Annotated in this window: 48 protein-coding genes and 1 pseudogene (1 of these 49 running past the window's edge); 25 read left to right on the top strand and 24 right to left on the bottom strand. The window is 64.0% G+C overall.

Annotated features, from left to right (window positions below; genetic code table 11):
* Positions 1-327 (top strand): annotated as a pseudogene (locus tag B9A19_RS03060) (IS4 family transposase); the annotation flags it as partial.
* Between the two features lie 56 nt (positions 328-383).
* Here B9A19_RS03060 and B9A19_RS03055 read toward each other — a convergent pair.
* The 9 genes from B9A19_RS03055 to B9A19_RS03015 form a co-directional block, all read right to left on the bottom strand.
* The gene (locus B9A19_RS03055; RefSeq protein ID WP_084089065.1) at positions 384-2,381 is read right to left on the bottom strand and encodes a M60 family metallopeptidase; all 1,998 of its coding nucleotides are present in this window, start codon (positions 2,379-2,381) and stop codon (positions 384-386) included.
* Between the two features lie 154 nt (positions 2,382-2,535).
* Positions 2,536-4,341, bottom strand: a complete 1,806-nt coding sequence (locus tag B9A19_RS23235) for a DUF3472 domain-containing protein (protein WP_084089064.1) — start codon at positions 4,339-4,341, stop codon at positions 2,536-2,538.
* 193 nt (positions 4,342-4,534) lie between these two features.
* The gene (locus B9A19_RS03045; protein ID WP_245804247.1) at positions 4,535-6,604 is read right to left on the bottom strand and encodes a glycosyl hydrolase family 18 protein; all 2,070 of its coding nucleotides are present in this window, start codon (positions 6,602-6,604) and stop codon (positions 4,535-4,537) included.
* Positions 6,605-7,072: 468 nt separating this feature from the next.
* Positions 7,073-7,453, bottom strand: coding sequence for an aspartate 1-decarboxylase (gene panD / locus B9A19_RS03040; RefSeq protein ID WP_084089063.1), 381 nt, complete (start codon positions 7,451-7,453; stop codon positions 7,073-7,075).
* Between the two features lie 101 nt (positions 7,454-7,554).
* Positions 7,555-8,106 (bottom strand): hypothetical protein, encoded by a 552-nt coding sequence (locus B9A19_RS03035; RefSeq protein ID WP_139798620.1) that lies wholly within the window; start codon positions 8,104-8,106, stop codon positions 7,555-7,557.
* 71 nt (positions 8,107-8,177) lie between these two features.
* Positions 8,178-10,031 carry a ribonuclease catalytic domain-containing protein gene (locus B9A19_RS03030; protein WP_084089061.1) on the bottom strand — a complete coding sequence of 618 codons (1,854 nt, stop codon included), beginning with the start codon at positions 10,029-10,031 and terminating at the stop codon, positions 8,178-8,180.
* Between the two features lie 107 nt (positions 10,032-10,138).
* Positions 10,139-11,155, bottom strand: coding sequence for a zinc-binding alcohol dehydrogenase family protein (locus B9A19_RS03025; protein WP_084089060.1), 1,017 nt, complete (start codon positions 11,153-11,155; stop codon positions 10,139-10,141).
* Positions 11,152-12,255, bottom strand: coding sequence for an alkene reductase (locus B9A19_RS03020; RefSeq protein WP_084089059.1), 1,104 nt, complete (start codon positions 12,253-12,255; stop codon positions 11,152-11,154). The genes B9A19_RS03025 and B9A19_RS03020 overlap by 4 nt, the downstream gene beginning before the upstream one ends.
* On the bottom strand, positions 12,252-12,941 hold the full coding sequence (locus B9A19_RS03015) for an SDR family oxidoreductase (protein WP_084089058.1): 690 nt from the start codon (positions 12,939-12,941) through the stop codon (positions 12,252-12,254). The genes B9A19_RS03020 and B9A19_RS03015 overlap by 4 nt, the downstream gene beginning before the upstream one ends.
* 107 nt (positions 12,942-13,048) lie before the next feature.
* On the opposite strand from B9A19_RS03015, the gene B9A19_RS03010 reads away from it, so the two are divergent.
* Entirely contained in the window at positions 13,049-13,948 is a 900-nt protein-coding gene (locus B9A19_RS03010) for a LysR family transcriptional regulator (RefSeq protein WP_084089057.1), read from the top strand.
* A 78-nt stretch (positions 13,949-14,026) separates the two neighbouring features.
* Positions 14,027-14,659, top strand: a complete 633-nt coding sequence (locus tag B9A19_RS03005) for a VC0807 family protein (protein ID WP_084089056.1) — start codon at positions 14,027-14,029, stop codon at positions 14,657-14,659.
* A gap of 100 nt (positions 14,660-14,759) precedes the next feature.
* Here the strand turns inward: B9A19_RS03005 and prfA are convergent, their stop codons facing one another.
* Both prfA and hemA read right to left on the bottom strand, forming a co-directional pair.
* On the bottom strand, positions 14,760-15,836 hold the full coding sequence (prfA, locus tag B9A19_RS03000) for a peptide chain release factor 1 (protein ID WP_084089055.1): 1,077 nt from the start codon (positions 15,834-15,836) through the stop codon (positions 14,760-14,762).
* The gene (gene hemA / locus B9A19_RS02995; protein ID WP_084089082.1) at positions 15,833-17,092 is read right to left on the bottom strand and encodes a glutamyl-tRNA reductase; all 1,260 of its coding nucleotides are present in this window, start codon (positions 17,090-17,092) and stop codon (positions 15,833-15,835) included. The genes prfA and hemA overlap by 4 nt, the downstream gene beginning before the upstream one ends.
* Positions 17,093-17,392: 300 nt before the next feature.
* On the opposite strand from hemA, the gene B9A19_RS02990 reads away from it, so the two are divergent.
* The 16 genes from B9A19_RS02990 to B9A19_RS02915 all read left to right on the top strand — a co-directional run bounded on the left by B9A19_RS02990 (position 17,393) and on the right by B9A19_RS02915 (position 32,183).
* Positions 17,393-18,127 carry a beta-ketoacyl synthase chain length factor gene (locus tag B9A19_RS02990; protein ID WP_176216743.1) on the top strand — a complete coding sequence of 245 codons (735 nt, stop codon included), beginning with the start codon at positions 17,393-17,395 and terminating at the stop codon, positions 18,125-18,127.
* A gap of 80 nt (positions 18,128-18,207) precedes the next feature.
* Positions 18,208-18,468 carry a phosphopantetheine-binding protein gene (locus B9A19_RS02985; protein ID WP_084089053.1) on the top strand — a complete coding sequence of 87 codons (261 nt, stop codon included), beginning with the start codon at positions 18,208-18,210 and terminating at the stop codon, positions 18,466-18,468.
* Positions 18,469-18,505: 37 nt separating this feature from the next.
* On the top strand, positions 18,506-19,066 hold the full coding sequence (locus B9A19_RS02980) for a COG4648 family protein (protein ID WP_084089052.1): 561 nt from the start codon (positions 18,506-18,508) through the stop codon (positions 19,064-19,066).
* Positions 19,059-20,717, top strand: a complete 1,659-nt coding sequence (locus tag B9A19_RS02975) for an ApeI family dehydratase (protein WP_084089051.1) — start codon at positions 19,059-19,061, stop codon at positions 20,715-20,717. Before B9A19_RS02980 ends, B9A19_RS02975 begins: the two co-directional genes overlap by 8 nt.
* Positions 20,714-21,451 carry a glycosyltransferase family 2 protein gene (locus B9A19_RS02970; protein WP_084089050.1) on the top strand — a complete coding sequence of 246 codons (738 nt, stop codon included), beginning with the start codon at positions 20,714-20,716 and terminating at the stop codon, positions 21,449-21,451. The genes B9A19_RS02975 and B9A19_RS02970 overlap by 4 nt, the downstream gene beginning before the upstream one ends.
* Positions 21,448-22,398 (top strand): lysophospholipid acyltransferase family protein, encoded by a 951-nt coding sequence (locus B9A19_RS02965; RefSeq protein ID WP_245804246.1) that lies wholly within the window; start codon positions 21,448-21,450, stop codon positions 22,396-22,398. The genes B9A19_RS02970 and B9A19_RS02965 overlap by 4 nt, the downstream gene beginning before the upstream one ends.
* Positions 22,368-23,897 carry an HAL/PAL/TAL family ammonia-lyase gene (locus B9A19_RS02960; protein WP_084089048.1) on the top strand — a complete coding sequence of 510 codons (1,530 nt, stop codon included), beginning with the start codon at positions 22,368-22,370 and terminating at the stop codon, positions 23,895-23,897. The genes B9A19_RS02965 and B9A19_RS02960 overlap by 31 nt, the downstream gene beginning before the upstream one ends.
* On the top strand, positions 23,890-24,327 hold the full coding sequence (locus B9A19_RS02955; protein ID WP_084089047.1) for an acyl-CoA thioesterase: 438 nt from the start codon (positions 23,890-23,892) through the stop codon (positions 24,325-24,327). Before B9A19_RS02960 ends, B9A19_RS02955 begins: the two co-directional genes overlap by 8 nt.
* A gap of 2 nt (positions 24,328-24,329) precedes the next feature.
* Positions 24,330-24,923 carry an outer membrane lipoprotein carrier protein LolA gene (locus B9A19_RS02950; protein ID WP_084089046.1) on the top strand — a complete coding sequence of 198 codons (594 nt, stop codon included), beginning with the start codon at positions 24,330-24,332 and terminating at the stop codon, positions 24,921-24,923.
* Between the two features lie 3 nt (positions 24,924-24,926).
* On the top strand, positions 24,927-27,263 hold the full coding sequence (locus B9A19_RS02945; RefSeq protein WP_084089045.1) for an MMPL family transporter: 2,337 nt from the start codon (positions 24,927-24,929) through the stop codon (positions 27,261-27,263).
* On the top strand, positions 27,260-28,489 hold the full coding sequence (locus tag B9A19_RS02940; RefSeq protein WP_084089044.1) for an NAD(P)/FAD-dependent oxidoreductase: 1,230 nt from the start codon (positions 27,260-27,262) through the stop codon (positions 28,487-28,489). Before B9A19_RS02945 ends, B9A19_RS02940 begins: the two co-directional genes overlap by 4 nt.
* A complete protein-coding gene (locus B9A19_RS02935; protein ID WP_084089043.1) occupies positions 28,474-29,016 on the top strand; it encodes a DUF3261 domain-containing protein in 543 nt (180 codons plus the stop codon). Before B9A19_RS02940 ends, B9A19_RS02935 begins: the two co-directional genes overlap by 16 nt.
* On the top strand, positions 29,013-30,176 hold the full coding sequence (locus B9A19_RS02930) for a beta-ketoacyl-ACP synthase (protein ID WP_084089042.1): 1,164 nt from the start codon (positions 29,013-29,015) through the stop codon (positions 30,174-30,176). Before B9A19_RS02935 ends, B9A19_RS02930 begins: the two co-directional genes overlap by 4 nt.
* Positions 30,173-30,640, top strand: coding sequence for a hotdog family protein (locus tag B9A19_RS02925; protein ID WP_084089041.1), 468 nt, complete (start codon positions 30,173-30,175; stop codon positions 30,638-30,640). Before B9A19_RS02930 ends, B9A19_RS02925 begins: the two co-directional genes overlap by 4 nt.
* Positions 30,637-31,362, top strand: a complete 726-nt coding sequence (locus B9A19_RS02920; RefSeq protein WP_084089040.1) for a 3-ketoacyl-ACP reductase FabG2 — start codon at positions 30,637-30,639, stop codon at positions 31,360-31,362. Before B9A19_RS02925 ends, B9A19_RS02920 begins: the two co-directional genes overlap by 4 nt.
* Positions 31,359-32,183 (top strand): polysaccharide deacetylase family protein, encoded by an 825-nt coding sequence (locus B9A19_RS02915; protein ID WP_084089039.1) that lies wholly within the window; start codon positions 31,359-31,361, stop codon positions 32,181-32,183. The genes B9A19_RS02920 and B9A19_RS02915 overlap by 4 nt, the downstream gene beginning before the upstream one ends.
* Positions 32,184-32,255: 72 nt before the next feature.
* On the opposite strand, the gene purD is transcribed toward B9A19_RS02915, so the two are convergent.
* From purD to B9A19_RS02885, 6 genes are all read right to left on the bottom strand, one after another.
* The gene (gene purD / locus B9A19_RS02910) at positions 32,256-33,527 is read right to left on the bottom strand and encodes a phosphoribosylamine--glycine ligase (protein ID WP_084089038.1); all 1,272 of its coding nucleotides are present in this window, start codon (positions 33,525-33,527) and stop codon (positions 32,256-32,258) included.
* A 57-nt stretch (positions 33,528-33,584) separates the two neighbouring features.
* Positions 33,585-34,142, bottom strand: coding sequence for a hypothetical protein (locus B9A19_RS02905; RefSeq protein WP_084089081.1), 558 nt, complete (start codon positions 34,140-34,142; stop codon positions 33,585-33,587).
* A 131-nt stretch (positions 34,143-34,273) separates the two neighbouring features.
* Positions 34,274-35,836 carry a bifunctional phosphoribosylaminoimidazolecarboxamide formyltransferase/IMP cyclohydrolase gene (gene purH / locus B9A19_RS02900; protein WP_084089037.1) on the bottom strand — a complete coding sequence of 521 codons (1,563 nt, stop codon included), beginning with the start codon at positions 35,834-35,836 and terminating at the stop codon, positions 34,274-34,276.
* 20 nt (positions 35,837-35,856) lie between these two features.
* Positions 35,857-36,111, bottom strand: a complete 255-nt coding sequence (locus tag B9A19_RS02895) for a helix-turn-helix domain-containing protein (RefSeq protein ID WP_084089036.1) — start codon at positions 36,109-36,111, stop codon at positions 35,857-35,859.
* Positions 36,108-37,130 (bottom strand): tRNA dihydrouridine synthase DusB, encoded by a 1,023-nt coding sequence (gene dusB / locus B9A19_RS02890; protein WP_084089035.1) that lies wholly within the window; start codon positions 37,128-37,130, stop codon positions 36,108-36,110. Before dusB ends, B9A19_RS02895 begins: the two co-directional genes overlap by 4 nt.
* Positions 37,131-37,248: 118 nt before the next feature.
* Positions 37,249-37,878, bottom strand: coding sequence for a glutathione S-transferase family protein (locus tag B9A19_RS02885; RefSeq protein WP_084089034.1), 630 nt, complete (start codon positions 37,876-37,878; stop codon positions 37,249-37,251).
* Positions 37,879-38,267: 389 nt separating this feature from the next.
* On the opposite strand from B9A19_RS02885, the gene nagA reads away from it, so the two are divergent.
* Both nagA and B9A19_RS02875 read left to right on the top strand, forming a co-directional pair.
* Entirely contained in the window at positions 38,268-39,377 is a 1,110-nt protein-coding gene (gene nagA / locus B9A19_RS02880; protein ID WP_084089033.1) for an N-acetylglucosamine-6-phosphate deacetylase, read from the top strand.
* 239 nt (positions 39,378-39,616) lie between these two features.
* Positions 39,617-39,880 carry a DUF1272 domain-containing protein gene (locus tag B9A19_RS02875; RefSeq protein ID WP_139798627.1) on the top strand — a complete coding sequence of 88 codons (264 nt, stop codon included), beginning with the start codon at positions 39,617-39,619 and terminating at the stop codon, positions 39,878-39,880.
* Positions 39,881-39,923: 43 nt separating this feature from the next.
* Here B9A19_RS02875 and B9A19_RS02870 read toward each other — a convergent pair whose 3' ends face one another.
* From B9A19_RS02870 to gatC, 7 genes are all read right to left on the bottom strand, one after another.
* A complete protein-coding gene (locus B9A19_RS02870) occupies positions 39,924-40,331 on the bottom strand; it encodes a T6SS amidase immunity protein Tai4 family protein (protein WP_139798618.1) in 408 nt (135 codons plus the stop codon).
* A complete protein-coding gene (locus B9A19_RS02865; protein ID WP_084089080.1) occupies positions 40,316-40,822 on the bottom strand; it encodes a type VI secretion system amidase effector protein Tae4 in 507 nt (168 codons plus the stop codon). The genes B9A19_RS02870 and B9A19_RS02865 overlap by 16 nt, the downstream gene beginning before the upstream one ends.
* A gap of 464 nt (positions 40,823-41,286) precedes the next feature.
* Complete coding sequence (gene gatB / locus B9A19_RS02860; protein WP_084089031.1) at positions 41,287-42,726, bottom strand: Asp-tRNA(Asn)/Glu-tRNA(Gln) amidotransferase subunit GatB; 1,440 nt, start codon at positions 42,724-42,726, stop codon at positions 41,287-41,289.
* Positions 42,727-42,758: 32 nt separating this feature from the next.
* Positions 42,759-43,502: a GNAT family N-acetyltransferase gene (locus B9A19_RS02855; protein WP_139798617.1), complete on the bottom strand. Its 744-nt coding sequence runs from the start codon at positions 43,500-43,502 to the stop codon at positions 42,759-42,761.
* Positions 43,503-43,511: 9 nt separating this feature from the next.
* Entirely contained in the window at positions 43,512-44,963 is a 1,452-nt protein-coding gene (gene gatA, locus B9A19_RS02850) for an Asp-tRNA(Asn)/Glu-tRNA(Gln) amidotransferase subunit GatA (RefSeq protein WP_084089029.1), read from the bottom strand.
* A 19-nt stretch (positions 44,964-44,982) separates the two neighbouring features.
* Complete coding sequence (gene lpcA, locus B9A19_RS02845) at positions 44,983-45,576, bottom strand: D-sedoheptulose 7-phosphate isomerase (protein WP_084089028.1); 594 nt, start codon at positions 45,574-45,576, stop codon at positions 44,983-44,985.
* The gene (gene gatC, locus B9A19_RS02840; protein ID WP_084089027.1) at positions 45,573-45,860 is read right to left on the bottom strand and encodes an Asp-tRNA(Asn)/Glu-tRNA(Gln) amidotransferase subunit GatC; all 288 of its coding nucleotides are present in this window, start codon (positions 45,858-45,860) and stop codon (positions 45,573-45,575) included. The genes lpcA and gatC overlap by 4 nt, the downstream gene beginning before the upstream one ends.
* A gap of 148 nt (positions 45,861-46,008) precedes the next feature.
* On the opposite strand from gatC, the gene B9A19_RS02835 reads away from it, so the two are divergent.
* The 4 genes from B9A19_RS02835 to mrdA form a co-directional block, all read left to right on the top strand.
* A complete protein-coding gene (locus tag B9A19_RS02835) occupies positions 46,009-47,052 on the top strand; it encodes a rod shape-determining protein (RefSeq protein ID WP_084089026.1) in 1,044 nt (347 codons plus the stop codon).
* Between the two features lie 92 nt (positions 47,053-47,144).
* The gene (gene mreC, locus B9A19_RS02830; RefSeq protein WP_084089025.1) at positions 47,145-48,041 is read left to right on the top strand and encodes a rod shape-determining protein MreC; all 897 of its coding nucleotides are present in this window, start codon (positions 47,145-47,147) and stop codon (positions 48,039-48,041) included.
* The gene (mreD, locus tag B9A19_RS02825; RefSeq protein ID WP_084089024.1) at positions 48,041-48,547 is read left to right on the top strand and encodes a rod shape-determining protein MreD; all 507 of its coding nucleotides are present in this window, start codon (positions 48,041-48,043) and stop codon (positions 48,545-48,547) included. The genes mreC and mreD overlap by 1 nt, the downstream gene beginning before the upstream one ends.
* Positions 48,544-49,708: the 5' portion of a penicillin-binding protein 2 gene (mrdA, locus tag B9A19_RS02820; RefSeq protein WP_217806966.1), read on the top strand. 797 nt of this gene lie beyond the right edge of the window; the window shows 1,165 of its 1,962 coding nt (coding positions 1-1,165); the start codon lies at positions 48,544-48,546; the stop codon falls past the right edge of the window. Before mreD ends, mrdA begins: the two co-directional genes overlap by 4 nt.

The raw sequence follows: 49,708 nt of genomic DNA, 5'->3' as shown, positions 1-49,708 counted from the left end.
CGCAGCAAGCAACCGGCCTTGGTGCGTCAGGAGTTGTGGGGCGTGTTGATTGCCTACACCTTGTTGCGACGGCTGATGCGTCTGATGGCGGAGCAGCTGCAGGTGGCCCCGCAGCGAATCGGCTTTCATGTTGCAGCGATGGCGATCATCGATCTACTGCGCTTTGCGCCCTTGGAGTCTGCTGGAAACCTGCCTAAACGACTGGCATTGCTCTTTGAACAGGCACGGTTATTCGTGCTGCCGCCTCGGCGCGAGGGGCGGACTTATCCTCGAGTGGTCAAACGGCGTTCGGCGAAATACCCAAACAAAAATGCCAGTCAGGCTTAACTGACTGGCATTACGCGCGATGCGGGCTTTTTCGTTACGCACAACACTACATGTGATCAATACAGCTTGTAGGCCACATTGCTGTCGCGGTTCAGCCAGATCGGCTGTGTCAGCGGCTTGAGCGCCATGCCGTTCAGCGTGGTGGTCGTAGCCGCAGCCACCGGGATGCCCCACTGCGTGAAGAATGGGCTCAGGTCGTAACCGGCCACGCGGCTGGTTTCGACGATGAAGGACTGCTTCTTCGCGTCGTCGGTGCCCGGGCGCTGTGCAGCCGGCATGTTGCGGTAGTTGGTACCCAGCCTGGCATAGAAGTCCTTGCCAAAGGTCAGGTCCAGTTGCCAGAACATGGTGGCGCGCACGAACAGGTCGGACTGCGTGCCGAAGTCGCGCGTGGACTGGTTCAGATAGGCAAAGGTCTTGGTCCAGGTGCCGCCGGTTTCGTAGCGGCTCGGCAGGCCCAGCGCACGCTGTACATAGGCCGACGACAGGTTCACCGTCACTTCGGTCTGATCCGCCCAGGTGAAGGTCGACATCTGGTGCTGGTGGCCCAGCTCGTGCCACGGCCCCCAGCCATCGGTGGTCAGGGTCTTGGCATTGAGCACCGAACCGATAGCGCCGTCATCCGACGCACTGGCCATGCGGTACTGCCACGAATACATCCAGCCGGTGTACGGCGGCAATTCGACAAAGTGATAGCGGTGCGCGTCCGGCGCATGCGGCCAGGCATTGCCGGCCACGATGCCGTATTGCTCGTCTTCCAGACCAACGATCTTGTCCCACGCTGTCATCACGCCCACCGGGTCGGTAGCGAATTTCTTCACCTTGGCCATGGTGGCGGTCAGAATCATGCGCTTGCTGACCAGCTCGCCATAGGGCGCATCGCCATAGGTGGCCAGCATCTGCGTCCAGTCGGCAGCGCTGTGTTCGCCCAGCACGAAGCGCGGCATCACGCGGCCGCCCGACACCAGCTCAACCTTCATGTCGCCACCGGTCGGGTTGTTGAACACCGACACGTACACCGCACCGGCCTTGCTGGCGGTGATGGTGGTGCTACCCACGGCCAGCTTGGTCTTCTGGTCGCTGTCATAGCCCCAGGTGTCGTCGTCGATGCTGTGGATCCAGATTTCCGGCACCTGGCTCGGTGCTACGCCGCTGTAGTAGTAATTCACTACCAGTACGTCGCCCGGCTGCACCCAGTAACCGGTGGACTGGAAAGGCGTGTGGTTGAAGCTGCGCAGCTGCGCGGCACGCAAGGTGCCGACGTTGCCCGGTTGCTCCAGCGTGATGGCGCGCGGCGGCACGATGCCGGCCGACGGTGCCGGGGTCGGTGTAGCCGTCGGGACAGGCGTCGCAGTCGGCTTGGGCGTGGCGGTCGGCACCGGGGTCGAAGTCGGACGAGGTGTCGCCGTCGGAACCGGGGTGGCTGTCGGCGCCAGCGTCGGCAGCGGTGTCGCGGTGGGCGCAGGTGTTGCCGTCGGGGCCAGTGTGGGTACTGCGGTCGCGGTTGGCTTCGGGGTGGCGGTCGGTGCCGGGGTGGTCGCTACGGCCACTTCCTGCCATACGCCGTAGGCACCCGACTGCGCCGGGTTGTCACCACGCGTCCACCACTTGTTCTGGTATACCTTGCCACCGTAGCTGACGCGCGTGCCCGCGACGTCGTAAATGGTATTGGCATCCCAGCCAGCATAGCTGCCGGTGGCCGGCACGGGTGTCGCGGTTGCAGCGGGCTTGGGGGTGGCGGTGATGACCACGGTCGGAGCTACTGTTGGCGCCGCAGTCGGGCTGGCCGTGGGCGCGGTCGTCACGCCGGTGGCGGTGCCCAGCGGCAGCCACACCTTGCCGGTGCCGACTGCGCCGGAACTGGTCGCCGGGCTGTCACCACGGGTCCACCACTGCGCCTTGTAGTTCTGACCTTCAAAGGTCACGGTTTCGCCACCGTTGTAGGTGGTGGTGGCGCTCCACGCCGGATAACTGGCTGCGTGCGCACTGGCAACGGCAACGACGAGCGCAGCGGCGCCCAACAGTCGCGTTGCGTGAACGGACTTCTCAAACATGTCTCACTCCTGGCTTGGCATTATTTTTTTCCGATACATGCTGACGGCATCGGTGCCGCATCATATCGCGTAAATAAGCATGTAGCGATTTTCTAAATTTTCATTTTTGAAACACGCCGGCAGCACCCTGCAGCACTGCCGGCATGCTGCTGGATCAATCCAGCGATACGTTGACGCTGGTGGCACCACCCGGCAGGTTCAGCGGCGTGCCGACGACTTCACCACCGGTGCTGAGCTTGAACTTGCCGTTTTCGGCCGTGAACGCATAGTTGGCGCAAATCTCGTTGTGCCACTGGTTGTAGACAGCATCGCCATAGCCCTTGCGGATTTCCGTGGTCACCCCGGTGGACTTGTTGCGGTACTTCACGTTGTGGAAGTAAGCGGTGCGCGCGCTATTCGCGAGGCACGATGCCTTGGCCTCGCTCCAGTCCTCGACGAAGGCCGAGGCACCCGACGGCGTCACCGACGTCTGGTAGCGCATGGTGGCAAACAAGGTACGCGTGCCCACGCTCATGTCGGTGAAATACAGCGTGTAGTCGGTGCGGCCATCGCTGGTCGGCGCCACTTCCAGCTCGAAGCGGTAGGTGACATTGACCTGAGGCGTGATCGGCGCGTAGCACTTGATGCCGGTGCCCTCGCCGCCGAAATTGGAGCACGTGGCTATGCCCTTGTTCAGCACGACCGGGCTGACGCCATTGACGTCCCACAGCGAGAACAGCACCTGGCTGGTCTGGATGCCGGTGTAACCGCCGGGGAAGTTGATCGCCGAATAATACGTGGTCGGCGCCCAGCTCTGCGGTGTGACGTCCACACTGAAGCGGTCCCATACCGGCGAGCTCCAGTTGAAGTGGATGGAGTTGGCGCGGGTGCTGTGCGGATACGCCTGGCCGGTGATCTCGGTCTGGCTGCTGCTGCCGTCCTGATGCTGCACGCTGGCCTGCACGGTTTGCAGGCTGGCCTTGCCGGCCGTCCACCATGCACTGACCTGGCCGTTGCTGTCGGTCTTGTCGGCCAGCGGGAATACCCAGCCGCTGTCATTGCCGTTGACCGGCGTCCACTTCACCTTGCAACCGGCCAGTGCAGCGCCGGCACGCGTGACCTTGACGGTGATTTTTTGCGGCTGGTGCGTGTTGTTGCCAGTGGTTTCGTTGCTCGGGTCGTACAGGGTGGACGAATAGACCGAGCCGATGCGGGCCACGCCCGCGCTTGAGGTCACGGCGGTGACAATGGCGGCGTTGTCGCAGCTGTCGGCGCTTGGTACCGGTGTCGCTGTCGGTTGCGGTGACGGCACTGGCGTGGCCGTGGGGGCCGGCGTTGCGGTCGGCTTGGGCGTGGCAACCGGCGTTGGGGCCAGGGTCGGCACCGGCGTGCTGGTTGGGCGCGGCGTGGCCGTGGGCGCAGCAGTCGGAATCGCCGTCGGCGCAGGCGTCACCGCCGTGCTCACCAGCTGCCACACGCCATAGGCACCGGCTTGGGCCGGGTTGTCGCCACGCGTCCACCATTTGTTCTGATAAATCGCGCCGTTGTAGCTCACACGCGTGCCGGCCACGTCGTAGATCGTGTTGGCATCCCAGGCCGGATAGCCGCTGGCAGCCGGGCCAGGCGTGGGCGTGCTCACCCTGGTCGGCGCCAGTGTTGCAACCGGCGTTGCAACCGGTGCGCTGGTCGGCTTGGTGGTCGGCGTCGCCGCCGGCTGTGGCGTCGCTGTCGGCGTACCGGTGGCAGCGCCCAGCAACAGCCAGACCTTGCCCGACCCCACCGGGCCGGATGCGGTGGCCGGGCTGTCGCCCCGCGTCCACCACTGCGCTTGATAGTTGTTGCCGTTGAAGGAAACGGTTTCACCACCGGTATAGGTGGTGTCGGCGCTCCAGGCGGGATAGCTGGCCGCGTGTGCCGTTGCGGCAGCCGTTAAAACCATTGCACCTGCAAGCCCCTTGGCAAGGCTGAAGTAGTGCTGCATGACTCTCTCCGTCAGTTTTTTCTTGATTGCTGATATACGGACCGCTCTGCGGCGGCATTGTCGTGTCGTGTTGCGGGCGCGAGCTTAAAGGAGCGCCAATGAAAGTGCCAGATTGCCGACCAACGGTCAGCGCTTTGTCGCTTTCATAAAAAAGCCCTCCCCGAAGGGAGGGCTTTCATGCCTTGCTGCCGTATTACTGGCGAACCTGGCTCATGACGCTCATCAGCGAACCCGATGCATCGTCACCATCCAGCGACCAGCTGAACAGACCACCCAGGCCGTTGGCCTTCACGTAGTCGATCTTGGTCTGGATGACTTCCGGTGTGTCGTACGACCAGAAGGTGCTGCCGTCGAACTTCCACGACTGCTTGGTCACCGGGCTGACAAACACGTTGCCGGCGGCGCTCTTCAGTACCTTGTAGTCCTCGATGCCGGCTTCGTAAGTGCCCTTGGCCGGTGCGGTAGCCGGTTGGTACAGACCGTTGTTGACGTTCTTCACGCCAGTCCAGCCGCGACCGTAGAACGGCACGCCGACCACGATCTTGCTGGCCGGTGCGCCGGCTGCAACCAGATTCTTGATCGCGCTGTCGATGTTGTACTGCGCGCCCAGGCCCGGCAGACCGGTCTTCGGATCGTTGTAGTTCGGGCTGGCCGGATCAGCGTACAGATGGCTGTGGAAGTCGGTCGGACCGGTGGCTTCCCAGCCGCCGTGGAAGTCGTACGACATCAGGTTGATCCAGTCCAGCTGCTTGCTGTACTCGGCCGGATCGGTGTTGTCGATCTTGTCCTTGCCCGAGCCAATCGCCACGGTCAGACCGTAGTGCTTGCCGTCGGTAGCGCCGATTGCGTCAAGCTGCTTGCGGAACTCGGCCAGCAACAGCGTGAAGTTCTGCTTGTCGGCTGCGTTGACGGTGTTGTACGGCTGGCCGCCACCGCCCGGGAATTCCCAGTCGATGTCCACGCCGTCGAACACGCCGGCTGCCACGCCCGGACCACCGGCGTTGGAGCCTGCATCAAACGGCAGGTTGCCCTTGATGTAAACGTCGATACAACTGCTCACCAGCTGCTTGCGCAGTGCGTCGGTAGCAGAAGCTGCCGAGAACCACTTGGACCAGGTCCAGCCGCCCAGCGAGATGAATACCTTCAGGTTCGGGTACTTGGCCTTCAGCTGCTTGAGCTGGTTGAAGTTACCCTTGAGCGGGCCGGACTTGCCGTTGCGCGGGTCGTCCCACTGCGGCCAGCCCCAGGCGTCGCCCGGGAAGCCCTTCTGGTAGTCGGCCCATGCGTCGCCACCGGTACCGGCGGACGGATCGCTCGGATTGGTCGAACCCGATTCCAGCTTGTTGATGATGCCGCACTCGTAACCACCGTTCTTCTGGTAGATGTTGCCGAAGGCGTAGTTCAGGAAGGTCATCTTGGCTGCAGAACCGCTGCTGTCCACGTTGGTGACCTGATAGTTGCGGCCGTAGATGCCCCACTGTGCGAAGTAGGAACCCACCTGGCGGCCACCGGTAACCGGCGGAATGGTCGGTGCAACGGTCGGCTTGGTCGTCGGCGCAACCGTCGGGGTTGCCGTCGGCACGGCGGTCGGCGTTGCAGTCGGAACGGCTGTCGGTGTGGCTGTCGGTGTGGCTGTCGGTGCAACGGTCGGCTTGGTCGTCGGTACTGCAGTCGGCGTCGCTGTCGGTACGGCGGTCGGGGTAGCGGTCGGGGTAGCCGTCGGCGTAGCAGTCGGGGCTACAGTCGGCTTGGTGGTCGGTGCAACCGTCGGGGTGGCAGTCGGCGTGCCGCTGCACGGGCCAACGTCTTCCCACGGCAGGCCCGAGCCGGTGCTGCTCGACGGCACGTTGCCCTGTGTCCACCACTTGGCCTTGTACAGGCGGCCGTTGTAGGCCACTTGTGCGCCGCCGTTATAGGCAGTGCTGGTATTCCACTCGGCAACGGTGCAGCTGCCCGGGGTAGCCGTCGGCGTTGCGGTCGGTGCTACGGTCGGAGCGGCAGTCGGGGTTGCGGTCGGTACGCTGGTGGTGCTATCGGCCGGGCCGACGATCAACCATACCTTGCCCGAACCGGCCACGCCGGAATCGGTGGCCGGGCTGTTGCCGACGGTCCACCACTGGGCCTTGTAGTTGACACCCTGGAAGGTGACGATTTCGCCACCGGTATAGGTTTGTGTGGCGCTCCACGCCGGGTAGGTCGCAGCGTAGGCACTGGCAACCGCAGTCACCATCACCGTGGCGAGTGCAAAGGGCTTCAAATTCATCAGATGATCTCCAGATCTCTCTCTTGGCTTTTGAACCGGTTTTTGTTGTGGGTAGATCACGCAAAGCACGGTTCTAGGACAATGCGCGCGCTGAGTGTGCCAACAGACAATCCGGTATGCCAAGGCCCGGCCCGGGGCCCGAAAAAGGCAGCTGCGCCGTTTTTTACGCACAGAGAAAGACGCATGCGCGATAAGGACAACACCCTAAGGTGTGCGCAGCGCGATGCATGGCAACAAACAACTGCGCCATCTCGCCGCAAGCCTTGATTACAGGGACTTTTCCAGACAGTGCTGCTTTATTGCAAAGCCGCAAACGGACAAGGCGCCCCTGCCCCGCAGCACAACCCCTGCGCGCAGACAAACAAAAGCCCCCGCAACTTGGGCGGGGGCTTTTGTATCAAAGCTGACAGAATTACTTGTCAGCAAGGTGTCTCTTTTGTGTCACTTGCAACACCGGCCGGCAGGCAATTACTTGTTCTGCGTCGGGATCGCGTTGCTCGACCGCACCATGCGGTTGGCCGAATCGACATAAACCAGCGAGGGCTGGTGATTGGCGATCTCCGCCTCATCGTAGTGGGCAAAGGTGGCAATGATGAGCAGGTCGCCCACTTGCGCGCTGCGCGCTGCCGAGCCGTTCACCGAAATGATGCCGGAGCCACGCGCCGCTTTCAGTGCGTAGGTCGAGAAACGTGCACCATTATTGATATTCCAGATATCGATGGCCTCGAACTCGCGGATGTTGGCCGCGTCGAGCAGATCCTCGTCAATCGCACACGAGCCCTCGTAATGCAGCTCCGCGTGGGTGGCGGTTGCGCGGTGAATCTTGGACTTGAGCATCGAACGTTGCATGGCGAACCTCCGCCGGTCATATAAACGAGTTGGGGTGGCGATTATAGCGGCTTGATTTGCAAAGCCAAGTGCGGATTAACGCCATGATGCCGCACGGCGGCCTAGTCTTTGTAGACCAGACAGCCATCCAGCAGGAATTCGTGTGCGGCAATCTTCTGCCCCAGCTCCACCCGCTCGAAGTCCATGCGCTTGCCGTCCACCACCACCCAGGCTGGTATCGGCTTGTCCTGGAAGCGGCCGACCACCTCCTCGCCACGCACGACCTGTTGTGGTGCACGCACCGGCGCGGGCGCCGCAGCAACCGGTTCGGGGTCGACATTGCCTACCAGCGAACCGTCATCGGCGGTACGCTCGTGCTGTTGCACCGGCAGATTACGCAGATACATGCCGAACAGCCATGCCGGCACCACCACGCGGCGCACGCGCTTGTTCATGTCCACCACGCACGATACGCCAAAGCGCTCGCCACACTCGGGGCAATTGGCCTGCGCGGCAATGGCGATATGGTCATCCAGCAGCCGTGCAGTGCCCAGCATGTCCTTGGCATTGATCATGTGACCGCAGCGCACGCAGGGTTTGGAAAACTGCCGCACCTGCTCGCCGTTGCGAAAACGGATGGGCAATACGCGGCTAAGGGGTTGTTTCGGTAGCATGTTCAAAGTTAGTCCGTATCCACGCAGGCGTGCAAGCCGGCCGACGAACTGCGCCGGCCGCTGCCACACACTCAGATGGTTGCCATGCGGCAATCGACATTCAGTTCCAGATAGTCGATGGCCAGCCTTTGCAGTACGACCGTCGAGCCGGCCGGCAATTCCGGCAAGCCGCCCACACGCAGCACCAGCGGCATGCCGTCGATACGCACCAGGTTCTCCTTGATCACCGAACCGGAGAACTCCTTGATGTTCTCCTGCTCCAGATAGCGCAGGCACCAGTAGCGCTCCATCTTGTCCTGGAACTCGTTGTACGCCGCATAAGCAGTGTCAAACGAGCCGATGGCGGCAAACAGCTCGGCGTCGTTGCGGGCGTAGCGCGGCTTGTCGCCGCGTACCATGGCGAGCAATTGTTGCTGATTGATGAAATCGACCGCGCGGCGCAGCGGCGAGCTGGACCACGCATAGCAATCCACCCCCAGCCCCACGTGCGGGCCGGCCTGCGTGGTCATGCGCACACGACCTTGCGACTGTGTACGGTAGATGGCGGCGATCTCCGCCGTTTTCAAATCCTTGCCCCACTGGCTGTTGACGTGAATCATCATTTCCGCCACCAGCTTGTCCATCGGGGCGCCGCGCTTGCGCGGGATGATGCGCACTTGCTTGCTGCCGTCATCCAGCTTGTCGACATAGAAGCTGTAGTCGAGGCGTACCGGCGCATTCGGGTCGTCGGCGCGGCCACGGCGCGCTTCTAGCGCACCGGCCAGATGCCACAGAAAAGTCAGCTCTGCCTTCCACGGGTAGTCGCCGCCGTCGCGGCCGGCGGTGTCTTCGTTGAAGTGGGCCTCCACATCGCCGTGGCGCAGGTTAGCCGCCACCGGCACGCGCTCGATGGCCGAGCGGTGCGACAGGATGTCAAAGCCCGGGCCGACTTCCAGATACATCGAGACCGCCGGACGGGCGCTGCCCTCTTCCAGCGTGAACACGCGCACCGCGCTGTCGGGCAGCATGGTGATCTTGTCGCCGGGGAAATAGACGGTGGACAACCGCTCCAGCAGGTGCAGGTCCAGCTCGCTGCCCGGGGCGATACCCAACGTCGGCGCGGCAATGTGGATGCCCACCTGCGTATTGCCGTTGGGCAGCTTTTTCAGGCTGAACGCGTCGTCGATTTCGGTGGTGGTTGCGTCGTCAATCGAGAACGCCTGTACATCGGCCACCGGCAGGTCTTCCGGCGCACTCACTGGTTGGGTCGGCTCGAAATCACGCCCCTTCGGAAAGTATTCGAGCAGGAAACCATCCAGCAGATACTGCTCGACATCCTTGATCGCACCAGCCTTTTCCAGCAAACGGAGCGGCGACAGGTGCGCCTCGTCAGCGGCTTGCGCCAGCGCCTTCCATTCGATGCGGTTCTTGTCCGGGCGGTGCAGCAGGTTCTTCAGCTGCGCTTCAAATGCCTCCGGCACCTTGCCTGCCATCAGCTCGGCCTGCCAGGCTGCCATTTGCTCGGCCTCGCGCTGCTTGCGCTCCAGCCCGGCCTTGGCCGCTTTCAGATTGTCTTCCGGCGCTGGCTTGTAGTGCCCCTTGCCCTTCTTGTAGAAGTACATCGGGTTGCGCGTGATGGCGAACAGCACGGCGGCCTGCTGCGGTGCGCTCGGCTTCTCGCCGAAGTAATCGGCCGCCAGCTTGTCGAACGAGAACTCGGCCTGCTCGCACACTTCCCACAGGAAATCGGTGTCGATGTCGGTCGCCAGCGCTTCAGCCTCGCTCCACAGTGTGGCCGGGTCCGGGCGCTCGAAATTCAGCAGCACGTTGCTGGTCTTGACCTTGCTGCGCTTGCCGCGCACGTCTTCCACCATGAGGCTGGCCGGCTGGCTTTCCTTGACGGTGGCAACCTTGAAACTACCGTCTTCCTCGTAAAAAACGTGCATGGGTGTATCCGACAGAAAAGGGCGCGATTATACAACACCCCCCAAGGCAAACACTTGAAAAGCCGATGGAAAGAACAAGGCCCGGCATGGCCGGGCCTTGTTCAGTCTTAAAAGCACTCCAGCACGATCTTGCCTATGGTCTGCCCTGCCTCCAGCGTGGCATGCGCGCGGCGCAGGTTGGCGGCATTGATGGCACCATAGTGCTCGCCCACCGTGCTGCGCAGCGTACCTGCGTCGACCAGCTTGGCCACCTCGTTCAACAAGCGATGCTGTTCGATCATGTCTGCCGTCTGGAACATGCTGCGGGTAAACATGAACTCCTGCGAATACAGCGCGCTCTTGCTCTTGAGCAACTCCACCGGCACCGGCCGCGCATTCTCGACGATGGTGACAATGGTGGATTGCGGCGCGATCAGTTCGGCCAGTGCAGCAAAGTGCTGATCGGTATTGTTGAAGCACAGGATGTAATCAACATACTGATGCCCGAGCGAGCGCACCTGCGCCACCAGATCCTGCCGGTGATCCACCGTGGCATCGGCACCCAGTTGCTTGACCCACGCCTGCGATTCAGCCCGCGCTGCAGTAGCGATCACCGTCAGGCCGGCCAGTTGTTTGGCCAGCTGGATGGCAATCGAGCCCACGCCGCCGGCACCGCCGACGATGAGCACAGTCTTGCCAGCATCGGCGCCGCTCTTGCCGACGCGCAGGCGGTCAAACAAGGCCTCCCACGCGGTGATGGCGGTCAGCGGCAAGGCCGCGGCGCCCGCGAAATCGAGACTGGCCGGCTTGTGGCCGACAATGCGCTCGTCCACCAGCTGGTATTCGGCATTGCTGCCGGGGCGGGTGATGTCGCCCGCGTAGTAAACGGCATCGCCCGGCTTGAACAAGGTTACCTCCGGCCCGACGGCCTCGACCACACCGGCGGCATCCCAGCCCAGCACGCGCGGCGTCAGCTCGAACTTGGCCTTGGGGCTGCGCACCTTGGTATCGACCGGGTTGACCGCGATGGCCTCGATTTTCACTAGCAGGTCACGCCCGCTGGCTTCTGGCTTGGGCAGCACCACATCCAGCAGTGCATCGGGGTTGTCGATGGGCAGGTAATGCGTGAGGGCGACGGCTTTCATGCATGTTCTCCTTGATAGGCGGGGTAGCTGGTATAGCCGGCAGCATCGCCGCCAAACAGCGTGGCTGGCTCCAGCGCGGCCTGCGGCCAGCCGTGCAGCAGTCGCGCCGGCAGGTCAGGGTTGGCAACAAAGGGGCGGCCAAAAGCCACCAGGTCGGCCCAGCCGGCTTCCAGCACGTGCTCGGCGCGTTGTTCGTCGTAGCGGCCGGCAACGACGATGGCACCGCCAAAATGCTGGCGCAGCGCATGGCGGAAATCATCGGGGATTTGCGGTGCGTCGTCCCAATCGGCCTCGGACAGATGGATATAGGCCAGCTTGCCATCCAGCCACTCGGCAGCCAGCAAAATGGTGTCGACGATCTGCGGGTCGTCCATGTCCTTGAAGGTGATGAACGGCGCCAGGCGGATGCCGACCCGCTGCGGGCCGATTTCGTCCGTTACCGCGCCGACCACCTCCTGCAAGAAGCGCAGCCGTTTTTGCGGGCTGCCGCCGTATTCATCAGTGCGCTGGTTGCTGTTGCTGCGCAAAAACTGGTCGATCAGATAGCCATTGGCGCCGTGGATTTCCACGCCGTCAAAGCCGGCTGTGATCGCATTGCGCGCTGCGCTGCGGAAATCGGCAACGATGCCGGCGATCTCGTCCACCGTCAGCGCGCGTGGTTGCGGGGAATCAACCATCGCCCCCACGCCGTGTTCATCGGCCACCCATACCTGCGTGCCTTGCGGCTGGATGGCCGACGGCGCCACCGGCTGGTCACCGTCGTGAAACACCGGGTGTGATACGCGGCCCACGTGCCAGATTTGCAAAAAGATGCGCCCACCGGCGGCATGCACCGCATCGGTCACCTGCCGCCAGCCGGTAATCTGTGCCTCGCTGTGCACGCCGGGCGTGAACGAATAACCCTGCGCACCGGCGCTGATCTGCGTGGCCTCGGTGATGATCAGCCCGGCGCTGGCGCGCTGTGCATAGTATTGCGCCATCAGTGCAGTCGGTACATTGCCCGGCTGGGCACTGCGGGCACGCGTCATCGGCGCCATCACGATGCGACTGGGCAAGGGCAATCCGCCCAGAATGAACGGCGTAAACAAGCGGCGGCTCATAGCAGTGCTCCTGCTTCCAGATCGAGTACGCTGCCAGTCATGGCCGGCTGGGTCAGTGCCAGCAGGTAGAGCTGCGCCAGATCGGCCGGCTGCACCACCTGCCCGGCCGGCAAGTTGCCGGCAATGCCGGCCAGCTTGTCGTCCCGCGCGGCGCCGCTGCCCCAGATATCGGTGGCGGTCACGCCGGGCGACACCACGTTGACGCGGCGCGGCGCCAGCTCCTTGGCCAGATTGCGGCCGAGTGCCTCGGTGGCCGCATTCAGGGTGGCCTTGGTGATGCCGCCCACCGATGCCTTGCGCGACAAGACGCCGGAAGTCAGCAGGATGGACGCATCAACCGCCAGCCGGGGCAACAGCGCCTGCAACAGCGCGATGGTGCCGAAGAACTTCACCTCGAAGCCCAGCCGCCACTCGGCCAGATCGGCATCGGCAAACTTGGGCGAGCCGATGCGTGCGCCAGCGGTAAACACCACGTGATCGAACACGGGCAAGCCGGCCAGCAGGCCGGCAAACTGCGCCGGCGCGGCCAGATCGACCGCAATCTGCGTGGCGCCCGGCAGTGCACTGCCGCTGCGGCCGGCCACCGTCACCACTGCGCCCGCCGCCAGTGCGGCCTCGGCCACCGCACGGCCGATGCCATGCGTGCCACCCACTACCAAAACCTGTTTGCCTGCCAAAGTCGTCATGATCTGCTCCGTGTGTGTCGATGTGACATGGACTGCATGGTGCACCTGGATTTGGCAGCGAAAAAGCGCATAATCCTGAAAATATTTTCAAATAAATTTGAATAGTCATGAGCGAATTACCCGGCTGGGACTGGTTCTTGCGCATCGTCGAGCGCGGCTCGATCTCGGGTGCGGCTCGCGACCTGGACCAGACACCGGCCGCGCTGTCGATGGCATTGAAGCGGCTGGAAGGCCAGCTGGGCGTGCAGCTGTTCCAGCGCAGCACGCGCAAGCTCACCCTCACGCACGAGGGCGAAATCTGGTATCGCAGCACCCGTGCCGCGCAGGATGCGCTGGCGCAGGGGCTGGACGAACTGGCCGGCGCACGCGGCGAGCTGGCCGGGCCGCTGCGCATTGCCGCCCCGTCCGACTTTGGCCGCCAGTTCGTGCTTGACTGGCTGGACGGCTTTTGCCGGCTGCACCCGGCCATCGTGCCCAGCCTGGTGCTGGCCGACCGCGTGGACGATCTGGTGGCGGATTCACTTGATCTGGCCGTGCGTGCCGGCATTCCGCAGGATGCCAACCTGATCGCCACCGCGCTGGCGCCGGATAACCGCCGCGTGCTGGTGGCCAGCCCGGCCTATTGGGCGCAGCACGGCATGCCACGGCACCCGGACGAACTGGCCGCGCATCACTGCCTGGCTTTCAGCATCCGCGACACGCCGCATGTGAGCTGGCGCTTTGCGCAAGGCGACGTCACGACCACGGTACAAGTGCGGCCGCGCCGCTACTGCAACGATGGTGCCGTAGTCAGCGACTGGGCACGGCGCGGCTGGGGCGTGGCCTACAAATCACGGCTGGACGTGGCCAACGACCTAGCCGCCGGCAGGCTGGTAGCCGCCCTGCCCGACTGGCTGGGCGAGCCTACTCCCCTCTATCTGGTGCGCAACGGCAGCCGCCACGCGCTGCCGCGCGTGCTGGCGTTCCGCGATTATTGCTTGATGCGCATGCAAGCACTGCAAGATTGAGTGCGCAGGCCGCCGCCAACAGGCCAACCAGTTTGGCGATCTGCCGTTAATATCGCAGCCACATCGAAGGGAGACCACATGCGCTACCGCCATTTGATCATTGAACTCATCGTCAACCTGCTGCTGCCCTGGGTGGCCTATACGCTGGTCGCGCCACGCTGGGGCGAGCTGAACGGCCTGCTGGCTTCGGCTGCGCCACCGCTGGCGTGGAGCCTGTGGGAGCTGGCGCGCACGCGCCGCGTCGATGCCCTGTCCGGTCTGGTGCTGGCAGGGATAGCCGCATCGGTGCTGCTGATGCTGCTGGGCGGCGATGCGCGGCTGGTGCTGGTGCGCGAATCGCTGGTGACTGGCGTGCTGGGGCTGCTGTTCCTGATTACCCTGCCAATGCGGCAGCCGCTGGTGTATCACCTGGGCCGCGCAATGAGCCAGTCCGGTCAAGCCGGCGGCGATGGGCAGGCCACCAGCCGCTTCGAGCAATGGGCCAGCGTGCCAGCCAACCGCAGAACGCTGCAGCTGATGACCGCCATCTGGGGCGGCGCGCTGGTGCTGGAGGCCGTGGTGCGCACCTGGCTGGCGTGGACATTGCCGCCAGCGCGCTTTCTCGCCATCGGCCCGGCCATAGGCTATGGCATTTACGGGGTGATGATGTTGTGGACGCTGTGGTATCGCCGCCGCTTGCGGGCGCGGGCGATGACAGCCGCAGTCGCGTGACACAGGCTATCCGGTCGCAAGCCGGCCCACTGCATCGCCCCATGAAAAAACCCGGCCAAGCCGGGTTTTTTGTTGGCACCAAAGCCGGTGAAACGGGCGCTTATTCGCCCAGCGCGGCCAGCAGCTCTGCCTGTTGTTCGTTCACCAGCGCCTGCGTCAGCTCATCCAGATCGCCATCCATGATCTGATCCAGCTTGTACAAGGTCAGGTTGATGCGATGGTCGGTCATGCGCCCCTGCGGGAAGTTGTAGGTGCGGATACGCTCGGACCGGTCACCCGAACCAACCAGCGATTTGCGCGTGGCAGCCTCTTCGGCATGGCGGGCGCGGTCCTGCACGTCCTTGATGCGCGCGGCCAGCACAGCCAGCGCACGCGCCTTGTTCTTGTGCTGGCTGCGGTCGTCCTGGCACTCGACCACGATGCCGGACGGGATGTGGGTGACACGCACGGCCGAATCGGTCTTGTTGATGTGCTGGCCACCGGCGCCGCTGGCGCGGAAGGTATCGATGCGCAGATCGGCCGGGTTGATTTCGATTTCACCCACTTCATCGGCTTCCGGCATCACCGCCACGGTGCAGGCACTGGTGTGGATACGGCCCTGCGTTTCAGTCGCCGGCACGCGCTGCACGCGGTGGCCGCCCGATTCGAACTTGAGCCGCGAATACGCGCCAAAACCGGCAATGCGCGCGATCACTTCTTTGTAGCCGCCCAGATCAGACTCACTGGCCGACACGATCTCTACCTGCCAGCGGTTGCGCTCGGCATAGCGCGTGTACATGCGGAACAGATCGGCCGAGAACAGCGCCGATTCATCACCGCCGGTACCGGCACGGATTTCCAGGAAGATGTTGCGCTCGTCGTTCGGGTCCTTGGGCAGCAGCGCCTTTTGCAGATCCAGTTCCAGCGCCTCGATGCGCGCCTTGGCGGCGACGATTTCTTCCTCGGCCATGTCCTTCATGTCCGGGTCGGCCAGCATGTCCTGCGCGGTGGTGAGATCAGCCTCGGTGGCGCAAAAATCGTTGAACAGCTGCACCACCGGCTCCAGCTCGGCGTGTTCGCGGGTCAGCTTGCGGTACTGGTCCATGTCCTTGGTGGCATCTTCGGACGCGAGCAGCGCGCCCACTTCCTCCAGCCGGTCTTTCAGTTGGGCAAGCTTGGAAAAGATCGAGGGTTTCATTCGTTGTCTTCAGTCGGTAAACGGTGCAGGCGCCGCGTGGCGGCAGCCAGCAGTTCCTGCTCGTCGGGCGCGGCGCTGTTGAGCGTGGCCAACGGTGCGTGCAGGAATTTGGCAGTCAGTTGTTCGGTCAGCCGCTCAAGCAGCTCGGCCGGATCATCGCCGGCGGCAAGGCGCTTCTTGGCGCGCGCCAGCTCGTGGCGGGCAATGCGGTCGGTATGGTCGCGCAGCTCGCGTATCGTCGGCACCAGGGTGCGAGAAGCCACCCACTGGTGGAATTCGGCCACGCCGGCATCAACCAGCCCTTCGGCCGCTTCGATTTCGCCTTCGCGGCTGGCCACGCCCTGGCGGACGATTTCGGACAGATCATCGACGGTGTACAGATACACGTCGGACAATTCGGCCACTTCGCCTTCCACATCACGCGGCACGGCCAGATCAACCATGAACATCGGCTTGTGCTTGCGCGCGCGCAAGGCGCGCTCGACCATGCCCTTGCCGATGATGGGCAGTTGCGATGCGGTGGAGCTGACGACGATATCGAACTCGGCCAGCCGGGTGCTGATGTCGTTGAGCAGCATGGCCTCGCCGCCGAAACGGCCAGCCAGTGCCTCCGCACGCTCCAGCGTGCGGTTGGCCACTACGATGCTACAGGGCTGTGCCGCAGCGAAATGCGTGGCGCACAGCTCGATCATCTCGCCCGCGCCGACAAACAGCACCTTGCAATCGGCCACGCTGGCGAACAAGCGCTCGGCCAGCTTGATCGATGCGGCGGCCATCGACACCGATGCCGAGCCGATCTTGGTCTCGGTGCGCACGGTCTTGGCCACCTGGAAGGCGCGCTTGAACAGGCCGTTCAGCAATACGCCCATGCTGCCGGCATCACGCGCGGCACGCTCGGCATCCTTGAGCTGCCCGAGGATCTGCGTCTCACCCACCACCATGGAATCGAGCCCGGCTGCCACGCGGAAGGCATGGCGGCTGGCTTCGTCGTCTTCCAGCCGGTACAGGTGCTGCGCCACTTCGTCCACCGGGCGGCCGCGCTGCGCGGCAAACCAGCCCAGCACCGCGTCGGCATCGCGCGCATTGCAATACAGCTCGGTGCGGTTGCAGGTGGAGACGATGGCCGCCTCGCTCACGCCCTTCACCCGCGCCAGCTCGCCCAGCGCGCCTTCCAGCTCGGCCGGCGTAAAGGCCAGCCGCTCGCGCACCGCAAGCGGCGCTGTCTGGTGGTTGATACCGAGAACGAGCAATTTCATCTGGGCAGTGGGGCGCACGCGCATGCGTGTCGATGCAAGTAACCCGCTATTTTAACGCGACTTTGCCCATCCCGCCGGTAGTGATTGCCCGCAATGGCAGGATGCACGTCCGGTCATCGGGCTGACCGGCGCCCTGCGTGCTTGCATTTGCGGCTTTTCGTTTAGAATCAGGCCAGCTTCAACCCGCTTTTGAATCATCCGCCAGCGCCGCCAGCCGCGCGCCGGACCTGCAACGATGCGCCAAACCCTTCCCTGCCAGCCACCCGCTTTTTGCCTGCCCCTTGCCGAGGCGAAGTCACGGTGAGCCGCGCCTTGTCATTTCGCGTTGCGGCATGGTCCGCTTGGGCGCCGGGCCTGGATACTGCCGCCGCCTGGCAAGCCTGGCGCCACGAAGCCCGCCAGCCTGAGGGCGACGACGTGCCGCCGGTAGCAGCGATGCCGGCCATGCTGCGGCGCCGGGCCGAGCGGCTGGGGCGCATGGCGCTGGAAACGCTGTATGCCGATGCCATCACCTATCGCGGCCAGCCCATTGTGTACGCCAGCCGTCACGGAGAAACCGGGCGCATCGTGCCGCTGTTGCAGCAGCTGGCTGCCGAGGGCAGCGTCTCGCCACAGGCATTCAGCATGGCGGTACACAATGCCATTCCCGGTCTGTTCACGATTGCCCAGCGCAGCAATGCCCCCGTGACCGCGATAGCCGCCGGGCCGGAAACCGCCTTTGCCGGGTTGACCGAAGCACTGGCACAACTGCAGGAGGGCGCACCATCAGTGCTGCTGTGTCTGGCCGACCACCCGCTGCCGGCGGTGTACGCGGCATTTGCCGATGCGGCAGAAGCACCGGTGGCCTGCGTGCTGGAGCTGGCCCCCGGCAACGATTTTGTGCTCGACAACAAGGGCAGCGACAAACGGAATGCCAGGGCGCTGGACGTGCTGTATTTCCTGCTCGGCCCCGCCCCCAAGCTGGGCCTGACCGTGAGAGGCGGCTGGCAATGCCGCCGTGTTACCGACACCCCGCCGGATAGCAGCGATAGTTAGTGCCGGCCAGGTTGTGACATGATGCCGCCCGAAATACTCAAAACCAGAACCATTCGCCACCGCAAGCCAACGGAGAAAGCATGGCCGACCTTGATCTCGAGATCAAAAACCTGATCATCGACACACTGGGCCTCGAAGACATCAGCGTTGCCGACATCGATACCGATGCGCCGCTGTTCGGTGACGGCCTGGGGCTGGATTCAATCGATGCGCTGGAGCTGGGCGTGGCGCTGCAAAAGCGTTACGGTCTGAGCCTGAGCGCCGAATCGGCAGAAACACGCCAGCACTTTGCCTCGGTCGCCAGCCTGGCGGCTTTCGTTGCTGCCGCACGCACCAAATAGGCCGCATGCAGTCCTGGCCCATGATGACCGCCCTGCCATGAGCCGCGCATTGAGCCTGCTGGCTGGCGTGCTGCTGCCACTGCTGTTCTGGCTGTGCCACTGGCGCGGCTGGCCATTCTGGATCGCGGGTGCGCTGCTGCTGCCGCTGGTACTGGTGCGCGCCCGCAGCGGCGGTGTGCTGAACGCACGCAGTGGCCGCTGGCTGGCGCTGCTTGCCGCACTGCTGGGCGCGGCCGCGCTGCTGTCGCGCTCGTCACTGCCACTCAAGCTCTACCCGGTGCTGGTCAATGCCGCCATGCTGGCGCTGTTTGCCGCCAGCCTGATGCGCGGGCCGACCATCATCGAACGGCTGGCGCGACTATCCACCCCCGAGCTGCCACCAGCCGGCATTACCTATACCCGCAAGGTCACCCTCGTCTGGTGCGTGTTCTTTGCCGTCAATGGCGCCATTGCGCTATGGACCACCACGCAGCCGGAAACCGTCTGGGCCAGCTACAACGGGCTGATTGCCTATCTGGCCATGGGCCTGTTGCTGGGTGGCGAATATCTGGTGCGCCTGCGCGTAATGCGTCGCGACCGGGAGGCCGGGCGTGTTTGACCCGTGGCCGCTGGCCGACCACCCCGTCATCGCCTGGCGCGGCAGCGCACCGGTGCCGCGCAACCAGTTCCTGCGCGACGTAGCCTGCGCACAAGCAGCACTGGGCCGGTTGGGCGAAACGCAGATCGTGCTGTTCGACAGCGACAGCTATCGCTTTGCCGTGTGGCTGATTGCCGGCTGGCGCGCCGGGCTGGCGCCGGTCGTACCCGGTGACGCCTTGCCCACCACGCGACAGGCTTTGCCACAAGCATGGGTAGGCGACGCCGCCGACGCCCAGCTCACCGGCTGGGACGAGGCGACAGATGCAAGCCCCCCCATCCCGCCTGCGGCCACCGCAGCGCTGACCATTTTCACCTCCGGCACCACTGGTCAGCCCATCGCCATCAGCAAGACGCTGGCGCAGTTGCGTAACGAGGTGGATGTGCTCGAAACCGCCTTTGGCGCGCGTATGCCCGCCCATGCACGCATTGCCTCATCGGTGCCGCACCAGCATCTGTATGGCTTGCTGTTCCGCATCCTGTGGCCGCTGGCTGCCGGCCGTGCGTTCGTTGCCGATACATTGCCGTGGCCCGAATCGATCTGGACGCTGCCGGCGGAGGTGCCGCACGTGCTGGTCGCCAGTCCGGCCATGCTCAAGCGTGTGGCAGCGCTGGCGGAGCGGCCCCCGCTGCCCGCATCCCTGCCCATGGTGTTCTCATCCGGCGGGCCGCTCGACGCCAGCGCCAACCTGCAGTGTCGCGCGCTGCTGCGCAGCCCGGTGACCGAGGTCTACGGCAGTTCGGAAACCGGCGGCATTGCGCATCGCCACCACCCGGACGACGCCTGGACGCCACAACCGGGCGTGCAACTGCGCACCGATGCCGACGACGTGCTGTGGCTGCACTCGCCTTTTCTGCCCGATGACCACTGGCACGCCACCAGCGACCGCGCACGACTGGAAAACGGCCAGCTACAGCTGCTGGGCCGCGCCGACCGCATCGTGAAGATTGAAGAAAAACGCATCTCACTGACACAGATCGAAGCACTGCTTGCCGCCCACCCGCTGGTCAGCGCGGCACGTGCGCTGCCGCTGCACCGCCAGCGCGATGAAATCGCGGCGGTCTTGGTGCTCAGCGCCGAGGGTGTCGCGCGGCTGGCAGAGGCTGGCCGTGCCGCGCTCGACAAGACGTTGCGGCAAGCGCTGGTGGGCAGCCTGGACCCCATCGCATTGCCACGCCGCTGGCGCTTCGTGGCCGAGCTACCGCACAACGCACTGGGCAAAACCACCGACGCGCTGCTGGGTGCGCTGTTCGCCCCCGCACCTGCCATGCCGGAAGTCATCGCGCTCACACGCCGGCCGGATGGTGTTACTGCTACCTTGTACATCCCGGCCGATCTGGTGCATTTTGATGGTCACTTTGCTGCGGCGCCGGTGCTGCCCGGCGTGGTGCTGGTCGACTGGGCCATACGCTACGGTCGTGAATGGCTGGGCGTGGCCGGTACATTTGCCCAACTGCAGCAACTGAAGTTCCAACGCATCATCCAGCCCGGCGCCGTCGTCACGCTCGCTCTGGACCGGGATGCCGGCAAGCGGCAGCTTGCCTTTACCTGCGACGCGGCGCAGACGCGCCACGCCAGCGGGCGTATTCGTTTCAATGAGGTTGTTTCATGAATTGCGTGGCCGTGATCCCGGTCTACAACCACGAACATGCGATCGGCACGGTCGTTGCCAGCCTGCGCACGCACGGGCTGCCCGTGCTGCTGGTCGATGACGGGAGCGCCCCCGCCTGTGCGGCGGTGCTGGATACGCTGGCCACGCAGGCACAGGTCAGCCTGCTGCGCCTGCCGCAAAACCAGGGCAAAGGCGGCGCGGTGATGGCCGGCCTGCATGAAGCGGCACGGCAGGGCTACAGCCACGCGCTGCAAATTGACGCCGACGGCCAGCACGATACCGGCGACGTGCCGCGCTTCCTGGCACTGGCGCAGCAACACCCGACCGCCCTTATCACCGGCTGCCCGCAATACGACGCCAGCGTACCGCGCGTGCGCTTCTATGGCCGTTATGCAGCACACCTGATGGTGTGGGCCATTACGCTGTCGCGCCGCATCACGGATTCAATGTGCGGTTTCCGCGTTTACCCGCTGGCGCACACGCTGCCGGTGCTGGCGCAAATGCCGCGCACCCGCCGCATGGATTTCGACATCGAGATCGCCATCCGTCTCGACTGGCAGGATGTGCGCATCATCAATGTACCAACGCGGGTCACTTACCCCAGCGACGGCATCTCGCACTTCAATTACCTGCGCGACAACCTGCGCATCACCGCCATGCTGATCCGCCTGCTGGGCGGCATGCTGTGGCGCTCGCCCATGCTGCTGGCACGCCACCTGCGGAGCGGGGCGTGAGCGCTCCACACTGGGCACGGCTAGGCGAGCTGGGCTTTGTGCGCGGCATGCGCTTGTTCGTGCATATTTACCGGCTGTTCGGCCGCTGGCCGTTCCGCATCGCGCTGTATCCGGTGCTGGCGTGGTATGTGCTCACCAATGGCGTGGCCCGCCGCGCTTCGCGCGATTACCTGCAGCGGCTGCATGCGCTCAGTAACGGCAATACACCTGTGCCCACCTTGCGCAATGTGCTGCGCCATTTCGGCGCCTTTGCCGAAACCATGCTCGACAAGGTACTGACCTGGCGCGGTGAGCTGGCCGACGCCCCGGTGCAGGTAGAAGGCCGCGAGGCGCTGCTGCGCCTGCGCGATGCCGGCCGTGGCGGCGTCATCGTCACCGCGCATATCGGCAATGTCGAGCTCTGCCGCCGCATTGGTGAAAGCCGGCGCGGCCTGCAACTGAACGTGCTGGTGCACACGCGGCATGCAGAGCGCTTCAACCGCCTGCTCAAGGAGGCCAACCCGGATGCCGATGTGCGCTTGATCCAGGTCACCGAGCTGGACATGGCCACCGCCGTGATGCTGGCCGAGCGGGTGGCGCAGGGCGAGTTCGTCGTCATTGCTGCCGACCGCGTGCCGGTCTCCAGGCAGACTGAAGTCATCGAAACGGATTTTCTGGCCGCAACTGCGCGCTTTCCGGCCGGGCCGTATATTCTGGCCTCTGTGCTCAAGTGCCCGCTATTGGCCGTCATCGCCGGACGGCGCGGCGATGTTGCACACATCACCATACGCCAGCTGGCCGAACGGGTAACGCTGCCACGCGCCGACCGCCATGCCGCCATCGTGCCGCTGGCCGCCGCGTTTGCGCGGCTGCTGGAGGCTGAATGCCTGGCCGCACCGCTGCAATGGTTCAACTTCTACCCCTACTGGACGCCCTCATGCACATCCCCTTCGGCGAACGCCGGCTGACCATAGAGGACATTGCCGCGATGGCCGTCCAGGGCAGGCAGGCAGCGCTGAGCGATGCCCCTGCGTTCCAGGCACGCATCAACCGTGGCGCCGATTTCCTGCAGCGTCTGCTGGCCGAAGATGGCGTGATCTATGGCGTAACCACCGGCTATGGCGACTCGTGTACGGTAGCCGTGCCGGTCGAACTTGCCACCGCCCTGCCGCGCCAGCTCTACACCTATCACGGCTGCGGCTACGGCGCGCATTTCGATGCCGCGCAAACACGCGCGATACTGGCCGCACGGCTGGCTTCGCTCAGCCAGGGCTATTCGGGCGTGAGCTGGGGCTTGCTGCAGCAACTGCAGGCCTTTTTGCAGCACGACATCCTGCCACTGATCCCGCAGGAAGGCTCGGTGGGCGCCAGCGGCGACCTGACGCCGCTGTCCTATGTGGCAGCCGCGCTGTGCGGCGAACGCGACGTGCTGTACGCCGGGGCCGTCATGCCCGCCGCCGATGCGCTGGCCCGCGCCGGCCTGCAGCCCTTGCAACTGCGGCCCAAGGAAGGCCTGGCCATCATGAACGGCACTGCGGTGATGACCGGGCTGGCTTGCCTCGTCTGGCAACGCGCCGACCGGCTGTCGCGGCTGGCCACCCGCATCACCGCGCTGGCCGTTGCCGCCATCGACGGCAACCCGCAGCACTTTGACGAAACCCTGTTCGGCGCCAAGCCCCACCCCGGCCAGCAGGCTGCAGCGGCACGGCTGCGCGCCGATCTGGGCGAGAACAAGGCCGGGCGCAACGATCACCGTCTGCAGGACCGCTATTCGCTGCGCTGCGCGCCACACGTGATCGGCGTGCTCGACGATGCGCTGCCGTTTTTGCGCGGCATGATCGAGAACGAGCTGAACAGCGCCAACGACAACCCGCTGGTGGACCCGGACGGCGAGCGCGTGCTGCACGGCGGCCATTTCTACGGCGGCCATATCGCATTTGCGATGGACAGCCTGAAAAACCTGATCGCCAACGTGGCCGACCTGCTCGACCGGCAGATGGCGCTGCTGGTCGATGCGCGCTACAACAACGGCCTGCCCGCCAATCTGTCCGGCGCCAGCGGCCCCACGGCCGCCATCAACCACGGGCTGAAGGCGCTGCAGATCAGCGCATCGGCGTGGACGGCAGAAGCACTGAAAAACACCATGCCCGCGTCGGTATTCAGCCGCTCTACCGAGTGCCACAACCAGGACAAGGTGAGCATGGGCACCATCGCCGCGCGCGATGCACTGCGCGTGCTGCAGCTGACCGAGCAAGTGGCGGCCGCCATGCTGATCAGCGTGCGGCAAGGTCTGGCGCTACGCGCGCAAACCGCTGCCGGCAGCATGCCGCTGCAACCGGGTGCCGATGCCTTTGTCGCCCGCCTGAACGCTGCCATCCCCTTCATAGCCGACGATGTGGCACTGGAGCCGCTGCTACGCGCGCTGGTCGACGGCATCCAGACCGGCCTATGGGAGACGCATGACTGAACCGACCGCAACGCGCCCGCCACTGGGCACCAGCGTGGACTGGATCGTGCCCTTCCACGATCTTGATCCGCTGGAAATCTGCTGGCACGGCCATTACGTGCGCTATTTCGAATACGCACGCACGGCGCTGTTGCAACAACTTGATTACGACTACCCGCAAATGCGCGAGTCGGGCTATTCATGGCCAGTGATCGAATTGCAGATCCGCTATGCGCAGCCACTGCGCTACCAGCAGCGCATCCGCATTTCGGCCACCATCGTCGAGTGGGAAAACCGTCTGAAAATCCGCTATGAAATCCGCGATGCCGATAGCGGACAACGGCTGACGCACGGCCATACCGTGCAGGTAGCGGTCGACATGGCCAGCAACAGCATGTGCTTTGTATCGCCCCCCATCCTGCTGCAAAAACTGGGAGTACCCCGCCCGTGAGAATGCTGCTAGCCCTTGGCCTGCTGCTGTTGGCCACCCTGGCCCAGGCTGGCGATGTCGTCGACCAGGTAGCGCGCCAGCTCAACCGGCAGCGCATCGCGTCCGGCAACTTCGTGCAGGTGCGCGAGCTGGTCGGGGTGAAGAAGGCGCTGCGCTCCGAGGGGCGTTTTGTCGTCGACAAACAGCGCGGCGTTCAGTGGCAGACCGCCAAGCCGTTCAGCAACACGCTGACCATAGGCCGGCAGCAGATCGTGCAGCAAGATGGCACACAGGTGCTGATGCGGCTCTCCGGCGACAAGGAGCCGGCCATCCGCACTGTCGGCACGGTGTTGTTTGCGACTTTTGCCGGCGACTTTGCCACCTTGCAACGCTACTTCACCATCAGTGGCGAGGTGCGCAGCAGCGACTGGCAACTGCAACTCGTTCCCAAGGATGCCGCGCTGGGCAAGCTGATCGGCAAGCTCACGCTCGATGGCAGCGCTGCGATTGCCCACATCCGCTTTGATGCTGCCAGCGGCGATATCACCCGTATCGAATTCCGCGACGTGCGCTTTGCCGACCAGCCCGGCGCCGATGAAACCATCAACACCGACTAGCCGATGCGCACGCTGACCCAATCCCGTCTATGGCATGTGCTGGCCCTGTTGTGGCTGCTGGTGCTGCTGGGCGCTACGGGCTGGCTGGTGCTGCAGCACAAGGACTGGACGCAGCGGCTGGACACCGACCTGTTCGCGCTGCTGCCGCGCGGCGAGCGCGATACCGTCACCGAGCAGGCGATGGCGGTGCTGGCGAAAAGCGCCGAGCGCCAGCTCATCGTGTTGGTGGGCAGCAAGGACCGTGACCATGCGGCGCAGGCCGCCACGCAACTGGCGGCGGCGCTCAAGCCATTGCCGCTGGATGCACAGGCGCAATCGCTTGATCTGGCTACCTTGCGTGATTTCTACGCACAGTACCGCAGCAGCCTGCTGGCCCCGGCCGATCTGGCCCAACTGGGCAAAGCCGGGCAGGATGCGCTGCTGCAGCGCGCGCTGACCGGTGCATATTCCGGCGTCGCACCCGGCGCGCTACCGTGGCGGGATGACCCCTTCGGCACCTATGGCAACTGGCTGACCAGCCTGGGCGAGCGCTCACCGGTGCGGCCAGAGGGCGGCCAGCTGTGGGTCGAGCATGGCGGCCTGCACTATGCAGTGCTGAGCTATACCGTGCGCGGCAGCGCGTTCTCGCTCGACATCCAGCGCACGGTGGCGCAAGGGCTGGAGCAGGCCATTGCGCAAATCCAGGCGCCCGACATCAAGGTGTTGCGTGCAGGTGTGGCGCTGCATGCGGCCAAGGCGGCCACGCAAGCCGAACACGAAATGTCCACTATAGGCGTGGGCTCCTTGCTGGGCATCGTGCTGCTGGTGCTGCTGACCTTCCGTGGCTGGCGCGCGCTGCCGCTGGTGGCGCTGTCCGTGTTCACCGGCACCGTAATCGCACTGGCGCTCACCTTTTTACTCTATCCGCGCGTGCACATGCTGACGCTGGTATTCGGCTGCAGCCTGATCGGCGTGGCGGTCGATTACAGCCTGCTGCTGCACAGCACCAGCCTGGGGGCACGAGTGAGTGCCGGCGCGCGGCTGGAGCGCCTGTTGCCCAGCCTGTTGCTGGCCACCGTGTTCACCGCCGTGGCCTATCTGAGCCTGATGCTGACGCCCTTTCCGGGCCTGGCGCAGATTGCGGTGTTTGCCGCCACCGGCATTGCATCGGCATGGCTGTCCGAACTGATCTGGTATCCGCGCCTGGCCCCGGCGCAACTGCAGGCAGGCTGGCTGGGCCGGCCGCTGCTGCGGCTGTTGGCGCGCTGGCCGCGACTGAGCACCCGGCAGGCATGGCTGGCGCTGCTGATCGCATCGCCGCTGCTGATCGGCGGTCTGTGGCAACTGGAGCGCCGCGATGATATCCGCGCGCTGGCCGCACTCGATGCTGGCCTGATGCAGCAGCAGCGTGAAGTCGGTGACATCCTGGCCTTGCCCAGCCCGGCGCAGCTGTTCGTGGTGGACGCTGCCGACGAACAAACACTGCTGGCGCGCGAGCTGCAACTGACCGCCGCGCTGGACCAGCTCAAGCAGCAGGGCCGTCTGCAAGGCTATCAGGCGGTCAGCCAGTGGCTGCTGCCGCTGGCCGAGCAACAACGCCGGCAAGCGCTGGCCGCGCCGTTGCGCGCTACGCCATTGCTCATCCGGCTGGCCGATGAAGTCGGCCTGCCGCCAGCATGGATCACGCAGCAGCAACAAGCCGGCCCGCTGCTGGCACCGGCCACCTGGCTGGCTTCGCCCGCCTCACTGCCTGCACGGCACCTGTGGCTGGGCCACACACCACACGGCTACGCCAGTGTGGTGATGCTGGCCGGCGCCAATGGCAAGGACAGCCTGCAGGCGCTGGCGGCATTGCGCCTGCCCGGCGTGCACTGGGTGGACAAGCCGGCCGAGATTTCCGCCGTGCTGGGCCGCTATCGCGACCGGCTGGGGCTGGTGCTGATTGCTGCCTACATCCTCACCACCCTCGTGCTGGTGCTGCGCTATCGCCGCCATGCATGGCGTGTGCTGGCGCCATCGCTGCTGGCCAGCGTGGCTACGCTGGCGCTGTTCGGCTGGCTGGGCATACCGCTGCAATTGCTCACCGTGCTCACCCTGCTGCTGCTGTTGGGCATGGGCATGGACTACGGCATTTTCGTCAATGAACACCCCGGCGAGGTACGCATCCGGCTGGCCATCACGCTGGCTGCGGTGTGCACCCTGCTGTCGTTCGGCCTGCTGGCCTTCAGCCACACGCCGGCCCTGTCCACTTTCGGCATCGCCACGCTGTCCGGCATCGGGCTAGCCTGGCTGATTGCCCCGCTGCTGCGCCGGCCCACGCCGGATGCACAGCTGTTCACCCAGGAGGCCCCCACGCCATGATCCAGCAAACCGATATCGCCATCATCGGCGCCGGCCCGGCCGGCAGCATTGCCGCAGCGCTGTTGCGCCGCGCCGGCCGCGAGGTAGTCGTGATCGAGCGCGAAACCTTTCCGCGCTTTTCGATCGGCGAGAGCCTGCTGCCGCAGTCGATGGCCTATATCGAAAAAGCCGGCCTGCTGCAGGATGTGGTCGAGGCCGGCTTCCAGTACAAGAACGGCGCGGCTTTTGTGCGCGACGGGCAATATACCGATTTCGATTTCCGCGACAAATTCACGCCGGGCTGGGGCACCACTTATCAGGTGCAGCGTGCTGCATTCGACCACGTGCTGGCCAATGGGGCGCAGAAGGCCGGTGCCGACATCCGCTACCGCCATGCGGTGCTTGCCGCCGACGTGGGTGGCAACAAACCGCTGCTGACCGTGCGCGACGAGAATGAACACACCTACCAGCTCGAAGCCAGCTTCCTGCTCGATGCCAGCGGCTTCGGCCGCACCCTGCCGCGCCTGCTCGATCTGGAAACCCCGTCCGACTTTCCGGTGCGCGGCGCGATCTTCACGCATATCGAAGACGGCATCCCCACCGGTACGTTCGACCGCAACAAGATCCGTGTCACCGTCCACCCCGAGCATTGCCACGTGTGGTACTGGCTGATTCCGTTCTCCAACGGCCGTTGTTCGATCGGCGTGGTAGCAGAAACGGCCTTTCTGGAACGTTATCAGGGTGAGCACACCGAGCGGCTGCGCGCCATCGTTGCCGAAGACCCGGGTCTGTCGCAGCTGCTGGCCAATGCGGGGTGGGATACACCGGCGCGCACGCTCACCGGCTATGCCGCCAACGTCAAATCGCTGTGGGGCAATCGCTATGCCTTGCTGGGCAATGCTGGCGAATTCCTCGACCCGGTGTTCTCCAGCGGCGTGACCATCGCGGTCAAGTCAGCCGATCTGGCCGTCACCGCGCTGCTGCGCGAGGCGGCTGGCGAACAGGTGGACTGGGAGCAGGACTACGCCCGTCCGCTCAAGCGCGGCGTCGATACCTTCCGTGCCTTTGTTACCGCATGGTATGACGGGCGCTTCCAGAACATCATTTTCCACCCGGACAAGAACCCGGCCATCGAACGGATGATTTCGTCCATCCTCGCCGGTTATGCGTGGGACGAAAACAATCCCTACGTCGCCAAGCCGGAACGCCGGTTGTCATCGCTGGAAGCCGCATGCGCCGCATTCTGATGCGCCTCCTGCCCGCCTGCGCGGTACTGCTGCTGGCGGGCTGCGCCAGCCTGCTACCCGGCAGCCTGCCGCTGCTGCAACTGCCGCCCGCTACACTGGGCGGCGAACGCACGCTGGAACAGCGGCTGACGCTGCAATGGCCGGGCCAGACGCGCAGCATGGAGGTGGTCACCAGCATCGACGAGCGCAAGCTCAGCCTGCTGGGCATGGCGCTGGGCGTGCGGCTGTTTGCGCTCGACTACGATGGCACGACGCTGAACAAGACCGAATATGTGCCGCTGCAACTGCCGGCCGAGCGCATGCTCAATGACTTCCTGCTGGTGCATGCTCCGGCCGACGCACTGGCGCGCAGCTTGCCCGCTGGCTGGCGCGTGGTCGATAGCGACCTGCACCGCAGCGTGTTGCATGGCGATGCTGAAATCATCACCATCACTTACTCCGAGGCCGACCGCTGGCGTGGCCACGCGCAGTTGCGCAATCCGGCCCTGCATTACCAACTCGATATCGATACGGCGGACGCGCAATGATCACGCTGCACCAACCCGGCATCCTGTGCGCGCTGGGCAACGATATCGCCACCGTGCGCGCAAACCTGTTTGCGGCCCACAGCCCCGGCCTGCAGCAGACCGATGCCTGGAGCCCCGGCCGCAGGCTGACCGTCGGCATGGTCACCGCACACCTGCCGCCGCTCGACGACTTGCCGCTACCGCACCGCTCGCGCAACAACGCGCTGCTGGCAGCAGCTTTTGCGCAGATCGAAACGCGCTACCGAGCACTGGCTGCGGACATCCCGGCTGCGCGCATTGCCATCGTGCTCGGCACCAGCACCTCGGGCATTGCCGAGGGTGAAGCGGCCATTGCAGCCGGCGAACAGCACGGCGCGCTGCCGGACGGTTTTCACTACGGCCAGCAGGAGCTGGGTTCGCCCGCGCAATGGCTGGCGCAACACTTGGGCGTTGCCGGGCCGGCGTATTGCGTATCGACCGCATGTACGTCGGGCGCCAAGGCACTGGCGGCAGGTGCGCGGCTGTTGCAGTCCGGCATGGCCGATCTGGTGCTGGCCGGCGGGGTGGACAGCCTGGCGCGCTTTACCATTGCCGGCTTCAGCGCGCTGGAGGCGATCAGCAGCGCACGCTGCCTGCCCTCGTCCGCCAACCGTTGCGGCATCAATATCGGCGAGGGCGCCGCACTGTTCATCATGACGCGCGATGGCGGGCCGGTGCGGCTGGCCGGCTGGGGCGAAAGCTCGGACGGCCACCACATTTCCGCGCCAGACCCGGCCGGCAATGGCGCACGCCTGGCCATCACAGCCGCACTGCAGCGCGCCGGCCGCAGCGAGGTCGGCTACATCAACCTGCACGGCACGGCCACACAGCAGAACGACGCCATGGAGCACAAGGTAGTGGCCGACCTGCTACCCGGCGTACCCGCCAGCTCGACCAAGGGGCTGACCGGCCATACGCTGGGCGCTGCCGGCGCGATTGAGGCCGCCTTCTGCTGGCTGGCACTGACCGATGAACAGCAGCGGCTGCCACCACACACCTGGGACGGCGTTGCCGACCCCGAGCTGCCAGCGCTGCCGTTAGTTGCCAGCGGCGCGCGCAGCGCTGCCCCGCTGCAGGCCGCGCTGTCCACGTCGTTCGCCTTTGGCGGCAACAATATCGCGCTGCTGCTGGAGCGGGCATGAATACGCCACTGCCCATCGCCGATTACCTGCCGCATTCGGGCCGCATGCTGCTGCTCGACCATATCGTGCAGGTGGACGAGCGCGCGATATGCACCCGGCTGACCTTGCGTGCCGACAGCCCCTTTGTCGAAGGCGGGCAGGTCGGCGCATGGATAGGGCTGGAATACATGGCGCAGGCCGCAGCAGCACATGCCGGCTGGTGTGCGCGGCAACGCAATCAAGCAGTGTCGGCAGGCTTTCTGCTCGGCACACGGCTGTATGACAGCTCGGTAGCCGCATTCAATGTCGGCGATACCCTGCTGGTGAGCGCCGCGAACGAATTCAGCGCCGGCAACGGCATGTCCATGCTGGCCTGCCGTATCGAAGCGCCCGATGGCCGCTTGCTGGCGCAGGCGCAATTGTCGGTGTTCCAGCCGGCAGACCTGCAAGCCCATTTGCAACAATCAGGAGAAAGCACGCCATGAGTGCAACCGTGCTGATCACCGGCGCCAGCCGTGGCATAGGCCGCGCCATTGCCGAACGCCTGGCGCACGACGGCTATGCACTGACGCTGCACTGCCGCAGTAGCCGGAGCGAGCTGGATACGCTGGCCGACACCCTGCGCCAGCAAGGCACTGCTGTGCGCGTGCTGCAATTCGACGTGGCCGACCGGCAAGCGGCACGTGCCGCGCTCGAAGCCGACGTGGCCACGCACGGCGCGCCGTATGGCGTGGTGTGCAATGCCGGCATCGCCGCCGATGCCGCTTTCCCGGCCATGACGGAGGCGCAGTGGGACGGCGTGATCCACACCAATCTGGATGGCTTCTACAACGTGCTGCACCCGCTGGTGATGCCCATGGTGCAGACGCGCCAGCCGGGCCGCATCGTCACTCTGGCATCCGTGTCGGGTTTGATCGGCAATCGCGGCCAGACCAATTATTCGGCGGCCAAGGCCGGCATCATCGGCGCGAGCAAGGCGCTGGCGCTGGAGCTGGCCAAGCGCCGCATCACCGTCAATTGCGTGGCACCAGGGCTGATAGACACCGAAATGGTCGATGCCGAAACCGCCGAGCACGCGCTGAAAATGATCCCGGCGCAGCGCATGGGCAAGCCTGAGGAAGTGGCGGCTGCGGTGAGCTTCTTGCTGTCGGCCGATGCGGGCTACATCACCCGGCAGGTGATCTCGGTCAACGGCGGGCTGGCATGAAGCGGCTGCGCAGCGCGCTGTGTGCCATGTTGCTGCTGGGCGCAACTGCGGCCGGCGCCGGGGATGCCCCAACAGCCCCCATCCGCTTCCTGCTGACTTTCGACGACGGCCCCAGCCTGTGGGACAGCCGACCGACCGAGCGCATTCTTGCGCAATTGGCCGATAACGACATCACTCCCGGCATCAAGGCGCTGTTCTTTCTGCAGACCGAGCATGCCGCACACGGCGGCGTGCCGGAGGGTGAAGCGCTGATCCGCCGCGAATGCGCGGCCGGCCATGTGGTTGCGGTGCACAGCGGCGCGGTGCGCGGGCATATTCCGCATACCGCGCTGGACGATACCGAGCTGGCCGCCACACTGCAGCAAGGCCGCAGCCATCTGGACGCACTGTGCGGCCATGCGGCCAAGGTGGTACGCCCACCCGACTGGGCCTTCAATACGCGCACCTTGGCGCTGTACCGCAGCCTGGGGCTGGACATGCTGTTGAGCGACGTCGAGGCCAACGACGGCAAGATTTACGGCTGGATCATCAGCCTGCGCCGGCGCAGCCATCTGCACACCGAGCTGGCACGCGTACGCGCAGCGCGCGATGCCGGCACCCTGGCCACGGTCGATGGCGTGATGCCGGTGGTGGTGACCTTTCACGACACCAATCCCTATACCGCCGAACACATGGGCGAGTACCTGCACATCCTGACCGAAGCCGCACAGGCCGCCGGCCTGCCACTGGCCGATCCGCCCTTCTATACCGATGGCGCTGCGCTGGAACGTGCCGCGTGGGCACGGCGTGGCGATGGCGGCTATGCGCGCAAAAGCTGGTAGCCCGCAGACGTGTCACGCTGCCCAATAAAAAACCGGGCACAGGCCCGGTTTTTTATTGGTAAACAACACAGGTCAACGCGTGATGGCACGCCAGCCGATGTCCTTGCGGTACTGCATGCCGTCGAAAGCCACATCGGAGAGCAGCTCGTAGGCCCGCTTCTGCGCCATCTTGAAGTTCTCGCCAAATGCGGTCACGCACAGCACGCGGCCACCGCTGGTGACCACGTCACCGACCGCATCCAGCGCCGTGCCGGCGTGGAAGATGTGGCCGTCTTCGTATTGCTTGCCCAGGCCACCAATCGCGTCACCCTTGCGCGGGGTTTCCGGGTAGTTGGCCGCAGCCAGCACCACGCCCAGCGCCACGCGGCGGTCCCATTCGGCCTCGGCCTGATCCAGCGTACCGTTCACACCATGCTCCAGCAGGGTCACGAAGTCGCTTTTCAGGCGCAGCATGATGGGCTGGGTTTCCGGATCGCCAAAGCGGCAGTTGTATTCCACCACCTTGACCGCGCCATCGGCAGAGATCATCAGGCCGGCATACAGGAAGCCGGTGAACTCGACGCCATCCTTGGCCATGCCGGCCACGGTAGGCAGGATGACTTCGCGCATGGTGCGCGCGTGGATTTCCGGCGTCACCACCGGTGCCGGGCTGTAGGCACCCATGCCGCCGGTATTCGGGCCCTGGTCGTTGTCGAGCAGGCGCTTGTGGTCCTGGCTCGATGCCATCGCCAGCACGTTCTTGCCATCGACCATCACGATGAAGCTGGCTTCCTCGCCGGCGAGGAATTCCTCGATCACCACGCGGGCGCCGGCATCACCGAACTTGTTGTCGGCCAGCATCATGTCGACGGCAGCGTGCGCTTCGTCCAGCGTCAGCGCCACCACCACGCCCTTGCCGGCAGCCAGGCCATCGGCCTTGATGACGATGGGTGCGCCCTTGGCGTCGATATAGGCATGCGCCGCAGCGGCATCGCCAAAGGTTTCGTAATCAGCGGTCGGAATGCCGTGGCGCTTCATGAAGGCCTTGGCGAAATCCTTGGACCATTCGAGCTGCGCGGCAGCACGCGTCGGGCCGAATACCTTGAGGCCGGCAGCGCGGAACGCATCGACCACGCCTTGCGACAGCGGCGCCTCGGGACCAACCACGGTCAGCGCGATGTTTTCGCGCTGCGCGAAGGCCACCAGATCGGGGATCGCCGTGACGTCGACATTGGTCAGGTTGCGTTCCAGCGCGGTGCCCGCGTTGCCCGGTGCAACAAACACCTTGCCTACGCGCTCGCTCTGCGCAATTTTCCACGCCAGCGCGTGCTCGCGGCCGCCGGAGCCGATGACGAGAATATTCATATCCGTAAATCCTGTTGAAGCAGTGTTTGCCCGGCCGGCCACGCCAGCCTGCGGCGTTTATTCCAGTTCGTAGCGACCGAAGAAATAGGCCACGTTGCCGTGGTTCAGGCCGCCACCCAGCTTGGGAATGACCGTGCCCATCACCGAGAAGCGATCCACCTTGAGCTGCAGCAGCGGAAAGGCCACCGGGAAGGGGATGCCGCCAAAAATGTCCTGCCGGCTGGTCATGCCGACGGTATAGCCCAGCCCAGCCGACACCGGGCCGGCAATCTGCCAGTTCCATAAATGGCCATAGCCAATGATCAGCTCGGGCGTAAAGTGCGAGTCCTTGAAAATCATGCCGTAGACAAGTTCGTCGTTGCCCTTGTCATCGGTGGTGTGCCGGCCGTAGCCCAGACCCCAGGCCCTGTCGTTCAGCTCTTTGCGCTTTTCTTCGGTATAGGTGCCCGGGTCATGCCAGGCATAGCCGCTGATGTAGAGATCGGGCGTGCCATTGCCATAGGTATCGGCAACGCGCTGGCAGGCGCCGCCCAGCCACTCACCCATATTGCCGCAATCGGCCGCATAGGCAGGCAACGCCGCCAGCAAGCCAAACAGCGCAAGCAGTTTTTTCATCATCGATCCACACGAATTGTTCAGGATGGAACAGTAACGCCTGCACGGCGCACACGGTGTTACGCTTTGCAGAAAGCCCGACCAAAGCAAACAGAAAGGGCGCGCCCCGTTCAGTGCGCGCCCTGCAACCATCAATGGCGGAAGTGGCGGATGCCGGTCACGACCATGGCAATACCATGTTCGTCGGCGGCGGCGATCACTTCGTCATCACGTACCGAGCCGCCCGGCTGGATGATCGCGGATACGCCGTTCTCGGCGATCACGTCCACGCCATCGCGGAACGGGAAGAAGGCATCCGATGCAGCCACCGAACCGCGCAGGTCCAGACCGGCGTTCTTGGCCTTGATGGCAGCGATCTTGGTGCTGTCGACACGGCTCATCTGGCCGGCGCCGATGCCCAGCGTCTGGCCCTTGCCGCAGAACACGATGGCGTTGGACTTGACGAACTTCGCCACATTCCAGGCGAACAGCAGGTCTTTGAGCTGTTGCTCGGTCGGCTGGATCTTGGTGACGACCTTGAGGTCGGCCAGGGTCAGCGTGTGGGTATCCGGGGTCTGCACCAGCAGGCCGCCGCCAACGCGCTTGAGATCGAACTTGTTCTCGCCGCTTTCGATGGCGACTTCCAGCACGCGCACGTTCACTTTCTTGGCCAGCAGTGCCAGCGCTTCCGGCGTATAGCCCGGGGCGATCAGCACTTCCATGAACTGCTTGGACACGGCTTCGACGGTATCAACGTCGATGGCCTTGTTGAAGGCGATGATGCCGCCGAAGGCGCTGGTGGTGTCGGTGGCGAATGCCAGCTGATAGGCGCTGTAGGTATCCGCAGCAACCGCCACGCCACACGGATTGGCGTGCTTGACGATCACGCAGGCCGGCTTGGTGAATTGCTTGACGGCTTCCCACGCAGCATCGGCATCGGCGATGTTGTTGTAGCTCAGCTCCTTGCCTTGATACTGCTTGTAGTTGGCCAGCGAACCCGGTGCCGGGTCGAGATCGCGATAGAACGCGGCAGCTTGGTGCGGGTTTTCGCCGTAGCGCATGTCCTGCACTTTCTCGAACTGCACGTTCAGGCGGTTCGGGAACGTGGCCTTTTCGCCGTCGTCGGTCAGTGCGGTCAGGTAGTTGGAAATCGCGCCATCATAGGCAGCGGTATGGCTGAACGCCTTCTTGGCCAGGTTGCGGCGGGTGGCCAGGGTCAGCGCGCCGGCGTTGGCCTGCATTTCTTCGATCAGCGCGGCGTAGTCGGCGGCGTCGGTGACGATGGCAACGTGGGCGTGGTTTTTGGCGGCAGAGCGCACCATGGCCGGGCCACCGATGTCGATGTTTTCGATGGCGTCATCGAAGCTGCAATCGGGCTTGGCGATGGTGGCCTCGAACGGGTACAGGTTCACGCAGACCAGATCGATATTGCCGATGCCATGCTCGGCCATCATGCTGACGTGGCTGTCCAGATCGCGACGGCCGAGGATGCCGCCGTGGATTTTCGGGTGCAGCGTCTTCACGCGGCCGTCGAGCATTTCCGGAAAGCCGGTGTAGTCGGCCACTTCGATCACCGGCACACCGTTGTCGGCAAACAGCTTGGCGGTGCCGCCGGTGGACAGGATTTCCACGCCTTGCGCAGCGAGGGCCTTGGCGAAGTCGAGTACGCCGGTCTTGTCGGAGACGCTGATCAGCGCCCGGGTGATTTTGCTCATCTCATGCACCTGTTTTTTATTTACAGAAGATCGTAGGTTTGCAGCTTCTTGCGCAGCGTGTTGCGGTTGATGCCCAGCATCTCCGCAGCGCGGGTCTGATTGCCCTCGACGCGCTCCAGCACCAGGGTCAACAGCGGTTTCTCAACGCGCGCCAGCACCATGTCATACACCGCGCACGGCGCTTCGCCGTCGAGGTCGTGAAAATACTGTTCGAGCGAGGTCTTGATGGCCTCGGCAATCGGATCGACGATCAGATTGCTATCGTGCTGATTCATAATTCTCCCTGATGTGCTGCTAGGTCCACGTCGTAGCTCAAGCGCTCGCCCGTTTCGAGCAAGCGGTCGAAAAACGCCCGCGTGGCCTGTTGTTGTTCTGTGGTGGACTCAAGCCGGTACATGGCCTGGCGGAATTCGTTGCCGCCGCGCAGCCCCTTGGTGTACCAGGCGATGTGCTTGCGGGCGATGCGGCAGCCCGAATACTCGCCGTAATGGCTGTAGAGCCCATCCAGATGTTCGATCAATACATCGCGTATCTCGATCACCTCGGGCTGCGGCAACAATTCGCCGGTAGCCAGATAGTGAGCAACCTCGCGAAACAGCCAGGGCCGCCCCTGTGCAGCCCGGCCGATCATGATGGCGTCCGCCCCCGTCGCCTGCAGCACTTCGGCTGCTTTGTGCGGCGTGTCGATGTCGCCATTGGCGATCACCGGGATGCGGATGCTGTTTTTTACTTCACGGATCAGCGCATAACGCGCCGCGCCGTTGTACATGTCCTCGCGCGTGCGGCCGTGTATGGCCAGCGCGGCAATGCCGGCGTCTTCGGCCATTCTTGCCACGCGCAGGATGTTTTCCTCGCCGTTGCAAAAGCCCAGGCGCGTTTTCAGGGTGACCGGCACATCCACCGCCTTGACCACCGCCTGCAGAATATCGCCGACCAAGGTTTCATTTTGCAGCAGGGCCGATCCGGCCAGCTTGTTGCACACCTTTTTGGCCGGGCAACCCATATTGATGTCGACAATCTGCGCGCCGTTTTCCACCTGATACTGCGCGGCCTGCGCCAGCTGCTCGGGATCAGACCCGGCAATCTGTACCGAAATCGGCGCCAGCTCGCCATCGAAATCAGCGCGCCGCTGCGTCTTCTTGGTCAGCCGCAGCGACTGGTCGGCCGTGATCATCTCGCTCACCGCATGGCCGGCACCAAAACGCTTGCACAACTGCCGGAAAGGCTTGTCCGTCACACCAGCCATGGGTGCGACGATCAGATTGTTGGCAAGCCGATACGGGCCGATATGCATACGGAATGGGCAGACAGCGGGGACAGACGGGGAAGGCGCGCATTCTACCGCCTGCCTATTTTTTAAGCAAATAAAAACCGCCCCATGGCGGGCGGTTTTTATCCGGATTGACACACGATCACTGATCCGACCAAGGCTCGGCCAGGGCGGCCGCCTCCCACGCCTTGAAGGCCGGCAGAGCCAGCAACAGATCGACATAGGCCTGCGCCTCGGGCGGCAGTGCAATGCCGTAGGTGCGAAAGCGTGTCGCCACCGGCGCATAGAAAGCATCGGCCCAGCTGAAAGCCCCGAACAGGAAGGGACCACTCGTACCAAAGCGCGCGCGGCAATCGGCCCACAGCGCAACGATGCGGTCGACATCGGCCTGCACCGCCGGGGTGATTTCTACCGTCTTGCGCCGTGACAGATCCATATTGCAGGTGGAGCGCAGCGGCACGAAGCCGGCGTGCATCTCGGCACATACCGCGCGCGCCACGGCACGCGCAGTGGCATCGGCCGGCCACAGCCCGGCTTGCGGATATTTCTCGGCCACGTATTCGGCAATCGCCAGCGTTTCCCAGATCACCAGCTCGCCATCAACCAGCGCCGGCACCTTGCCGGTGGGCGTGACTGCCAGGCGCTGCGCCAGGCTATCGGGTGCGTACAGATTGATCACGCGCTCATCGAACGCAATACCAGCCTGCGTCAGCCCCAGCCAAGGGCGCAAGGACCACGATGAATACTTCTTGTTGCCGATGACCAGCTGCATGGAACCAACCCCGTAGCGAAGAAAATTGAACCCCATCCTAAGCCGGATTGCCGCAGCAAGACAGCAACAGTTGCAGGCCATCCGCACGGGGTCAGCGTGTTACGTTTCTTGACTTGCAAACCATGTGGTCTGGTTTGACGATAACCATCGAGGCCCAGCGCTTGCCGCGCCCCGTAATGGTTGATTTACCGCCCATCTCCATTCGTGCCGCTGACGAGCGAAGCGAGGCTCCCTCGCGGCGGCGAAGGCGGGGGGCGTGGAATCGAACAGGGCAAGAGCCGCGTTTCACCCCCCGCAAACAGTTGGCGCCCGGCCTGGCCGGGGGCTTGATGCGGGGAAATCAACAATATCGAGCCAAGCTTGCCTGGCAGGCTCTTGCAGGAGGCCCCATGCTCAACGGCAACATCCTTACCCCTGACGGCTGGCGCCACGGCAGCCTGGCATTCGATGCCGGGCGCATTGCGCAGCTGGGTGGCCATGCGGTCGATCCGGCCGATAACGGGGACGAGTACATCCTGCCCGGCTTCATCGACCTGCACGTGCACGGCGGGCTGGGGCTGGACACCATGGACGGCGCCGACGCCACCGTGCGCATCGCCCGCATGCACGCGCAGCACGGCACCACGGCCATGCTGGCCACCACCGTCTGCACCACGCACGACAAACTGCGCGCGCTGCTGGCAGAACTGGCCGCCCCCATCACGCTGCGCCCCGCCAATGCACCGCGCCTGCTCGGCGTCCACCTGGAAGGCCCGTATGTAAACCCCGGCCGGCTGGGTGGCCTGCCCAATGAGGTCCGCCCGGCCGTGCTGGCCGAGCTGGACGAATACATGGCGCTGGTGCCGGTGAAGGTAGTCACGCTGTCGCCGGAAATCGCCGGCCACGACGCCATCATCCGCACCCTGGCCGAACGCGGCGTGCGGGTGCAGATCGGCCACACCCTGGGCACGTATGAGGAAGGCATGCAGGCGCTGCAGCACGGCGTGGCCGGCTTCACCCACCTGTATAACGCGATGACGCCGCTCAACCACCGCGCGCCCGGCATGGTGGGCGCCGCGCTGGCGCACGCGCAATACAGCGAGCTGATCCCCGACCTGATCCACGTCCACCCCGGCGCGATGAAAGTGGCGCTGCGCAGCATACCCAAACTGTATTGCGTGACCGACGCCACCCAGACTGCCGGCCTGCCCGACGGCACCTACACCGGCCGTGGCCGCAGCGTAACCAAATGCCTGGGCGCCGTCACCCTGCCCGACGGCACCCTGGCCGGCAGCGCACTGACCATGGACCTGGTGCTGCGCAATCTGGTGTCGCTGGGGCTGAGTGTGGAAGACGCCAGCAACCGCATCTCGCGCAACCCGGCCGACTACCTCGGCCTGGCCGACCGTGGCCGGCTGGCGCTCGGCGCATGGGGTGATGCGGTGGTGCTGGATAGGGAATTGCGGGTGAAGGCGGTATACGTAGAAGGCACGGCGCTGGACTTGCACCAGCCGACGTAACCGGTTGGCAGGATTTGACGCCATTGTGGCAAACGGGCCAGCAACCGGCACTTTATGGTGAAGCATCCACCTCGGGGGACTCACCATGCTGGCCCTGCGCCCCAACTGCGAATGCTGCAACCGCGATCCATAGAGTCTGTTTCCGATCTCGGCGAGAGGCGGCTCAGCGGGGTGAAGAGCAGCGCAAAAACCGGAATGTACTGTAGTACATGAGGATTTCGAGCAGCGCATGAGCCCCGATCAGCCCCTCGCAGCCAGATCGGGGACAGACTCAGGGCCCAGATCGTGACGTTGCCTGCATCTGCTCGTTTGAATGCACCTTCTGTGCCGACTGCACTGCGCACTTGCAGGCATGCTGCCCGAACTGCGGTGGCGAGCTGGTGGCACGGCCACGGCGGCCAGCACAGGAACTACTCAGCCCCCCCGGCTTCGACCGAACGGGTTTACAAGCCGGCAGGGTGTGCGAGCGCAATGTAATCGCGTACCTTGCTAGCCCAAAATGAGAGGCTCCCCAAGGGAGCCTTCATCATCTGCGGTGACTCAAGCCTACTTATCTCGACTGCTGGCCTTTACATACTTCTTCACGACCCGATCCAGCTCATCGCTATGGAAGAGGTCGATGCACTTCATCGTGTTGAACTCGCCGGGGATTGATCCGCCGTACTCCAGGTGAGCGTACTTGCTGGCCAGCTTCCGCACCTCATCAAATGCAGCATCAGGCGCATTGCTGTATTCAAAGTAGCCGCTGGCAGTGCCGCCCGCGTCATCGGCCACTTTATCCACACCTTTCTTGTCCCACGACATGGCGATGCAAACGGACAGCGCCCAGTTCTTGAGCATCTCCCGCTGGGTGTATTTGTCGGTATTGTGCGGGCCGTAGGGCCGCTGCTTCGCGGCCGATGTACCAACAAAAAGCGCCAATGCCAGCGCGACCCAGGCTACTTTAGAACCCATATTGATGCCTTTTGGGGAGAGAACGGCCAGTTTTTGGGATCGCCGTACATATGGCAAGTGTCGGCGCAGTGTGAACCATCCCAAAGCGTCACGTGACCACGGGCGTTATCCCAACCATCACCCTCTACCAGAATAATGCCTTGCATGTCCCAGAAGTCATCCGGCAGTGGCGGACGGTCAACAACTTTGTCCGGCGCACCGAAATTGATCTTGAGGTACTGAACCATGTCGTTGATGCGGATCAGGTAGTTTTTCCGGTCGGCACCAGTGCTGATCTTGAAGCCATGCCCAGCATGGATCGGAAAACCAGTGTAGTTCAGCACGTAGCTCATCCTGATCGGACATGCATTCGTATACCCGCCATTCCGCCCCAACTCGGTATTGATTTCGATCTTGCCACCAAGGAATTTACCCACTTCCTTGACATCTCCGCGCACCTGCTGAAATGCGCCCCAAGCCGCCTTGAAAGACGGCCGACGTGCTGTTGTCATGCTTTTCTCCACATTGATCGAAAAAAAGAATAGCAGCCGAGTCCATCAATTCACGGCGAAAATCCTTACTACTGTGAACCCTGCCACGCGCAACGGAGCAGCCGCCACTCCGTCAAATCTAGCCGCAAATACCCGGTAACGACTGCAGGCTGCAGACCGCCCTCCCGCTTCCGAAGCGCCGAGCAGCACAGCACGGCGCGGGGTAGTCAGGAAGGGATGTTTGAGTCCGCAGGGCGAGTTACCTTCCCACCGCACTGGGCGCGCAGCGCAGGGTATTCCATGGCGCAGCCATGGAATACTGAAGCAGGGTCGCCCGGGGTTGTTAAGGAGGTGGCGAAACGCCCCCTTGACCTGCACGCCGGGCGGAACCGGCACCCAAGCGCCGCGCCGCAGGCGCCACTCTTGGCCACACACAAACAAAAAGCGGGCCCAAGCCCGCTTTTTGTTGAACATCATCAGCCTGTTCAGCCCACTTTTTTCTTCAACAACTCCAGCGCCATGGCCGGGTTGGCCTTGCCACCGCTGCCCTTCATGACCTGGCCGACCAGCGCGTTCAGCGCTTTTTCCTTGCCCGAGCGATATTCCTCAATCGCCTTCGGGTTGGCGGCCAGTACGGCATCGACAATGGCTTCAATCGCGCCAGTATCGGTTTCCTGCTTCAGGCCGTCGCGCTCGATGATGGTGTCGGCCACCGATGGATCAGTCGCGCCCGACTCCCACATCTTCTTCAGCACGTCCTTGGCGGTCTTGTTGTTGATGGTGTTGTCCATCACGCGCTTGATAAGCGCGGCCAGCGCCTCGGCCGAGACCGGGCTGGCAGTGATGTCCTTTTCCTCGCGGTTCAAGGTGGCCGATACATCGCCCATGATCCAGTTCGAGGCCAGCTTGGCATCAGCGCCTGCTGCCACGGTGGCTTCGTAAAATGCTGCCAGCGCCTTGGATGCGGTCAGGGTGGATGCATCGTAGGCCGGAATGCCGTACTGGCTCTGGAAACGCTGCTGCATCGCAGCCGGCAGTTCCGGCAGCTCGCCACGCACGCGCTCGATCCAGTCTTCACCGATGACCAGCGGCGGCAGATCGGGGTCGGGGAAGTAGCGGTAGTCGTGTGCGTCTTCCTTGCTGCGCATGGCGCGGGTTTCGCCGGTATCCGGGTTGAACAGCACCGTGGCCTGCTGCACCTTGCCACCATCTTCGATCAACTCGATCTGATAACGCACTTCGGCATGCACCGCCTGCTCGATGAACTTGAAGCTGTTCAGGTTCTTGATTTCGCGGCGGGTGCCGAATTCGGCCTGGCCGAACGGGCGCACCGACACGTTCACGTCGCAGCGGAAGCTGCCTTCTTGCATATTGCCGTCGCAAATGCCGATCCAGGTCACCAGCGAATACAGCGCCTTGGCGTAGGCCACGGCCTCGGCCGCCGAGCGCATTTCCGGCTCGGAGACGATTTCCAGCAGCGGCGTGCCGGCGCGGTTGAGGTCAATACCGCTCTGGCCGTGGAAGTCCTCGTGCACCGACTTGCCGGCATCTTCTTCCAGATGCGCGCGGGTCAGGTTGATGGTTTTCTCGACGCCATCAACGTTGATGGTGATCGCACCACCCTCAACCACCGGCAGCTCGAACTGCGAAATCTGGTAGCCCTTGGGCAAGTCGGGGTAGAAGTAATTCTTGCGCGCAAACACCGAGCGGCGGTTGACCTTGCCACCGATGGCGAGGCCAAACTGGATGGCTTTCTCGACCGCAGCCTTGTTCATCACCGGCAGTGCGCCGGGCAAGGCGATGTCCACCACGGCGGTTTGCGTGTTGGGCGCGGCGCCAAAGGCGGTGCTGGCCGGCGAGAAAATCTTCGATTGCGTGGTGAGCTGGGTATGTACTTCCAGCCCGATGACGACTTCCCATTTCATGGTGTCTGCTCTCTTCTTTCGTTCCATCGTCGTCAGCCAGGCTGACGGCGATACCAATATTGATATTGCTCGGCAAAACCGAAGCCGGCATACAGCGCCACGGCCGGTGCGTTGTCCGCTACCACTTGCAGCAAGCCCTGCGTGGCACCGGCTTCCTGCCCCCAGGCCAGCAGGCTATCCACCAAGCGGCGGCCATAACCGCTGCGGCGCTCGGCCGGGTCGGTCACGATGTCGAACAGCACCACGCTGTCCCACTGCCGTACGGCAAAGCCGCAGGCCACAATGCGCTCGTGCTGCCGCACCACGGCAAATGCGGTATTGCAGGCATAGCCTGCCAGCATGCGGGCGGCCGCTTCGCGCTGCGCCGGGGTCAGCCCGCTCATGCCGGCAAAGGCATCAAACCAGACCGGGTCAGGCTGGCGCCACAGCGTCACCTGCGGGTCTTGCTGATAGCGCTCGCGCTGCAAATCCAGCGTCTGCACGCTGGATGCATCCACCAGTTCATAACCGCGCGCTGCCAGCGTGGCATCCAGTGCGGCTGTTGCCGGGGTCAGCTTGAAAACGGCTGGCTGGCCCACGGCCTGGTAACGTGCTTCAACGTACTCGATCTTTGCTTCATCCGGCAGCGCGCCGGCATACAGCGGCAGCACCGAATTGGCGCGCTTGGTATAGCCGGCGGCAAAGCGCAGCAGCCAGCCGTCCAGTAATTCGGTGCTGAGCGCCGGCCACGCCGAGGTGGTCAGCGCCTCCAGCTGGACGATCCGCGTTGCAGCCACGGCAGTCACTTACAGCGCCGGTGCCTTGTTGTGCCAGTCAGTCACTTGCTGGTACTGGTGCGCCACGTTCAGCATGCGCGCCTCGGCAAAATAATTGCCGATCAGTTGCATGCCGACAGGACGGCCATTGTTGCCAAAACCCACTGGCACGCTCATGCCCGGCAAGCCGGCCAGATTCACGCCCAGCGTGTAGATGTCTTCCAGATACATGGCCACCGGATCGGCATTCTTTTCGCCCAGATTCCACGCAGTATTCGGTGCCACCGGGCCGGCAATCACGTCGCACTGGGCGAACGCGGCCTGGAAATCGTTGGCAATGATGCGGCGGATTTTCTGCGCCTGCAGGTAGTAGGCGTCGTAGTAACCGTGGCTGAGCACATAGGAACCGGTCAGGATGCGGCGCTTGACCTCGGTACCGAAACCCTCGGCACGGGTCTGCTCGTACATGCCGTTCAGGCCCTCGTACTGCGCGGCACGATGGCCATAGCGCACGCCGTCAAAGCGGCTGAGGTTGCTCGATGCTTCGGCGGGTGCGATCACGTAGTAAGACGGAATCGCCAGCTTGGTATTGGGCAGGCTGATTTCGACCACGGCGGCACCCAGCTTCTTCAGCTCGCCGATTGCTGCATCGATGGCGCCGGCGACATCGGCCGCCAGGCCCTCGGCAAAATACTCGCGCGGCAGGCCAACGCGCAGGCCGGCCAGCGGCTGGTTCAGATCGCGTGCGTAGTCTTCCTTGTCGTGCTGCAGACTGGTGGCATCGCGCTCGTCGAAACCGGCCATCACGTTCAGCAGCAGCGCGCAGTCTTCGGCGGTATGCGCCAGCGGGCCGCCCTGATCCAGCGACGAGGCGTAGGCAATCATGCCGTAGCGGCTGACGATGCCATAGGTGGGCTTGATGCCGGTAATGCCGCAGAACGCGGCCGGCTGGCGGATCGAGCCGCCGGTATCAGTGCCAGTGGCGACCGGCGCAAGGCCCGCAGCCACGGCAGCGGCCGAACCGCCCGAGCTACCGCCCGGCACAGCTTGCAAGTCCCACGGGTTTTTCACCGCGCCGTAAAAGCTGTTCTCGTTGGACGAGCCCATGGCGAATTCATCCATGTTCAGCCGGCCCAGGGTCACCAGCCCCGCAGCGCGGGTTTTCTCGACCACGGTCGAGTCATAAGGCGAGATGAAGTTATCCAGCATTTTCGAGCCGCAGCTGGTTTTCCAGCCCTCGGCACAGAAGATGTCCTTGTGCGCGATGGGCGCGCCGGTCAGCAGGCCGGCATTGCCGGCTGCGCGCGCGGCATCGGCCGCCTGGGCCTCGGCCAGCGTTTTGGCATGATCGACGGTGATGAAGGCGTTCAGCGTCGGGTTGAGCGCATCGATGCGCGCCAGATAATCCTGCGCCAGTTCAACCGCCGAGGTCTTGCCGGCAGCGAGCAGGTCGGAAAGCTGCTTGAGTGTGCGTACAGTCATGATGTTGGCTTGTGTCTGTTCAGTTCGGGCTGGCAGGCTGGCTGTAGCCCATGCCCTGCTCGATCAGGTCGATCAGGGTGTGGATGACCTTGATGTGGATTTCCTGGATGCGGTCGGCATAGCCGAAGTGCGGCACGATGATTTCAACGTCGGCAGCGCCCTTGAGCTTGCCACCGTCCTTGCCCATCAGCAGGACCACTTTCATGCCGCGCACGCGGGCTTCTTCCACGGCGCGGATCACGTTGGCCGAGTTGCCGCTGGTGGTAATCCCCACCAGCACGTCGCCGGCACGACCGAAAGCGGCCACCTGGCGGGCAAAAATCTCGTTGAAGCCGTAATCGTTGCCCACGCAGGTGATGTGCGACGGGTCGGACACGGCCATGGCCGGCAATGCCGGGCGATCATCGCGGTAGCGGCCGGACAATTCCTCGGCAAAGTGCATGGCGTCACAATGCGAGCCGCCGTTGCCGCAGGAGATTGCCTTGCCGCCTTGCTTGAAGCTGTGCACCAGCGTATCGGCAGCGGCTTCCACCGCATCGAGAAACACCTGATCGGCCAGCACGCGTGCCAGCAGATCGGCCGCTTCGCGCAAATGCGTTGCGACGCGACTCACTCGATCACCTTGGGGACCAGATACAGGCCGCCATCGACTTCCGGCGCCACGGCCTGGAAGGCTTCGCGGCGGTTAGCGGCAGTGGCCACGTCGTCGCGCAGGCGCAGCGCAACGTCCTGCGCGTGCGACATCGGCTCGATGCCGGTGGTGTCGACGGCGCGCATTTCCTCGATCAAACCGAAGATGCGATTGAGCTGTTGTTGCGTCGCAGCAACTTCATCATCCGACACCGCAATGCGGGCCAGCTTGGCAATACGCCGTACGTCGTCCAAAGACAGGGACATAACGGTAATTCTCCCCCACTAAACCTTCATTAACGTCAGCGCCTTAGGGTATCATACCGCCCTTGATTCGCCCAAACCGCCGGGCCACCCTGCCAGCCCGCGCCGGGGCGCAACTCCCCTATACAGAATTCATCACTGCGAGCACACGATGTTTGGTCTCCTTTCCGGCTATTTCGCCAACGATATTGCGATTGACCTTGGCACAGCCAACACGCTGATTTACATGCAGGGCAAAGGTATCGTGCTGGACGAGCCGTCGGTTGTCGCCATCCAGCAGGAAGGCGGCCCCTCGGGCAAAAAAACCATTTTGGCAGTGGGCGCCGAAGCCAAGAAGATGCTCGGCCGCACACCGGGCAGCATCAACGCCATCCGCCCGATGAAGGACGGCGTGATTGCCGACTTCACCATTACCGAGCAAATGCTCAAGCAGTTCATCAAAAAGGTGAACCCGAGCCGTCTGTTCAGCTCCCCTCCGCGTATCGTGATTTGCGTCCCCTGCGGCTCCACCCAGGTTGAGCGCCGCGCGATCCGTGAATCGGCACTGGGCGCCGGTGCGCGCAAGGTCGAGCTGATCGAAGAACCAATGGCAGCGGCCATCGGTGCCGGCCTGCCGGTCGAAGAAGCCACCGGCTCCATGGTGGTAGACATCGGCGGCGGCACCACGGAAGTGGGCGTGATCTCGCTGGGCGGCATCGTTTACGCCTCCAGCGTGCGCGTCGGCGGCGACAAGTTCGATGAATCCATCATCAACTACATCCGCCGCAACTACGGCATGCTGATCGGTGAAACCACCGCCGAAGACATCAAGAAGCGCATCGGCTCGGCCTTCCCGGGCGCCGAAGTACGCGAAATGGAAGTGAAGGGCCGCAACCTTGCCGAAGGCATCCCGCGCTCGTTCACCATCTCCAGCAACGAAATCCTCGAAGCACTGACCGAACCCTTGAACCAGATCGTGTCCGCCGTAAAGCAGGCACTGGAACAGACCCCGCCGGAACTGGGCGCCGACATTGCCGAAAAGGGCATGGTGCTGACCGGTGGCGGCGCGCTGCTGCGCGACCTGGATCGCCTCTTGATGGAAGAAACCGGCCTGCCGGTCATCGTCGCCGACGACCCGCTCACCTGCGTGGTGCGCGGCTCCGGCAAGGCGCTGGAAAAGCTCGACAAGGCCACCGCCATCTTCACCAACGACTAAGTGGGACGCGACGCATGAATCGTCCGGCCTGATCCTGCCGCCCGGTGTTCGCACCGGGCGCTGTGCATTTAACGGACGCATGCGTGTTTACGATGCAATCCAATCAACCCGCTTTCTTCAAGCAAGGCCCCAAGCCGCTCACGCGGCTCTTGGTGTTTGCCATGCTGTCGCTTGCGCTCGTCATCGGCGATGCGCGCTACAGCATGCTGGGCCGCGTGCGCGAACAGATTTCCGTATTGCTCTATCCGCTGCAATGGCTGGCGACGGCACCGTTCAAGGCCATCCGCACCGGCAATGACTTCCTGACCCGGCAAGCCGACCTGCAGGCCGAAAACCGCCAGCTGCACGATGCACAACTGGTGGCCAGGGCCAACGAGATGAAGCTCAAGGCACTGGAAACCGAGAACACCTATCTGCGCGGCCTGACCGCCGCACAGGCCAGTCAGCCGCGCGCCAGCCAGCTCACCGAGGTGCTGTATAACGGCCGCGACCCGTTCTCGGCCAAGCTCATCGTCGACCGTGGCGACAAGCAGGGTGTGCATGCCGGGCAGATCGCCATCGACAGCCGCGGGGTCGTCGGCCAGGTGGTGCGCGTACAGCCGCTGACCAGCGAAGTACGCCTCTTGTCCGACCGCAACCACATGGTGCCGGTCGAAGTGGAACGCACGCAGATGCGCACCGTTGTCTATGGCATGGGCCGCCAGCAATTGCTGGAAATCCATAATCTGGCGCCCAACGTGGACATCCAGGTGGGTGACATGCTGCATACCTCGGGCATCGACGGGATTTACCCGGCCGGCCTGCCGGTCGCCAAGGTGGTCAAGGTTGATCGCCAGGCCACCTCGTTCGCGCGCATCCTGTGCGAGCCGCTGGCCGAGGTCGACAAGCACCGCTTCCTGCTGTTGCTGGACGCGCCGGGCGGTCGCCCCGCCTATCCGGTCGAGGAAACCGCCTCCGCACCGGCCACCAAACCGAAAAGGGGCCGCTGATGCCCGTTACCCGCCAATTGCTGCGCCCGGTCAGCATTACCTTCATCCTGCTGACCTTCGCCATTGCACTGCTGATCAATCTGTTGCCGTGGCAGGCCAGCGTGGCCAACTTCGCACCTGATTTCGTCGCCATGATGGTGGTGTACTGGACCCTGAACCAGCCACGCCGCATCGGCATTGCCACCGCCTTCCTGCTCGGCATCGTGATGGACGTGGGTGACGGCAACGTGCTGGGCCAGCATGCGCTGGCCTATACCGTAATGGCCTACCTGACGCTGTCGCGCCAGCGGTTGATTGCCGTGTTTCCGTTCTGGCAACAGGCGCTGGTGGCACTGGGCCTGCTCACGCTGGGCCAGACGCTGATGGTGTTGATCCAGCTGGCGCTGGGCAACAACTTCGTCGGCTGGGCCTACTTTGTCGGCAATGTTCTTGCTGCGGTGCTGTGGGCGCCGCTGTGCAACCTGATGCTGTCCCACCAGCGCAAGCCCGTCGTCGTCAATTTATGAAATACCGCCGCCGCACGCTGTTTTCCAAGCCCGTCAAGGGCCGGATGCGGCCTCCCTCGACCAATGAACTGAAGAACGCCAATGCCGAGCGCTACGCCTTCCAGCTGCGCATCGTGGCAGCCGCGCTGTTCGTGCTGGCGCTGTTCGGCTGCCTGCTGGCACGCTTTGTCTGGCTGCAGACCTTGCAGCATGACAAATACCAGACCATGGCCGAGGCCAACCGCATTTCGCTGGTGCCGGTGCAACCCTCGCGCGGCATCATCAAGGACCGCAACGGTGTGGTGCTGGCGCACAACTATTCGGCCTATACGCTGGAAATCACGCCATCCAAGCTGCCCGACTCACTCGAACAGAGCATAGAGCGGCTGAACAAGATCATCGAGGTCACACCCAAGGACAGACGTCGCTTCAAGAAGCTGATGGATGAAACCAAGGAGTTCGAGTCGCTGCCGATCAAGACGCGCCTCTCGGACGAGGAAGTGGCACGCTTTGCCGCCAACAGTTATCAGTTCCCGGGCATCGAGGTGAAGGCACGGCTGTTCCGCCACTATCCGCTGGGCGAGCTGGCCAGCCATTTGATCGGCTATATCGGCCGCATCAACGACAAGGATCTGGCCGATCTGGAAGACGCCGGCGAAACCGCCAACTATCGCGGCACGGATCATATCGGCAAGGTGGGTATCGAGCAGTTCTACGAATCACAGCTGCACGGCACCACCGGCTTTGAAGAAGTCGAGATCGATTCGGGTGGCCGCGCCATTCGCACCCTGCGCCGTACCCAGCCCAAGCCGGGGCAGAATCTGGTGCTGTCGGTCGATATCAAGCTGCAGGAAATCGCCGAAAACGCGTTTGGCGACAACAATGGTTCGCTGGTGGCCATCGACCCCAAGACCGGCGGCATTCTGGCGCTGGTATCCAAGCCCGGTTACGACCCCAACCTGTTCGTCGACGGCATCGACCCGCAGAACTGGAAAGACCTGAACGAATCGCCCGACAAGCCGCTGAACAACCGCGCGCTGCGCGGCACCTACCCGCCTGGCTCCACCTTCAAGCCCTTCATGGCGCTGGCTGCGCTCGAAGGCGGTTTCCGCAGCGCCAATGCCGCCATTGCCGACCCGGGCTTCTTCTGGTTCGGTGGCCACCAGTTCCGCGACGACAAGG

It is taken from the genome of Andreprevotia lacus DSM 23236, from assembly GCF_900176275.1.
Lineage (GTDB): Bacteria > Pseudomonadota > Gammaproteobacteria > Burkholderiales > Chitinibacteraceae > Andreprevotia > Andreprevotia lacus.
This window is presented reverse-complemented; position numbering and strand designations above follow the sequence as displayed.

Excerpts from the sequence above, each read along its gene's own strand:
- B9A19_RS02835 (WP_084089026.1), top strand. The coding sequence starts at position 46,009 with ATGTTTGGTCTCCTTTCCGGCTATTTCGCCAACGATATTGCGATTGAC.
- mreD (WP_084089024.1), top strand. The coding sequence starts at position 48,041 with ATGCCCGTTACCCGCCAATTGCTGCGCCCGGTCAGCATTACCTTCATC.
- B9A19_RS02960 (WP_084089048.1), top strand. The coding sequence starts at position 22,368 with ATGCACATCCCCTTCGGCGAACGCCGGCTGACCATAGAGGACATTGCC.
- nagA (WP_084089033.1), top strand. The coding sequence starts at position 38,268 with ATGCTCAACGGCAACATCCTTACCCCTGACGGCTGGCGCCACGGCAGC.
- gatC (WP_084089027.1), bottom strand. The coding sequence starts at position 45,860 with ATGTCCCTGTCTTTGGACGACGTACGGCGTATTGCCAAGCTGGCCCGC.
- gatA (WP_084089029.1), bottom strand. The coding sequence starts at position 44,963 with ATGACTGTACGCACACTCAAGCAGCTTTCCGACCTGCTCGCTGCCGGC.
- B9A19_RS02945 (WP_084089045.1), top strand. The coding sequence starts at position 24,927 with ATGCGCACGCTGACCCAATCCCGTCTATGGCATGTGCTGGCCCTGTTG.
- B9A19_RS02980 (WP_084089052.1), top strand. The coding sequence starts at position 18,506 with ATGAGCCGCGCATTGAGCCTGCTGGCTGGCGTGCTGCTGCCACTGCTG.
- B9A19_RS03035 (WP_139798620.1), bottom strand. The coding sequence starts at position 8,106 with ATGCTACCGAAACAACCCCTTAGCCGCGTATTGCCCATCCGTTTTCGC.
- mreC (WP_084089025.1), top strand. The coding sequence starts at position 47,145 with ATGCAATCCAATCAACCCGCTTTCTTCAAGCAAGGCCCCAAGCCGCTC.
- B9A19_RS02920 (WP_084089040.1), top strand. The coding sequence starts at position 30,637 with ATGAGTGCAACCGTGCTGATCACCGGCGCCAGCCGTGGCATAGGCCGC.
- B9A19_RS02950 (WP_084089046.1), top strand. The coding sequence starts at position 24,330 with ATGCTGCTAGCCCTTGGCCTGCTGCTGTTGGCCACCCTGGCCCAGGCT.
- B9A19_RS23235 (WP_084089064.1), bottom strand. The coding sequence starts at position 4,341 with ATGCAGCACTACTTCAGCCTTGCCAAGGGGCTTGCAGGTGCAATGGTT.
- B9A19_RS03015 (WP_084089058.1), bottom strand. The coding sequence starts at position 12,941 with ATGACGACTTTGGCAGGCAAACAGGTTTTGGTAGTGGGTGGCACGCAT.
- B9A19_RS03030 (WP_084089061.1), bottom strand. The coding sequence starts at position 10,031 with ATGCACGTTTTTTACGAGGAAGACGGTAGTTTCAAGGTTGCCACCGTC.
- gatB (WP_084089031.1), bottom strand. The coding sequence starts at position 42,726 with ATGAAATGGGAAGTCGTCATCGGGCTGGAAGTACATACCCAGCTCACC.
- B9A19_RS02940 (WP_084089044.1), top strand. The coding sequence starts at position 27,260 with ATGATCCAGCAAACCGATATCGCCATCATCGGCGCCGGCCCGGCCGGC.
- B9A19_RS02935 (WP_084089043.1), top strand. The coding sequence starts at position 28,474 with ATGCGCCGCATTCTGATGCGCCTCCTGCCCGCCTGCGCGGTACTGCTG.
- B9A19_RS02915 (WP_084089039.1), top strand. The coding sequence starts at position 31,359 with ATGAAGCGGCTGCGCAGCGCGCTGTGTGCCATGTTGCTGCTGGGCGCA.
- dusB (WP_084089035.1), bottom strand. The coding sequence starts at position 37,130 with ATGCATATCGGCCCGTATCGGCTTGCCAACAATCTGATCGTCGCACCC.
- hemA (WP_084089082.1), bottom strand. The coding sequence starts at position 17,092 with ATGAAATTGCTCGTTCTCGGTATCAACCACCAGACAGCGCCGCTTGCG.
- B9A19_RS03055 (WP_084089065.1), bottom strand. The coding sequence starts at position 2,381 with ATGTTTGAGAAGTCCGTTCACGCAACGCGACTGTTGGGCGCCGCTGCG.
- B9A19_RS02955 (WP_084089047.1), top strand. The coding sequence starts at position 23,890 with ATGACTGAACCGACCGCAACGCGCCCGCCACTGGGCACCAGCGTGGAC.
- prfA (WP_084089055.1), bottom strand. The coding sequence starts at position 15,836 with ATGAAACCCTCGATCTTTTCCAAGCTTGCCCAACTGAAAGACCGGCTG.
- B9A19_RS03010 (WP_084089057.1), top strand. The coding sequence starts at position 13,049 with ATGAGCGAATTACCCGGCTGGGACTGGTTCTTGCGCATCGTCGAGCGC.
- B9A19_RS02970 (WP_084089050.1), top strand. The coding sequence starts at position 20,714 with ATGAATTGCGTGGCCGTGATCCCGGTCTACAACCACGAACATGCGATC.
- B9A19_RS02905 (WP_084089081.1), bottom strand. The coding sequence starts at position 34,142 with ATGAAAAAACTGCTTGCGCTGTTTGGCTTGCTGGCGGCGTTGCCTGCC.
- purH (WP_084089037.1), bottom strand. The coding sequence starts at position 35,836 with ATGAGCAAAATCACCCGGGCGCTGATCAGCGTCTCCGACAAGACCGGC.
- purD (WP_084089038.1), bottom strand. The coding sequence starts at position 33,527 with ATGAATATTCTCGTCATCGGCTCCGGCGGCCGCGAGCACGCGCTGGCG.
- B9A19_RS02870 (WP_139798618.1), bottom strand. The coding sequence starts at position 40,331 with ATGGGTTCTAAAGTAGCCTGGGTCGCGCTGGCATTGGCGCTTTTTGTT.
- B9A19_RS03045 (WP_245804247.1), bottom strand. The coding sequence starts at position 6,604 with ATGAATTTGAAGCCCTTTGCACTCGCCACGGTGATGGTGACTGCGGTT.
- B9A19_RS03025 (WP_084089060.1), bottom strand. The coding sequence starts at position 11,155 with ATGAAAGCCGTCGCCCTCACGCATTACCTGCCCATCGACAACCCCGAT.
- B9A19_RS02895 (WP_084089036.1), bottom strand. The coding sequence starts at position 36,111 with ATGAATCAGCACGATAGCAATCTGATCGTCGATCCGATTGCCGAGGCC.
- B9A19_RS02885 (WP_084089034.1), bottom strand. The coding sequence starts at position 37,878 with ATGCAGCTGGTCATCGGCAACAAGAAGTATTCATCGTGGTCCTTGCGC.
- B9A19_RS02925 (WP_084089041.1), top strand. The coding sequence starts at position 30,173 with ATGAATACGCCACTGCCCATCGCCGATTACCTGCCGCATTCGGGCCGC.
- B9A19_RS02985 (WP_084089053.1), top strand. The coding sequence starts at position 18,208 with ATGGCCGACCTTGATCTCGAGATCAAAAACCTGATCATCGACACACTG.
- B9A19_RS03005 (WP_084089056.1), top strand. The coding sequence starts at position 14,027 with ATGCGCTACCGCCATTTGATCATTGAACTCATCGTCAACCTGCTGCTG.
- B9A19_RS03020 (WP_084089059.1), bottom strand. The coding sequence starts at position 12,255 with ATGAGCCGCCGCTTGTTTACGCCGTTCATTCTGGGCGGATTGCCCTTG.
- B9A19_RS02865 (WP_084089080.1), bottom strand. The coding sequence starts at position 40,822 with ATGACAACAGCACGTCGGCCGTCTTTCAAGGCGGCTTGGGGCGCATTT.
- B9A19_RS02930 (WP_084089042.1), top strand. The coding sequence starts at position 29,013 with ATGATCACGCTGCACCAACCCGGCATCCTGTGCGCGCTGGGCAACGAT.
- panD (WP_084089063.1), bottom strand. The coding sequence starts at position 7,453 with ATGCAACGTTCGATGCTCAAGTCCAAGATTCACCGCGCAACCGCCACC.